This window comes from Candidatus Spyradosoma sp. SGI.093 (assembly GCF_050314555.1).
GTDB lineage: Bacteria > Verrucomicrobiota > Verrucomicrobiia > Opitutales > UBA953 > Spyradosoma.
Map to the genome: position 1 here is coordinate 57,672 of NZ_JBNPNH010000008.1, position 44,074 is coordinate 101,745.

Annotated in this window: 27 protein-coding genes (1 of these 27 running past the window's edge); 8 read left to right on the forward strand and 19 right to left on the reverse strand. The window is 62.6% G+C overall.

The genetic code is table 11. The annotated features are described in order from the left end of the window. The 11 genes from der to ACQREB_RS07785 all read right to left on the reverse strand — a co-directional run. On the reverse strand, window positions 1-762 hold the 5' portion of the coding sequence (gene der, locus ACQREB_RS07735; protein ID WP_427767329.1) for a ribosome biogenesis GTPase Der. It extends 693 nt beyond the left edge of the window; the window shows 762 of its 1,455 coding nt (coding positions 1-762); the start codon lies at window positions 760-762; its stop codon lies off the left edge, out of view. 61 nt (window positions 763-823) lie between these two features. After that, window positions 824-1,567, reverse strand: coding sequence for an esterase family protein (locus tag ACQREB_RS07740; RefSeq protein WP_427767332.1), 744 nt, complete (start codon window positions 1,565-1,567; stop codon window positions 824-826). Window positions 1,568-1,691: 124 nt separating this feature from the next. Further along, the gene (locus ACQREB_RS07745; protein ID WP_427767335.1) at window positions 1,692-2,885 is read right to left on the reverse strand and encodes an ATP-grasp domain-containing protein; all 1,194 of its coding nucleotides are present in this window, start codon (window positions 2,883-2,885) and stop codon (window positions 1,692-1,694) included. Between the two features lie 1,641 nt (window positions 2,886-4,526). Beyond that, window positions 4,527-7,436 carry a beta strand repeat-containing protein gene (locus ACQREB_RS07750; protein WP_427767338.1) on the reverse strand — a complete coding sequence of 970 codons (2,910 nt, stop codon included), beginning with the start codon at window positions 7,434-7,436 and terminating at the stop codon, window positions 4,527-4,529. Window positions 7,437-7,938: 502 nt separating this feature from the next. After that, on the reverse strand, window positions 7,939-8,661 hold the full coding sequence (locus tag ACQREB_RS07755; protein WP_427767341.1) for an IspD/TarI family cytidylyltransferase: 723 nt from the start codon (window positions 8,659-8,661) through the stop codon (window positions 7,939-7,941). 149 nt (window positions 8,662-8,810) lie between these two features. Continuing rightward, on the reverse strand, window positions 8,811-10,793 hold the full coding sequence (locus tag ACQREB_RS07760; RefSeq protein WP_427767343.1) for a M60 family metallopeptidase: 1,983 nt from the start codon (window positions 10,791-10,793) through the stop codon (window positions 8,811-8,813). A 271-nt stretch (window positions 10,794-11,064) separates the two neighbouring features. Next, window positions 11,065-12,006 (reverse strand): AEC family transporter, encoded by a 942-nt coding sequence (locus tag ACQREB_RS07765; protein WP_427767346.1) that lies wholly within the window; start codon window positions 12,004-12,006, stop codon window positions 11,065-11,067. 104 nt (window positions 12,007-12,110) lie between these two features. Then, the gene (locus ACQREB_RS07770) at window positions 12,111-12,410 is read right to left on the reverse strand and encodes a HigA family addiction module antitoxin (protein ID WP_427767348.1); all 300 of its coding nucleotides are present in this window, start codon (window positions 12,408-12,410) and stop codon (window positions 12,111-12,113) included. A gap of 22 nt (window positions 12,411-12,432) precedes the next feature. Further along, window positions 12,433-12,714 (reverse strand): type II toxin-antitoxin system RelE/ParE family toxin, encoded by a 282-nt coding sequence (locus ACQREB_RS07775; protein ID WP_427767351.1) that lies wholly within the window; start codon window positions 12,712-12,714, stop codon window positions 12,433-12,435. A gap of 68 nt (window positions 12,715-12,782) precedes the next feature. Beyond that, window positions 12,783-14,600, reverse strand: coding sequence for an ABC transporter ATP-binding protein (locus ACQREB_RS07780; RefSeq protein ID WP_427767353.1), 1,818 nt, complete (start codon window positions 14,598-14,600; stop codon window positions 12,783-12,785). 79 nt (window positions 14,601-14,679) lie between these two features. After that, window positions 14,680-17,757: a glycoside hydrolase family 2 TIM barrel-domain containing protein gene (locus ACQREB_RS07785; RefSeq protein ID WP_427767356.1), complete on the reverse strand. Its 3,078-nt coding sequence runs from the start codon at window positions 17,755-17,757 to the stop codon at window positions 14,680-14,682. A gap of 396 nt (window positions 17,758-18,153) precedes the next feature. Here ACQREB_RS07785 and ACQREB_RS07790 point away from each other — a divergent pair, with 396 nt between their 5' ends. The 5 genes from ACQREB_RS07790 to ACQREB_RS07810 all read left to right on the forward strand — a co-directional run bounded on the left by ACQREB_RS07790 (window position 18,154) and on the right by ACQREB_RS07810 (window position 25,672). Further along, window positions 18,154-18,867: a PEP-CTERM sorting domain-containing protein gene (locus ACQREB_RS07790; RefSeq protein ID WP_427767358.1), complete on the forward strand. Its 714-nt coding sequence runs from the start codon at window positions 18,154-18,156 to the stop codon at window positions 18,865-18,867. Between the two features lie 196 nt (window positions 18,868-19,063). After that, entirely contained in the window at window positions 19,064-20,230 is a 1,167-nt protein-coding gene (locus tag ACQREB_RS07795; protein WP_427767361.1) for an AI-2E family transporter, read from the forward strand. After that, window positions 20,223-21,677 (forward strand): RNA polymerase factor sigma-54, encoded by a 1,455-nt coding sequence (rpoN, locus tag ACQREB_RS07800; RefSeq protein ID WP_427767363.1) that lies wholly within the window; start codon window positions 20,223-20,225, stop codon window positions 21,675-21,677. Before ACQREB_RS07795 ends, rpoN begins: the two co-directional genes overlap by 8 nt. Before the next feature lie 68 nt (window positions 21,678-21,745). After that, the gene (locus ACQREB_RS07805) at window positions 21,746-23,878 is read left to right on the forward strand and encodes a RecQ family ATP-dependent DNA helicase (protein ID WP_427767365.1); all 2,133 of its coding nucleotides are present in this window, start codon (window positions 21,746-21,748) and stop codon (window positions 23,876-23,878) included. Between the two features lie 99 nt (window positions 23,879-23,977). Next, complete coding sequence (locus tag ACQREB_RS07810) at window positions 23,978-25,672, forward strand: ATP-binding cassette domain-containing protein (protein WP_427767368.1); 1,695 nt, start codon at window positions 23,978-23,980, stop codon at window positions 25,670-25,672. Window positions 25,673-25,741: 69 nt separating this feature from the next. On the opposite strand, the gene rbr is transcribed toward ACQREB_RS07810, so the two are convergent. Continuing rightward, a complete protein-coding gene (gene rbr / locus ACQREB_RS07815) occupies window positions 25,742-26,317 on the reverse strand; it encodes a rubrerythrin (protein ID WP_427767370.1) in 576 nt (191 codons plus the stop codon). 239 nt (window positions 26,318-26,556) lie between these two features. After that, window positions 26,557-26,838 (reverse strand): hypothetical protein, encoded by a 282-nt coding sequence (locus ACQREB_RS07820; protein WP_427767393.1) that lies wholly within the window; start codon window positions 26,836-26,838, stop codon window positions 26,557-26,559. On the opposite strand from ACQREB_RS07820, the gene ACQREB_RS07825 reads away from it, so the two are divergent. The 3 genes from ACQREB_RS07825 to ACQREB_RS07835 all read left to right on the forward strand — a co-directional run bounded on the left by ACQREB_RS07825 (window position 26,837) and on the right by ACQREB_RS07835 (window position 31,030). Continuing rightward, complete coding sequence (locus ACQREB_RS07825) at window positions 26,837-28,402, forward strand: ShlB/FhaC/HecB family hemolysin secretion/activation protein (RefSeq protein WP_427767391.1); 1,566 nt, start codon at window positions 26,837-26,839, stop codon at window positions 28,400-28,402. The two genes, ACQREB_RS07820 and ACQREB_RS07825, sit on opposite strands and share 2 nt — an antisense overlap. A 16-nt stretch (window positions 28,403-28,418) precedes the next feature. Beyond that, entirely contained in the window at window positions 28,419-29,321 is a 903-nt protein-coding gene (locus ACQREB_RS07830) for a filamentous hemagglutinin N-terminal domain-containing protein (RefSeq protein ID WP_427767372.1), read from the forward strand. Window positions 29,322-29,443: 122 nt separating this feature from the next. Continuing rightward, window positions 29,444-31,030: a hypothetical protein gene (locus ACQREB_RS07835; protein ID WP_427767375.1), complete on the forward strand. Its 1,587-nt coding sequence runs from the start codon at window positions 29,444-29,446 to the stop codon at window positions 31,028-31,030. Window positions 31,031-31,118: 88 nt separating this feature from the next. Here ACQREB_RS07835 and ACQREB_RS07840 read toward each other — a convergent pair whose 3' ends face one another. The 6 genes from ACQREB_RS07840 to ACQREB_RS07865 all read right to left on the reverse strand — a co-directional run bounded on the left by ACQREB_RS07840 (window position 31,119) and on the right by ACQREB_RS07865 (window position 44,037). Continuing rightward, a complete protein-coding gene (locus ACQREB_RS07840) occupies window positions 31,119-32,279 on the reverse strand; it encodes a phosphotransacetylase family protein (RefSeq protein WP_427767378.1) in 1,161 nt (386 codons plus the stop codon). Window positions 32,280-32,323: 44 nt separating this feature from the next. Further along, entirely contained in the window at window positions 32,324-33,373 is a 1,050-nt protein-coding gene (locus ACQREB_RS07845; RefSeq protein ID WP_427767379.1) for a phosphate acyltransferase, read from the reverse strand. A 177-nt stretch (window positions 33,374-33,550) separates the two neighbouring features. After that, entirely contained in the window at window positions 33,551-36,232 is a 2,682-nt protein-coding gene (locus ACQREB_RS07850) for a prolyl oligopeptidase family serine peptidase (RefSeq protein WP_427767382.1), read from the reverse strand. A gap of 263 nt (window positions 36,233-36,495) precedes the next feature. Then, window positions 36,496-37,668, reverse strand: a complete 1,173-nt coding sequence (locus ACQREB_RS07855) for a class II aldolase/adducin family protein (RefSeq protein ID WP_427767385.1) — start codon at window positions 37,666-37,668, stop codon at window positions 36,496-36,498. A 153-nt stretch (window positions 37,669-37,821) separates the two neighbouring features. Next, window positions 37,822-39,120 carry a UDP-glucose dehydrogenase family protein gene (locus ACQREB_RS07860; protein WP_427767386.1) on the reverse strand — a complete coding sequence of 433 codons (1,299 nt, stop codon included), beginning with the start codon at window positions 39,118-39,120 and terminating at the stop codon, window positions 37,822-37,824. Window positions 39,121-39,294: 174 nt separating this feature from the next. Next, on the reverse strand, window positions 39,295-44,037 hold the full coding sequence (locus tag ACQREB_RS07865) for an FkbM family methyltransferase (protein WP_427767388.1): 4,743 nt from the start codon (window positions 44,035-44,037) through the stop codon (window positions 39,295-39,297). Between the last annotated feature and the right edge of the window lie 37 nt (window positions 44,038-44,074).

A 44,074-nucleotide genomic window follows, 5' to 3' on the forward strand; every position in this document is an offset into this window, starting at 1 on the left:
CGCGCGCTTGCCGGCGGTGTCCACGAGCTCGAAATGCGTGACGTTCCCGTCCTTGTCCGTGTAGTCCAGGCGCGCCTTGATCGGGTCGCGCGTCGTTCCCGCGACCTCGCTGACGATGAGGCGCGATTCCTTCAGCAGACAGTTGCCGAGCGAGCTCTTGCCGACGTTCGGTCTGCCGGCGAGGCAGATGCGGATCGGCTCGGGCTCGCGTGCGGCGGACGCGGCGTCCTCCGCGGGAGCGGGCGCGCCGATTTTTTCCAGAATCGCCTGACGCAGGAAATCCAGCCCGCGGTTGTGTTCCGCCGAAATCAGAATCGGCGTGCCGAAGCCGAGACGGAAAAAGTCGCCCTGCCCCATTTTGCGGTCGTCGTTGTCCACTTTGTTGACGACGAGGAGCACCGTCTTCCCGCTGCGGCGCAGGCGCGCGGCGACGTCGAGGTCGAGCGGCGTGCAGCCCTGCGAGACGTCCGTCACGAGCAGCACGAGCTCCGCCGCCTGAATCGCGAAGGCGACCTGCTCCTCCACCGCGTCGGCGATGACCTTGGGCGTCTCCTTTTCCGTGAAGAGCCCGATGCCGCCCGTGTCCATGAGCAGGTAGTCGTCCCCGGGAACGCGCTCGACGATGAGGTCGCGCGTCACGCCGGGCATGTCGTGCACGATGGAGACGCGACGCCCGAGCAGGCGGTTGAACAGCCGGCTCTTGCCGACGTTGGGGCGCCCGACGACGGCGACGCTGCGCGGAATTTCGTTCTGCTTGGCCATATGATTTTCGGCGCAGTCTCGCAGATTTCCTCCGCGGACGCAATGCGGGAACGCGCGCGGCTCAGAGAGCGATTTTTTCGATGAAGTAGCGGATCTGGCGGCGCCACCAGTCCCAGTCGTGATTGACGTCCTTGCCCCAGTAGTCGACCCACGCGGGAACGCCCTTGTCGCGGAGAACGCCTTCGAGGAGCCGCGTGCTCGCGATCAGCTCGTCTTCCCACGCGCCCTGGCCGACGCAGAAAATCATGCGGCTGCGGCGGAAAAGCGCCATGTAGGGATGCGCGGCGGGCATGTTGCGCAGGCTGTCCGCGGGCGAGTTGAGATAGACGAGGTCGTCCATGTAGTCGCCGAAGAAGAAGCCCGCGTGGTAGAGCCCGCTGAGCGAGACGACGACGTCGAAGACCTGCGGCGCGCGGAAGAAGAAGTTCGCCGCGTGAAAGCCGCCCATGCTGCAGCCGGTCGTCATCAGCGTCGCGGGCGCGTTCGGGTCCTGCGCCTTGAGCGCGGGAACGAGTTCGTCGAGCACGTAGCGGAACCACGCCTCGTGCTTCTCGATGCGTTCCCGCGGCGGGAGGTCCTTCGCCGACCAGGTTTCGCCGTCGATGCCGTCCACGCAGACGAGGCGGAGCTTTCCGGCTTCGATTTCGGGCCGGAGCGCCTCGACCATGCCGAAGTTTTCGAAATCGAAATAGCGACCGTTCTGCGGCGGGAACGCGAGGCAGATTTTCCCGGCGTTCCCGAAGATTTTGCATTCCATGTCCCGCCCGAGAGAGCGGCTGTGCTGCTTGAAGAGATTTCCGTTCATGTTGAAAAAAAATTAGTTATGGGTGGACGGTGACAGGTGACAGGAGGATACCGGAAGAAAGTTTTCAAAAAGTTTCGCCTCGGCGAAACCCGCACTGCTCTTGTCACTTGTCACTTGTCACCGGTCACTTCCTTTCCAGGACGAAGTTCCTGAACGCCTCGACTTCCTCGAGCGTGTCGAATTTCGCCGTGTACATCTGATTGCCCATCGTGCGCACCATGAGCTCGGGCATGCGTTCGCACATCACGATCGCGTTCCCGTAGCGCGAGAGAATCTCCTCGTGCGAATGCTCGTAGGGGCGGCGGCTGTCCTTCTGGCTCGCGTAAACGCAGAAATATTCGCGCTCCGCCGCGGGAACGCGCCGCTCGCCGAAGGTCACCATGTCCGCCCAGATCTGATAGACGTCCGTGCTGTGCGCGAAGTTCATCATGTCCGGCGTGTAGCCGCCCGCCGGGCGCATGTTGACTTCGAGCGCGACGAAGTCGCCCGCCGCGCCGAGCCCTTCCTTCGTTTCCCGAAGGCGGAAAAATTCCAGATGCACGAAACGCCGCCGCGCGCCGAACGCCGCGACCGTCCTGCGCCCGAGCGCCTTCAGCGCCGCGGAAACGTCCCGGCTCACGTAATAGGAAAGATCCAGATCGAGGTTCACGATGTCCATGATCGACGGCGGCCAGGCGGTCATCGATTCGAAGAGAATGTTGCAGTTCCCGTCCGTGATCGCGTCGAACGAAAAAATGTCCCCGTGCACGAACTCCTCCATGATGTAGTCCGCGCTCGGCGGATTCGCGAAAAAGCCGCGCAGCTCCGCGTCGTCGTGCAGCGCCCAGGTGTTCGCCGCGCCCACGCCGACGTCCGGCTTCACGACGACGGGAAAGCCGACTTCGGCGACGAAGCGCTCCGCCGCCTCGAGCGTCGTCACGCGGCGGAAACGCGCCGTCGGCACGCCGCCGCGCGCGTAAAACGCCTTCATCGCGGACTTGCTCTTGTAGGCGTTGATTTCGCTGAGCCCGACGCCCGTCGTCACGTTGAAATCCGTGCGCAGCCGCGCGTCCTGTTCGAGCCAGTGCTCGTTGTTCGATTCGATCCAGTCGATTTTCCCGTATTTGAAGGAGAAGAACGCGACGGCGCGGAAGACTTCGTCGTAGTTTCCCATGTCGTTCACGCGATAGTATTCGTTGAGCGCGCCGCGCGTCTCCGGCGGGAGCGCGTCGTAGGGCGTGTCGCCGATGCCGAGCACGTTCACGCCGTTTCTTTTCAGACGGTCGCAGAAATTCCAGTACGTGCGCGGGAACTGAGGAGAAATGAAAATGAAATTCATGGGAGGTTTTCTCAAGGTAGCACTCCGCATTTTCATACTCAACCAAATTAGTGGGGAAACCGCGCGCGCAAACTTCTTTTAACGCAAAGAACGCGAAGAAAACCGCGAAGTCAAAGGAAGTTAAAGAAAAGTTTTAAGGGAGAGGCGGCATTCCTGCCGCTTCCTCGAAATCCGCGAACGCAAACTTCCCTTTAACCTTTAAGCTTTTTTAAACACAGAGGAACAGAAAAACAGAGGAACGGAAAGGAGGGTAAGCGTCTCGCTTGCCCTCCAAATCCGCGGAGACAGAAATGCTCCCGCCAAGACGCCAAGGCGCAAAGAAAAACCGCGAAGTCAAAGGAAGTTAAAAAAAGTTTTAGAGGAGAGGCGACATGGCTCCACGCTTCGCTTACCTGTCGCTTCCTCGAAATCCGCGAACGCAAACTTCCCTTTAAGCTTTACCCCTTAAGCTTTAAGCTTTTTCACAGCCCCGGCGGGGCGAAACAAACGTAACCCCATGCGCGCGGCGAAGCGCGCGCTTGGGGAAAATCCCGCACAGGCGACGCGCCTGAAAGGCGCAACTTCCCGAGGCGTCCGCCGTCTCGCGGCACGACGTTCCCGCGGGGCAGTTGCGCTTTTCAAGCGCGTGTTCTTTTGCGGACGCCGCCCCAAGCGGCGCCGCCGCATGGGGTTATTTTTGTGCCGCATTTCATGCGGGGACATGGGGGCGAAGGCATTCCTGCCTTCGGTCGTAAGGCGGGCGATTTTTCGAGTCCGCGCGTTCCCGCAATCGCGCACTTACAGCGCGCTTTGTTTTTGTCCGGTTCCGTAGGGTTGAAACCCTACGCTGGGCAATTCCGCCCCGACGGGGCGAAACAAACGTAACCCCATGCGCGACGCGAAGCGCGCGCTTGGGGGAACGCTCCACGTATCGAGCGCGCCTGAAAGGCGCAACTCCCCGAAGCGTCCGACCTCTCGCCGCGCTCCGTCCCGCGAGGCAGTTGCGCTTTTCAAGCGCGTGTTCTTTTGCGGACGCTGCCCCAAGCGGCGCCGCCGCATGGGGTTATGTTTGTGCCGCATTTCATGCGGGGACATGGGGGCGAAGGCATTCCTGCCTTCGGTCGTAAGGCGGGCGATTTTTCAAGTCCGCGCGTTCCCGCAATCGCGCACTTACAGCGCGCTTTGTTTTTGTCCGGTTCCGTAGGGTTGAAACCCTACGCTGGGCAATTCCGCCCCGTCGGGGCTTAGGTTTCCCTTTTTCGGCGAGGTCCTTCGCGGGAGCGAATCCAATCCCTTAGAATCCCCGAAATCCCTGTTCGTTTTCGCGTTTCCGTGGCGTGCGCGCCAAGCCCCGAAGGGGCGACAAGTGCTCAGCGTAGGGCAAGCGAGCGCCGCGAGCGCAGCCCTACAAAACCGCAGACAAACCGACGCGCCCTGAAGGGGAGCAACTGCCGGCGCGAATCCTCACGCCTCGCAACGAAGACGTGGACGTCTTCGCCCCCAAGGGGCACAAAAAAAGGAGCGCCCCCGCGGATCTCTCCACGAGGGCGCGAGTTTAACACACTAAGAAAAAGGGATGAAAAAAGTCGAGGAGTCGAAAAGTTTAAAAGCTTGAAAAGTAATTACCTTTTAAACTCCTAAACTCCTCCACTCCTGAACTTTTTACGCTTTTCTCCGGCGGCGACGCGTTCCCGCGAGCGCGAGCGCCCCGAGACCCGCCAACAGACCGAACACCGACGGCTCCGGAATCGTCATCGTCAGCTTCAGCGTGTTGCCCGAATAGCTGAGCGACTGCGTCCACGCGCTGAGCGTTTCGCTCAGATTTTCGAGAACGACGACGCTGCCGAGCAAGCTCGTGCAGTCCAACTCAAACGCGTTTTCACTGTATTTCAGCGCCGTGTTCGAAATAAGCGTCAACACGATTTCTTCCGTTCCGGCCGTCTGTCCCGTCATATCGACGACGAGCTTCGCGCCGCTCTCGAGGTCGATGCCGTTCGTGACCGTCACCGCCTTTCCCGCGACGAGTCCGAGCTCGGCGCCGCTTTTGACCGTCGTCTTGCCCGAACCGAGCGCGGACGAGCTCGCCGCAACAAGGCGCCCCGCCTCAATCGTTGTCGCACAATCGTAATTATTGCGTCCGCTCAACTTCAGCACGCCGTTTCCGGTCTTCTTGAAGCCGTTGTTGCCGTCCGAATGCTTCGTGAGAGCTCCGGAAATTTCCAGCATGTCGCCCAAGTTCGTAACTTCGACCATAAACGCGCTGCGCAACTTGATTTCCGAGGAAATCGTATTATTCGTTCCTGTCGCGGTGACCGTGCCGCCGAAAGTATTGAACGACGCGCCGCCTTCGCTCGAAACCAACGTGTTTCCTTTAAGCGTGATGTTTTTAGACAAGGTCATGCTCGCATAGTTTTCGCCGTTCTTGTCCGCAATAACGAACTTCGCAAGATTCCCCTCGGCGCCCGTCATGACGATTCCGCCGTTCGCGTCGTTATACTTGAACGAATCGTGTCCCGTCACCTTAAGCGTACCGCCCGCGTTGACCTTGAACGTCGCCGTATGATTGGTTTCAGTGCCGGTAAGATTGACCATGCCGCCGTCGTTGATGTTGACCGTGCCGCCGAGCACCGCGGACGACATCATCTTCAGCGTTCCCGCGTTAACGTCGATGACGCCGCCGAAATTCCCGCGAATCTCCACGGTAAGATTGTTTCCGGTTCCCGCCATCGAAAGCTTTCCCGTGTATCCGGAAAGCGTCCCGATGGAATAGGTTATCGGCTCCATCGTCCCGCCGCTGATGCTCAAGTCACCCGTTCCGGAAAGCGTCCCGATGGTAAACTTTGTGCCGGAGTCACGGCTCCATTTAGAGGTGATTGCGCCGGCGCCGTTCATCACGACTTCACGGATAGAAAGAAATTCGGAAGCGTTCTGCGTGTCCTCGATATGGAGCGTGCCGCCTTCGAAAGTCAGTTTTCCCCACGTCAGTGCGGAAGCGGAGAATTTATCCGCGTCCAAACTCAATTGGCCCGCGAGAACGATGTCGTCAAAAAGCAGGTTGACGGTCTTGCTGGTCAACTTCGCGCCGGATTCGATTCTGAGCGTGTTTCCGGAAATGGACGCGGACGCGGACGCGCTATCCTTCGTCGTCTGTTGGAACGTGTACTCCGCGCCCTTGACCGTCATGTCGCCGACCGTCAGCGCGGAACCGTCCGCAAGCTTCACGGTCCTGATTCCCGCCTCCGCGCCGAACGTCACGTTGTCGAGCGTGTAGAAGATGTCCGCTTTGTCCTCAGAGGAAAGATTGGCGTTCGTCCAGTTCTTGTTCGTCGTGCTCGTGTTCCACGTCGAATTTTCGGAAGTGCCGTTCCAGACGAGACTTGCAGGCGTGCCCTCCGTAATCGTCACAGCTCCGGAAGTTCCTACGCTGATTTCCGAACGCCCGGAAAAGAGCGAGCCGTCGGACTGACGGAAATTGTTCACCGTCAGATTGCTCCAACCGCCGACACTCGAAGCCCCGGAAATCAGCGTCCACGTGTTATCGGATTTGTAATTGTCGTTGAGAATGAAAATCACGGAATCGTTCACGGAAACGGAGCCCGAGCCGGAAACCGAGACGGTGTTCGCGAGTGAAACCGTGCCGCCGAGAGAAAGCGCCGCCGTATCCGCAACGGAAACCGTTGAGAAATAGCTCGTTCCCGTGAAGGACTGCGCGCCCGTTCCCGTGAGCGCGAGCGCGACACCGTTCGTCGAAGAACCGACCGTTCCCGAGAAGGTCGTGTTCTGAGCGCCCTTGATGTTCAGGTTGGAACCGCCCGCAACGGAGCCGCTCCCGCTGAGCCCCCCGAACGTCGCCGTGGATGACGACCAGTTCAGCTGGATTCTGTTCGCAAGACTGATCGTTCCCGTGAAATCCTCTGCATTCTCGACGGTGATGACGCGAGTTCCGGTATCGCCTGTCCACTGCGAAGTCGTGATGTTGCCGGAGCCGCTCAGCTTCGTGATGTTGAGGGCGCCGCCCTGAAACGCGATGTTCGTCCCTTCGGAGAGAATGGTCGTCGTTCCCGTGAGATTCGCCATTGCCCCGATGCGAAGCGCGGAGCGCGCTAGATCTCCTTCCGGTGCGATGAACGAAGATGTGCCGAGAAAGACATCGTTTGCTATCGTCTTTTCTGCACTGACCCAAAACTGTCCGCCCTGCAGATATAGATCTCCGGTCGTGCTGATTGTTGCCGATGATTCAAGTTTCCAACTTCCGGATTTGAACCAGACACCGCCGGTGCCGCCCGAAATAGAAGTCAGAGTGAACTCGCCGGTCTTACCACTTCCTCCTTCGTTCGACAGAGAATCAAGCACCAAATCATTGTTTCCGATCGTAAACGTAGTCGTAGAGCCGCTCCCAGGCTTATAGACGGTGTTTTTGGAAATCGTAAGCGCGTCCGACTGGCTCGCTGTTTCCGGAAGAAAATCGGTGATGACGGGCAGACCGTCAGCGCCGGTCGTCCACGCGTAAGCGGGAACGCTCATCGTCGCGGCGGCGAGGAGGGAGGTGAGGAATAATTTTCGAGTATTCATTTTCTTAGTTTTTGGATTTTCGTGTGTTCAAATGGTTTCGGGCACGGACGCGAAAACGCCGCCCGAGCCCGGATTCGGGGCGCAGGCGAGGAGGATTTCACCGCAGTTTCTTGCTGGAATCGGCGTCATTTGTCTTCTTGTGCGTGCGATTTTCCTGTCGGAAAATTTTCTGAAATCATGATCGGTCATGAATACCGGGGGGTAAACGCCGCGCAGCCCTTTATTCATCACGATTTGTCAAACAATCAAATATAAGTTCGATTTTCAACGCAAAGAACGCAAAGACTTTGACTGCAAAGTCAACGGAAGTTAAAGAAAGTTCTTCAACCACGAATTGACACGAATTTTCACGAATTTCGGGTAAACAACATCACGCGGGGCGCGTAGCGGCTCGCTTTCCTGAAAACTCTGTGCTGCTTTGCGTTCTTTGCGTTAAACCTTTGTTGAAATTCCGTGCTTTTCCGTGTTTTCCGTGGTCAAAAATTTGGGCTTGCAGCGGTATTCATGACCGGTGGGGGAGGAGGGCGGCGGCGAGGAGGAGGTCCTGCGGGCAGGTGATTTTCGGGTTCGGGGCGAAGTTTTCGACGAGGGCGACCGGGGCGGCGAACGCCGAGACGTCGTCGGTGACGACGCGGTTTTCGGCGACGGCGCGTTCGTAGGCGTCGAGGATTTTCCCGAGCGGGAACGCCTGGGGCGTCTCGGTCTCCCAGAGACGGGAGCGGTCGAGGTCTTCCTGCGCGCAGGCGACGCCGGGCGGCGTTCCCGCGGGCACGCGCTTCACGGTGTTCACGCAGCGGTGCGCGAGGACGGCGGCGCCTTCGCGGCGGGCGGTTTCGAGGACGGCGCGAAGGGCGTCGGGCGCGACGAGGGGGCGGGCGGCGTCGTGGATCAGCGCGACGGCGTCGTCGGGCGCGCCGTGTTCCCGCGCGGCGCGGAGGCCGTTGAGGACGGAATCGCGGCGTTCGGCGCCTCCGCGGCAAAAGAGGCGCAGCGGGAACGCGTCGGGCGCGAGGTGCGCGGCGAGGGTTTCGCGGACGGCGGCTTCCTGGGCGTCGTCGCGGCAGACGAAGACGGCGGCTCGGGCGACGCCGCTTTCGGCGAAGGCGCGGACGGCGCGCGCGAGGACGGGCACGCCCGCGATCGGCGCGAAGATTTTGTCGGCGACGACGCCGCGCATGCGCGAGCCGGAACCGCCGGCGAGGAAAAGGACGAAGGAGGAAAACATGGGAAAGGTGATGAGGTTATGTGGGAGGTTAAAAGGTTAGGAGGTTAAAAGGTTAGGAAAGGTGATGGGGTTATGGAAGTCGGGAGGCGCAATCTTTAAACTTTAACCCTTAACCTTTAACCTCTTAACCTTTAATTAGCCCCTTCTTCTCAGACCCGGATTTTCTTTTTCGGGGCGGGCGGCGGCGGCGCTTCGTCGTCGGCGGGAACGGGAGCGGGCTCGCCGTCCGTTTCCGCGTCCGCGGCGTCGGCGGCATCGTCGTCTTCCCAGGCGTCGAGGTCGATGAATTCGGGCTCGGTTTCCTCGGGCGGGACGTAGTCGTCGAAGAAGACGTCGATCCCGCCGAGCGGGGCGTCGCCGAGGAAGCAGTCCGCGCTGGGTTTGTCCATCCCGAGGGCGGGCGGGAAGTTTTTCGGGGAAAACCTGCGGAGCTTGCCGAGGCGGTTTTCGAGGCGTTTGGAATACTCGATGCCGAAGTGGGCGAAGTAGGGCCCGAGATTGGTCTTCGCGGCGCGGGACCAGGCGGTGACGAAGGTTTCCGCCTTTTCGAGCTCGGTGTCCGCGGGCGGTTTTTTGGCGTTGTTGTAAACGTCGAGCGCCTTGGCGAGGACGTTCCAGCCGAAGGTTTCGGCGGGCGTGATGAGGCCGCCGATGATTTCGGGCGTTCCCGCCTCGGCGGGGTGCGTGAGGGCGGAGGACTGGAGCGCGGCGACGTCGAAGAACGCGGAGGGCTTTTTGCCGGTCGCGGTCTCCATGCACGCGAGGGCGAGGAGCGCGGCGGGGGCGTCCTTGTTGCCGTTGAGCGTCCAGGCGTCGCGCACGCGGTTGCGCGCGAGGTGGAAGAAGAGCGGCCAGAATCCGTCTTTGCGGATTTTTTCGAGGTCGGCGAAGGCGGGCGCGAGTTCGAGCGGGAGGACGATCACGTCGCCGCCGTGGGCGAAGAATTCGGTGCAGTCCGCGTCGAAGACGACGCGTTCGCGGGATTTGCGGGGCTTCGTTCCCGTGAGCTTGTCGAGGGCCTCGACGGTCTTGTCCCAGAATTCGACGAGGGGTTTCGGGTTTTCGAGACGGCGCGCGACGGCGGACGGGATCGTGGCGATGAAGCGTTTGCCGGCGATTTCCGCCCAGGGCGCGGGCGCGAGGCGGAGGTGCTCCCATTCCTGGGGCTTGGTTTCGCCGAGCTCGTAGAAGGGCATTTCGACGACGCCGACGAACTCGAAGCGCGCGTAGCGGGGCACGCGCGGCTGGTCGCCCGAGGAGATTTTGCTGCGCGTCGGCGGCGCGGGAGCCTCGACATAGATCGGGCCGCCGAAGGGATTGGCGATTTCGACGGTGGAATCGCCGACGTAAAATTCGCGCACGACGGCGGGGAAGCGTTTCCAGGCGTTCTTTTTTCTGCCTTCGAGCAGGTTGTCCGTGTGCGCGCCGACGCGGATGCGGTAGCCGGTGCCGACGCCGGCGCTCGAGACGTGCACGCGGATGATTTCGCCCGGCGGCGCGTAGAGCCCGGCGCCCTGCCATTCGCGGATTTCGTTGTCGGTCTTGAAGGCTTTGTTGACGCGCGGGATTTCCTCGGGAACGGCGCCGGGGAAGACGTCCGCCGCCGGGTGGGCGACGATTTCGCGCGGCGGCAGCCTGAGGAATTCCTTGAGGTCCTTGCCGCGCTGTTCGCGGGCTTTTTCCGCCTCGGATTTTTCCTTGCGGGCGGCGCGGCGCAGGGCGTCCTCGCGCTCGCGTTCGTCGAAGAGCATGCGTTCCCGCGCGTCGCGTTCCGCCTTGCGGCGCAGGGCGGCTTCCTTCTTCGCGGCGAGCATGGCGTCGCGCGCCTCCTTGGCGCGTTTTTTGTCGGCGACGCGCTGTTCGTTTTCGGTGAGGCGCTCGACGATCATCTTGCGCTTCGCGGGGCGCTGGACGGCGATTTCCGCGGGAAAGGGATTTTCGGGCGTGGGGACGATTTCGTTGACGCGCGCGCAGAGCTCGCTTTCGACGTTGTTGACGATGACGCGGCCGGCCTTGGCGCGCCTGGATTCGAAGACGGGCTCGTCGGCGGCTTCGGGCGCGTCGTCGGCGAAGAGCGTTCCCGCAGCGAAGAGCGCGGCGAGGAGGAGGATTTTTTCGGGGAAGGCGGTCATCGAGGCGTAAGATCCGGGAAAAGAAAGGTTATGAGGTTATAAGGTTATGAGGTTATGGAGTTCGGCTGCGCCGAGGAAAATGACGGGAGCAGTGAACAGCGAATAATGAATAATGAATAATGAGTAACGCCTTGCGTTCGGCTTCGCCGAAAGGATTTTCAATACTGTATCCATCACCGCGTTATTCATTATTCACTATTCATTGTTCACTATTCATTATTAATTATCCGTTACTCAATGCTCTTGTCTCCTGTCTCGCGTCACCTGCTCCTCATCTCCCGAGCAGCCAGAAGCCGATCTTGATCCAGAACGGGAGCGTGAGCACGCACGCCGCCGTGGAGATCAGCACGACGCGGAGCGCGAGTTTCGCGTCGCCCTTGTAATACTGCACGACGACGATGGGCAGCATCGCCGAAGGCATTCCCGCCTGGATCACGAGAATGCTGCGCAGATCCGGCGGGAGACCCGGGCACCACAGCGCCGCCGCGACCATCAGCGCGGGAATCGCGCCCAGGCGCACCGCGACCGCGCCGACGGACGCCTTCGCGTCGTCGCGCAGGCGGAAGCCGCTCAGCAGCACCGGGAGCGACATGCCGACGAGCAGCACGCCGCTCGGGATCATGCACGCGCCGAGCATTTTCGCGGAGTTCAGCGCCCACGCGGGAACGTGCCCGTCGAGCCCGCAGAAATTCAGCGCGACGGCGACCGCCATCGTGATGAAGATCGGATTCACGAACGCCTTGGCGACTTTGCCGAGCTCGGGCTCGCCGCTGACGACCGCGAGCCCGACCGTCCAGATGCCGACCTCCACGCCCGTGTTGAAGAGCAGCATCATGCCGACCGTGTCCTCCGAACACAGCGACGCGCAGACCGGCAGCGCCATGTAGCCGTAATTGTAGATGCCCGCGCAGTAGCCGAAGACGCGCCGCCGCGCCGCGTCGCCGATACCGAAAAGCCGCGCCGCGAACACGGCGACGACGATGCCGAGCGCGATCGTGAGGAAGCCCGCAAAGAGCGTCTTGAGCACGACCTCGCAGTCGCGCAGCAGCGGGTTGCCGAGCACGCGGTCCGCAATCAGGCAGGGCGTGAAGACCCAGACGACGAGCCGCATCAGCCCGAACTGCGTCTCCTGATTCACCCAATTTTTGCGGCGGAACAGGTAGCCGAACGCGGCGATGACGACGACCGGCAGCGTCGCCGTGAGAAGTGCCATTCCGGAAACTTCGACCATTTTGAAAAGGGAGGTTGAAAAAGGTTAAGGGTTAAAGGTTAAAAGGTGACGGGCGGGGGAAGAGGTTGAAGCCGTCGAAACGCGACTCACGCCGCGGCGGCGGGAACGAGAGGCACGATGCGCGCCGCCGCCTCCTTCACGGATTCCCGCGCGCGCATCAGATCGAAATGCGTCTGCGCGTTCATCCAAAACTGCGGGGACATTCTCAGCGCGGCCGCGAGCCGGAGCGCGGTTTCCGCCGTGATTCTGCGGTTTCCGGCGATGATCTGCCCGATCGCCGTCGCGGGAATGCCGCTCGCTTTGGCGAGGCGATAATTGGAGACGCCGAGGTCGTCGAGCAGTTCCTTCAGGTGCGCTCCGGGATGAGGAGTCTTCAGTCTGTTCATGCTTTTTCCTTTTCTAAAATTTTCAATGATAGTCGCAAATTCTTACGTCGTATGCGTTCCCGCCGACAAATTTAAAAACGATTCTCCATTGATCGTTGACGCGAATCGACCATTCGCCGAGTTCGGGCGGATGGAGCAACTCGAGTCTGTCGCCCGGGAAAGCTCTCAAATCTTCAATCTGCGCGGCGAAATGAAGGCGGTTCAGCTTCATCAAAGCGCGCTGTTGGATGTTCTGAGGCAATTTCCGAGAACGCGTTTCGTTGAAAATCTTTTCCGCTTCCTTGTCGGCGAAAGTTTTGATCATGCGGACAGTATCGCGCCACGATACTATCGCGTCAAGCAACATTTGAAGGCGTCGTCGGAACGCCGGCGTCATTCCGCGCTCTGTTTGTCGTAGAGCTCGCGGTAGAGCGGGCAGTTCGCGTAGACTTCCGCGTGCGGGCCGTCGGCGACGATGCGCCCCGCGTCGAAGACGAGAATGCGCGTCGCCGTGCGGATCGACGAGAAGCGGTGCGCGATCATGAACGTCGTGCGGCCCTTGACGAGCTCTTCGAGCGCGCTCTGGATTTCCGCCTCGCTTTCGGAGTCGAGCGCAGACGTGGCTTCGTCGAGAATGAGAATCGGCGCGTTCTTCAGGAAGGCGCGCGCGATCGCGATGCGCTGGCGCTGGCCGCCGGAGAGGCGCCCGCCGCGCTCGCCGACGAGCGTGTCCCAGCCGTTTTCGAGCGACATGACGAAATCGTAGGCGGCGGCGCGGCGCAGGGCGTCTTCGATTTCGGCGGGCGTCGCGTCGGGTTTGCCGAGGCGGATGTTCTCGTAGATCGTGTCGGCGAAGAGAATCGGCTCCTGCGAGACGACCGCGATGTTCTGCCGCAGCTCGTGCTGCAGCGCGTCGCGCACGTCCACGCCGTCCAGCTTCACGTTCCCGCGGGCGACGTCGTAGAAGCGCGGGATGAGGTTGGCGACGGTGCTCTTGCCCGCGCCGGAAGGGCCGACGAGCGCGACGGTCTCACCGGGCTTCACGGAGAAGGACACGTTCTTGAGCACGGGCTCCTCGGGATCGTAGGCGAACTCGACGTTCTCGAAATCGACGCTCCCGCGCACGGCGCCGAGCGGTTTCGGCGACGCGGGATCGGCGACTTCGACGGGCGCGTCGATGACTTCCTCCAGACGCGCGAGCGCCGCCGTGCCTTCCTTCACGCGGTTGTTCACCTTGCCGATTTTCTTGATCGGATCGTAGGCGAAATACAGCGCGCCGACGAGCGCGATGACGGTCTCCTGGTCCAGCCCGGCGCAGGCGGCGCGGTACACCGCGAAGGAGACCGTGCACGCGGCGATGATCTCGATGAGCGGCGTGAGGAGCTTGTCGTACTTCACGACCTTGAGCTGCAGGCGCAGATACGAGCGCACGTAGTCGCGGAAGCGGGAACACTCGCGCGCCTGCAGATTGTAGGCGCGGATTTCGCGCGGCGACTGCAGGCTTTCCGTCAGCACGCCGGAGAGCTCGCCCGCCTTGTTCAGCGCGTCGCGGGAACGCCGGCGGATGCGCTTGCCGATGATCTGCACGGGCAGCACCGTCACGGGAACGAGCAACAGGCTGAGCAGGAATTCCATCGTCGCGGCGCTCTGAAACGCCTGCCAGACGACGAAGCCGATCGCGCCCGCGAGCGTGAACGGCTGGATGATGAGGTCGTTCGTCACTTCGACGAGCACGCTCTTCACGAGCATCGTGTCGCCCATCGTGCGGCTCAGCAGGTCGCCCGAATTGTGCTTGCGGAAAAAGTCCAGGTGCAGCCGCTGCAGGTGCTCGAAGAGCCGCATGCGCACGCCCTCGAGCACGCGGATGCCGCACACGTTGAGCAGGTACGTGTTGCCGAACATCGACGCGCCGCGGACGATGAACACCAGCGGCATGAGCAGGATCGCGAACGCGAGCACGTAGTCCGCGGGAACGGCGAGCGTCGGCAGGAAGTCCAGCCCGTAGCGCACCGCCGTCTCCGAGCTCGGGTCGAAGAGCACGAGCGCCTGCGGCGTTCCCGTATCGGAAAAGAGCACGGGCAGCACTTTTTTGAGCATCAGCGGCAGCCCGAAGCCGCTCGCGACGCCGGAAAGCACGCCGAGCAGCAGCGCGGAAAAGAAGGTCCAGCGCACTTCGAACAGCAGCGAATAATACGGGAGGAAACGTTTCATGGGGAAAGTGATGAAGTTATGAAGGTTATGAGGTTAAAAGGTTATGAGGTTGTGGGCGGGAACGGCGCGCCGCCGCGTTTCAGTCGATTCGGATCTTCACGACGCGGACGCCGAGGTCGCCGCCGTCCACGACGAGTTCCGCGACGCCGGAGCCTCCGCGCTTCGAGCGCACGACCGCCTGCGCCAGCCCCGCGAACGCCTTCATCTCGCGGCCTTTCAGCGAGGCGTGGTCGGTCGGGTCGCCGTTGCACACGCCGACGAGCTCCGCGTCCCCGCGCACGGAGAACCTGAAGCGGTCGGTCGCCGTCGGCACGACGCGTCCCTGCGCGTCGCGCACGGAAACGGTCACGTAGGCGAGGTCGCGCCCGTCGCCGCGGATTTCCGCGCGGTCCGCCTCGGCGGCGAAGCCCGCGGGAGCGCCCGTCGTCTCGACCTTGTCGCGCGCCCATTCGACGCCGTTCCTGTAGGCGACGACTTCGAGCGTTCCCGGCTCGTAGCGCACGTCCGTCCACGTGAGGCGGAAGCGTTCCCGCATGTCGCCGTTGAGGTCCTTGCCCGTGAGCGGCGCGCCGGTCTTCTTCGCGCGTCTGCCGAGGGATTTGCCGTTCAGGAAAAGCTCCGCCTCGTCGCCGCTCGTGTACACGAACACGGGCGTGATCTTGCCTTCGCGGGAGCCCTGCCAGTTCCAGTGCGGAAGAATGTGCGCCGCGGGAACGTCCGGAAGCCAGTGCGCCTGGTAAAGCCACGCGCGGTCTTTGCGGAAGCCGCACAGATCGACGATGCCGAAATACGACGAGCGCGACGGCGTGCCCTGTTTGAGAATCGCCGCCATCTCCTTTTCGAGGCGCGCCACTTCCTCGGGCGAGGCGCCGCGGAAATCGTTCGCGGGCTTGCGGCCGAGGTTCCACGGCGTGGGCTCGCCGAGGTAGTCGAAGCCCGTCCACACGTATTCGCCCGCGCAGCGCGGCTCGTCCTCGAGCGCGCCGAACTCCACGTCGGGAGCGTACGCCCAGCCGGGCGCGTAGATGCCGTAGTCTCCGACCTGGCAGACCGCGAGATTGTCGCAGAAATTGCGCCGCCAGAACGGCTCGAAGTCCGCGGGCGAGTCCGCCTTCGCCGGGAACGAGTAGAAGCCGCGCGTGCTCACGCACGACGAAGTTTCGGACGCGACGAAGGGCGTCTGCGGGTTTTTCTTCGCGAAATCCTTGTAGCTGTTCGGCTTGTAGTTGAAGCCGTACACGTCGAACTCCTTGCCGAAGCCGTTCCACGACGCGCTGAGGTCGTTGCAGCCGACGGTGACGGGGCGCGTCGCGTCGTATTTTCTGAAGAGCGCGACGAGCTCCCGCGCGATTTCCTTGCCGTCGCGCGCGCCCTGCTCTTCGATTTCGTTGCCGGCGGACCACGCGATCACGCTCGGGTGATTCCGGTCGCGCGTCACGAAGTTGCGCACGTCGCGTTCCCGCCACTCGTTCCAGTAAAGATTGTAGCCGTTCGCCTTGCCTTCCTTGGTGTATTTCCAGCAGTCGAAAAGCTCGTCGTCCACGAGGACGCCCATGCGGTCGCAGAGGTCGAGCAGCTCGGGCGCGGGCGGATTGTGCGAGGTGCGGATGGAGTTCGTGCCGAAGCTCTTCAAAATCTCGATCTGGCGTTCCATCGCGCGCGTGTGCGCGGCGCCGCCGAGCGGCCCGAGGTCGTGGTGCTGGCACACGCCCTTGATCTGCACGCGGCGTCCGTTCAGGAAAAACCCTTCCGGCTTCCATTCCGCCTTGCGCACGCCGAAGACGGTCTCCTGCCGATCGACGAGTTTTCCGTCCACGAAGACGCTCGTCGCGAGCGTGAGCAGCGCGGGATTTTCGACGTCCCACAGCTCGACGTCCGCGAGCGCGAGTTCCGCGGGAACGCCCGCCGCGCTTTCGGCGGACGCGAGCGTCCTGCCGTCCTTGAGAATTTCGCTGCGCACGCGGATCGCGCTCCCGGAAACGCCTTCGACCGCCGTTTCCGCGACCGCCTTCGCCGTCTTCGCGAAAAATTTTCCGTCGCGCGTCTCGATGCCGTCGATCTCCGGCGTCGTCACCCGCACGCCGTTATAGGCGACGTGCACGGGATTTTTCTCGACGAGCCAGACGTGCCGGTAAATGCCCGCGCCGGGATACCAGCGCGTGGAGTTCGGCAGATTTTCCGCGCGCACGGCGACGACGTTCCTTTCGCCGAACTTCAGGAACGGCGTGACGTCCACGCGGAACGACGAGTAGCCGTACTTCCACTCGCCCGCGAGCTTTCCGTTCACGTAAACCCGCGGCATCATCATCACGCCGTCGAAGTCGAGGAAGAATTTTTTGCCCGCCTTCGCCGCGGGAACGTCGAAGCTCTTGCGGTACCAGCCGACGGCGTCCCACGGGAGCGAGGCGGTCTGGTTCGGCAGCTGCGGCAGGAAGCGGCTCTCCACGCCCCAGTCGTGCGGCAGGTCGAGCGCGCGCCACTTCGCGTCGTCGAACGCGACGTCGGACGGCGGCTCGCCTTCGCGCTTCGATTCCGGAAGAATCGGCGTTCCCGCCGCATCGAAGAAGCGCCATTCGAAAATGCTCGCCCACGCGCCGCCGCTCGGCGCGACCTCGACCTTCGCGAAACGGAATTTTTTGTCGAGGCGGGACGCGTCCTTTTTCGCGGGCGCGGTCTTCGCGGAATTGTCCGCCGCGAGCGTCCAGTTTTTCCCGTCGGCGGAAACGAAGATCTTGTGGCGATAGACGGCGTTCTTTTCCCAGAGAACTTCCGTCGTCGCGGCGGCGATTTCGCGGCCGAAGTCGATTTCGAGCGCGGCGGGACTCGCGTTCGCGGCGCACCAGCGCGTGTTCTCGTTCCCGTCGAAGGCGTTCCCGGCGGGATTGTGCGCTTCCTGCGAAGTCGCCGTTCCGGGGAAAACTTCCCTGCCCGGCTCGTTTTTCGCGAGGCAGTCGTCGTGCCTGCCGAACTTGGCGAATTTCCAGCCGAAGTCGAAGGTCTCGCGGGAGACGCCGGCTTCGGCGCACGCGGTCTTTTCGGGCAGGATGAAATGCTTTTCCGCTGCCGCGTCGGCGGCTTTTTCGGGCGCGCATCCGGCGACGAAGGCGGCGAGCGCGCAGGCGGAAATCAGTTTCGGGCAATGAAGCGCGTTTTTCATGGCGCACGATTCAACACCAAAATCGGCGTTCCCGCGAGAAGGAATTGCGGCGACCGCGTTCCCGCGCCCGAACGGCCACCGATTCGCCCCCGGTTCCGAATACCGAGGCAAGCCCGAAATTTCGACCACGGAAAAACACGGAATTTTTCGGGGCGGGCGTTCGCGGGAACGCAGGGGAGAAGCGGCATGGCTCCACGCTTCGCTTACCTGCCGCTTTTTTGAATTTTCTTGAAGCTGATTTTCGAAGAAGCGACAGGAATGTCGCTTCCCCCCTAAGCGAAAACCGCGCGATTCGCTCGAGGGGAAAATCCCTTTGTTAATGCGGCTTGGACGACGTTTACCCCTCGGTATTCGGAACCGGGGATAATGCGTTTCAAAATTCATCCGTAAACGCTTATGAAAAAATTAATCACCATCACCACGCTCCTCGCCGCGGGCGCCGCGCTCGCGAACGCGGAAACGATTTGGCTTCCGATTACAACGTCAACCGGACTGTCGCAAAGCAGCCTGCAGCCTGATCGGGATAAAACCGAAGCCCAAGCGATTGAGGCTCTTCTCGGCTACAACGCCGGAAGCTACGCCGGCGGAAACAATAATTCCCTCAGCAACTGGGGAACGAACAGTGAAGGCGTCGTAAGCGGCAGCATTGACGCGGGGTACTCCGTGACGCTTCTCGGGCGTTCCGGTGTCGGCGGCGACTGGTTCGGCTCCGTCATCGACGCGTCTTCGCTGAGTCTGCCGAGCGACGAATCGCTTCTTTCTTTCAATCTCTCCTTCACGGGAGCCTCGGGAACGATCAGCCCGAACGTCAAAGCGATTCTGGCGTTGAAGACGGATTCCGGCGTTTATTACGAGACGCTCGCTTCCACCGCCGGCGGCGCGAACGGGAACATTTCTTGGAACGTATCTTCCATTTCCGATATCGATACGGTTTCGAAATTCGCGGTTTATTTCCAAGGCGCTGGCGGCACCGCGACGAGCTCCTACACGATTTCGAACATCAAGGCGTCGCTGACGACGGGTGCCATTCCCGAGCCGTCGGCGTTCGGGCTGTTGGCGGGGCTGGGTGCGCTCGCGCTGGCGGGAACGCGTCGCCGCCGCCGCAAATAGAGTTCAGGAGAGGAGGAGTTCAAGAGTTTAAAAGTAATTACTCCTCGACCTTTTAAACCTTTTCGACTCCTCGACTTTTTCATAGTGTGTGTTGGCGTCCTCGCGGAGCGATCCGCGGGGACGTTTTTGCCGTGGAAGCGCGCGGCGCGAAAAAAAAGTTTTCGGGAGCGCGGATTTCGCTTAGGGTTGCGGCAGGATGTTTTTCTCCCCGTTCCAGCAGAGAGTGATTTCGTGGGCGGCGACCGGCGTCGCCGTCGCGGTGCTCGCCGCGCTCGCCGTCGGCGTGGTCGCGGCGGGCGCGAAATTTCTCGCGGCGTTCGGCACGGTGATCTGGCCGATCGTGATCGCGTCGCTGCTCGCGCTGCTGCTGCGCCCGGTCTGCGATTTTCTGGAAGCGCGTCTGCGCCTGCCGCGCGCGGCGGCGATCGCGGCGCTGTTCGTGCTGCTCTCCGCGGTCGCGGCGGGAGCGCTGCTCTTTCTCGTTCCCGTGATCGCGCGCCAGGCGGCGGAGCTCGTCCACCGCATTCCGGAGCTTTGGGCGCGGCTGCTGGAGCATTTCCCCGCGCTCGCGGACGCGCTCGAAGACTTTCTCGAAGACGGCGGCATCGTCGAACGCGTGAAGGGCGACGCTCAGTTCGGCGAGCATCTGAAGGCGGTCGCGACGGCGGCGTTCCCGAAGCTGCAGGCGGTCTGGATGAAGGCGGAAAGCCTTTTTTCGCAGGTCGTCGCGGCGGCGGTCGTGCCGATCTACTTCTGTTATTTTCTCGGCGGGCGGCACGATCTGATCGGGCGCTTCGAGCGCGAGGCGGCGGCGCTGATCCCGCGCGGGCTCGCCGAGGACGCCGCGTTTCTGATGCGCCAGTTCCGCGACATCGTGGTCGCGTACTTCCGCGGGCAGTTTCTCGTGGTGACGTGCTACGGCGTGATCCTGGCGGCGGGCTTCTTCGTCGCGGGGCTGCCGGGCGCGATTTTTCTCGGGCTCGCGCTGGGCTACCTGAACATGATCCCGTACTTCGGTACGGTCGTCGGGCTGTGCGCGATTCTGCCGCTGGCGTTCTTTTCGGGCGGCATGGGCATGCTCGCCGCCGTGCTCGTCGTCTTCTGCGTCGCGCAGGCGGCGGAGGCCTGGTGGCTCACGCCGAAGATCATGGAACGCCACACCGGGCTGCACCCGATGGTCATCATGATTTCGATCTTCTTCTGGGCGATTGCCCTCGACGGCGTGCTCGGCATGGTGCTCGCGGTGCCGCTGACGGCGTTCTTCGCCGTGTTCTGGCGGCTCGTCAAGGAGCGGCTTTCCAGGCGCCCCGCCGGCGACGTTCCCGCGCCGCCTGAAACTGAAACGCGTTCCCGCCATGGCTGACCTCGGATTTTCGCAGTATCAGAGACTTTCGCAGGAGCAGACGCTTTCGCCGCAGATCATCCGCGCGCTGAATCTGCTCCAGGCGCCGTCGATGGATCTGCAGCGCGAAGTCGCCGAAGAGCTCGCGAAGAATCCGCTCCTCGAAATGGAGGACGGCGGCATGAGCTCGCTCGAGACGCCCCTGCCCGAAAATCCCGAAATGCCCGGCGCACGCGCCCGCGGGAACGCCGACGCGGGAACGCCCGACGGAGACGCCCCGGACGCCGCGCGCGACGACTGGCGCGAACGCGACGACGCCCCGCTCGGCGAAACCCGCGTCTGGACGCGCGACGACGACGAGCGCCGTTCCCGTCTCTTCAACTCCCTCGTCGAACACGCCTCGCTCCGCGACATGCTCGACGAGCAGATCGCCCTCGCGGACGTTCCCGAGAGCGAGCGCCGCATCCTTTCCGGAATCGCCGACCGCCTCGACGAAAAGGGCTTTCTCGAAGGCGACGCGGACGCGCTCGCGACGGAGCTCGGCGTTCCCGCCGCCGACGCGGAAAAGGCGATCGCGACCTTTCAGACCTTCGACCCGCCCGGCATCGGCGCCCGCGATCTGCGCGAGCTCTTCATGATCCAGCTCCGCCGGAACGGGCGCGAAAAATCGCTCGCCTTCCGCGTCGTGAGCGAAGCCTACGACGCCCTGCTCGCGCGGAAATTCGGCGCGATCGCGGACAAGTTCGGCGTCTCCGATTCCGCGCTGCGCGACGCCGTCGCGGAGATCGCCCGCGTCAACCGCGTTCCCGCCAAGGACTTCGTCGCCGACGAGAACCGCGAAGTCTTCCCCGACCTCACGTTCTACTTCGACGAGAAGACGGGCGAGTGGGCGGCGAAGTCCAATTTCGACTACGTGCCGAAGCTGCGCATCTCGCCCGCCTACAAGGCGCTGCTCGCGCAGGGGAAGCTCTCGCCGAAGGACCGCGCGTATTTTTCCGAAAAGACGCGCGACGCGAAATCGCTCATCAACGCCCTCGACGAACGCCGCCGCACGATCGAAAAAATCGGCGCCGCGCTCGCGAAATTTCTCCGTCCCTTCTTCGAAAAAGGTCCCGCCGCCCTGCCCTCGCTGACGATGGCGGACGTCGCCGCCGAAATCGGCATGCACGAGACGACCGTCTCCCGCGCCGTCGCCAACAAATACGCGGAGACGCCGTGGGGCGTGCGCGAGCTGCGCAAATTCTTCAACGCGTCGCTGCCCACGGATTCCGGAGGCTCGATCTCCAACGCGGGCGTGCGCGAAGTGCTGAAGGAAATCCTCGAAAACGAGCCGTCCGCCTCGCCGCTGAGCGACGAAAAGCTCGCGGAGGAACTGGGCAGGCGCGGCATCCGCGTCGCGCGCCGCACAATCGCGAAATACCGCGGCATGCTCGGCATCCCGCCCGCGCACCTCCGTCGCAAATTCTGACGCGCGCGCCGCCGCTCCGCGCGCGAATCTCGTTGCGGGAACGGCGCGATTTTTTAGGATTGCCGCTCATGGATTCACCGGAAACCGTCCTCATGCGCCACTTCGGATTCGCGAAATTCCGCGAGCCGCAGGACCGCATCGTCACCGCGATTCTGCAGGGGCGGGACACGCTCGTCATCATGCCCACGGGCGGCGGCAAGTCGCTCTGCTATCAGCTTCCCGCGCTGATGCTGCCGCATCTGACGCTCGTCGTCTCGCCGCTCATCGCGCTGATGAAGGACCAGGTGGACGCGCTGCGCGCGCGCGGGATCGCCGCCGCGAGTCTCAACGGCATGCAGACGCTTTCCGAGCAGAACGAAGTCTTCGACGCGATGCGCGCGGGAACGCTCAAGCTCGTGTACGTCGCGCCGGAGCGCTTCCGCGCGGAGCGTTTCCGCCGCATGATTTCGGAAATCGACGTCTCGCTCTTCGCCGTGGACGAGGCGCACTGCCTGTCGCAGTGGGGACACGATTTCCGCCCGGATTATCTGAAGCTCGACGCCGCGCTCGCGCTCTTCCGCCGCCGCCCGACCGTCGCCGCGTTCACGGCGACCGCGACGCCCGACGTGCGCGAGGACATCCGCAAGACGCTGCGCCTGCGCGCCCCGGCGGAATTCGTCGCGGGCTTCGCGCGCCCGAATCTTTCGTTCAACGTCCGCCACGTCGATCCCTCGCTGACGCGCGTCCGCGGGAACGAGGAGCGCTCCTCGCTGCACCTCGCGAAGCTGGCGCGCATTCTCGAAATCGTGAAGGCGCACCGCACGGGCATCGTCTATTGCGCGACGCGCAGAAGCGCCGAGCGCGTCGCCGACGATCTCGCCGCGGCGAAGGTCGGCGTGATTCTCTACCACGGCGGCATGAGCGACGCGGAGCGCAACTTCGCGCAGGACCGCTTCATGTCCGGCGAGGAAAACGTCGCCGTCGCCACCAACGCGTTCGGCATGGGCATCGACCGCGCGGACATCCGCTTCGTCGTCCACTACGAAATGCCCGGCAGCATCGAGGCCTATTACCAGGAGGCCGGCAGAGCGGGACGCGACGGCGCGCCCGGCTTCTGCGAAATGCTCTTCAACTACGCCGACAAGCGCGTCCAGGACTTCTTCATCGAGGGCGCGAATCCGGACCGCCTCACCGTCATGCGCACCTACAAGACGCTGCGCAAGCTCGCCGACGAGGGCAACGAAGTCCGCATCTCGGCGGACGCGCTCTGCGAGGAGCTCATGCGCGAATACGGCGAAAAGGTCAACCCGATGGCGATCTCGACGTCGATCGCGATTCTCGCGCGGCACGACGTCATCGGGCGCTTCGACATTCCCGGCATGCGCATCCGAGGCACGCGCCTGCTCCAGCCCGATCTTCCGGAAAAGGAACTGCGGATCCCATGGGAAAACCTCGACCGCAAACGCCGCAGCGACGAAAAGAAGCTGGAGGCGCTCGTGAATCTCGCCTACGGGAACACGTGCCGCCAGGAGGCGATTCTCGCGTATTTCGGCGACGCGGAAGGCGCCGTGCCCTGCGGACGCTGCGACGTGTGCATCGCGCGCGCGACGGGAACGCGCCGCCGGCCGGACGTCGAGGAGCTCGTTCTCGTCAAAAAAATCCTCAGCGGCGTCGCGCGCCTTTCCCGCAAAATCGGGCAGGACGAATGGAAGCCAATCTTCGGCCGTGGGCGCGTCCTGGACTGCCTGCTCGGCTCGCGCAACGCGGAGCTGCTGCGGCTCGGGCACGACAGGCTCTCGACCTACGGCATCTTGCGCGGCGAAAAGCGCGACTATCTGTCCGCGCTGATGGACGCGCTGACGCGCGAAGGCCTGCTCGCCTCGGAGACGGTCGGCGAATTCCCGCTGTGCAGGCTGACGCCGCTCGGCTCGCGCGTGATGCGCGGCGCGGAAAGCTTCGAGATGGAATGGCCCGTTCCCGCGAAATCCGAGACAAAGGCGGCGGGGACCGACGGCGGGAAGCGTTCCCGCGGCGGCGCGTTCGCGGGCGTTTCCGTGCCGCGCGATCCGGACGCGGCGCGCGCGCGGCTCTCGCGCGAGGAGCGCGATTTTCTCGAAAGCATCGGCGCGCCGCACGAGAAAAAGAAGAAGCGCCCGCTCCCGCCCTGGCTGAAGCGGAAGCTCTTCGGAAAATCCGGCGGCGGCAAAGCGTCCCCGAAATGACGCAGGAACGCGCGCGGCCGCGGAAACGGCGCAGTTTTGCTTTGCCGAGAAAAGGCGATTCGGTAAAAATTAGAGAAAAGAAAACCTCTCAAAACGACCATGCTGCAGTGCAAAAATCTCACCGTCGAAACGGCGGACGGCAAAAAAATTCTCGACGACGCCGAGGCGCGCTTCGCCTCCGGGCGCATGCACGCCGTGATCGGGCCTTCCGGCTGCGGCAAGACCACGCTGATGAAGGCGATGCTCGGCATGATCGGGCGCACGGGAACGGCGGAGTTCGACGGCGCGCCGATCGACTCCTCGAACGATCTGGCGGGCAGAATCGGCTTCGTGCCGCAGTTCACGCTCGCGCAGCCCAATCTCACCGTCGAAGAGACTTTCCGCTACGCGCTCGCGATGAATCTGCGCGACCCCGAGGAGCGGGAACGCCGCCTGAAGGCGGTGCTCGAGACGACCAAGCTCGCGCCGCACGCGGACAAGCGCGTCGGCTCGCTCTCCGGCGGGCAGACGCGCCGCGTCGGGCTCGGGCTCGAACTCACGCTCAGCCCGAGCTGCCTGATCTGCGACGAAGTGACGAGCGGGCTCGACCCCAATTCCGAAGACGAGATGCTCGACCTGCTGCGCGGGCTCACGGAGCGCGACGGCAAGTCCATCGTCTGCATCATCCACAATCTCGCGAAGCTTTCGCGCTTCGATTCGGTAACCGTCATGCTGCAGGGACGCGTCGTCTTTCAGGGCGCGCTCCCGGAACTGCTGAGCTATTTCGGAATCGGCGGCGCGCTCGAACTCTACGGCGTGCTCGAGACGCGGTCGCCCGATTTCTGGAAGGACAAATGGCGCGTGCACCGCAAATACGAGCTCGAAGTCGTGGACGACGACGAGGCGCCCGAAGCCGCCGCCGCGGGAACGCCCGCCGGCGGGAACGCGCCCGTCGCGCGCGCGGGCTTCTTCGCGCAGCTCGCGACGCTGCTCGCGCGACGCTTCCGCCTCTTCGTGCGCGACAGCGGCTATTTCGCGCTCACGCTCGCGATCACGTTCGGCTTCCCGTGCATCGTCGTCATCTTCGCGCTCGACGGTCTGCCGCAGGTGCCGCGCATGCCCGTCGAACAGGCGATCATGACGTCGCGCCAGGCGCTCGAGGCGCGCGACATTCAGATCGAGCAGATGCGCATCGCGACGCTCGCGACCGGACTCGTGCTGTTTCAGGTCATGCTGCTCGCGCTCATGGGCGCGAACAACGGCGGACGCGAAATCGCCGCCGAGCGCAATCTTTACGAAAAGGAACGCATGAACGGTCTGCGCCCGGACGCCTACGCGCTTTCGAAAATTCTCTTCACGGCGGCGATCGCCGTCTTTCAGGGGCTTTGGATGTGCTCGTTCGTGAAGGTAATCTGCGATTTCCCGGGCGCCTGGGGACCGCAGCTGCTGACGATGGCGGGCGTCTGCGTCGCGATGACGCTCATCTGCCTCGGCTTCTCCTCGCTCATGCAGTCGGCGGAAAAGGCGTCGCTGCTCTCGATTTATCTGGTCGGCTTCCAGCTGCCGCTTTCGGGAATCGTGCTTGAGCTGCCGGACGCGCTCGTGTGGCTCTTCCGCCCGTTCATCAACATTTTCTGGGGCTGGTCCGGATTCTTTTCCGCGATGCAGAACAGCCCCGTCTACGACGCCTACACGCTGATGAACGCGCGCGCGGCGATCTACGAATTCCCCGTCGCGGGAACAGTGCTGCTGCTCCACGCCGCGGTCGGCGCGGCGATGGTCTTCTGGGGCTGCCGCGTCCGCCGTCCGCTCTGAGCCGGGCGCAAAAAAAAGCGGCGGCGTCTTTTCGACGTCGCCGCGTTTCGCGGAATCGCGTTCCCGCGCTCACCAGTTTTCGGCGAGCACTTCGAAGTGCGCCTGCGGGTGGTCGCAGGCCGGGCACTTGATCGGCGCTTCCGAGGCTTCGCAGATGAAGCCGCAGTTGCGGCAGCGCCACCAGGTCTTGCCGTCCTTCTTGAAGACTTCGCCCTTGCGGATGTTCTCGCAGAGCGCGCGGTAGCGCTTTTCGTGCTGCTTTTCCGCGACGGCGACGTTGCGGAAGACGGCGGCGATAATCGGGAAGCCTTCCTTCTCGGCGACGGCGGCGAATTCTGGATACATTTCCGACCATTCTTCGTTTTCCCCGCAGGCGGCGGCTTCCAGATTTTCTTCCGTCGTGCCGATCACGCCCGCCGGGAACGTCGCCGTGATTTCAAGATTTCCCCCTTCGAGGAATTTGAAGAAACGCTTGGCGTGTTCCTTTTCCTGATTCGCAGTCTCTTCGAAGACGTCGGCAATCTGAACGAATCCGTCCTTCTTCGCCTTGCTCGCGAAATACGTGTAGCGCATGCGCGCCTGCGATTCGCCCGCAAAGGCCTTGAGCAGATTCTTTTCGGTTTCAGTTCCTTTTATCGATTTCATAATTGTATTGATTTTACAGTTGAAAAAGTAATCGCATTTTAGCGCGGGAACGCTCCCGCGTCAAGGAGTTCGCGCAAAAACCGCGGCGCGAAGGACGCCAGAAACGGTTTGCAACGCCCGAAGAAGAAGCTCATTCTGCGGGGAGCTCAGTTGATGGCGGAGAAAGCGCGGCATCGGACCCGCTTGTTCTCCGTCGCCGGCGAGGCGAATGAAGGGGTGAGCGGAGCGACAGAAAGTTCTTACGCAATGATGAACAAAGTGATGATGGTCGGGGCGTGCGCCCTGTGTTTGAGCACTACGGGGCTTGCCGAGACGTTGACGGCCGTGGGGAGCGACGCCCTGCATCGCGCGCAGGCCGCGGGATCGGTTGACCCGCTGGAGAGCCGCGCGGTCGAGCCGAAGCCGCCGGCGGCGGCTCCGGACGAAGGGGAGCCGCCCGCGGAGGCCGACGGAGAGCTGTTGAAGATCCGCTCGGTGGAGGTCAGCCGCGGCAAGGGCGTGAGCCGGGCGCTGGCGGACATGGTGCGCGAGAACGTGGAGGCCGCGCTCTCGCCCGAGGGAGAGATCAGCAGCTCGGCGCTGGAGCGGCGCCTGCTGGTCGTCCGTCAGGGACTAATCAACCAGGGCTACTACTTCTCGCGCATCGTGCGCGTGGGCGAGCACGGCGGCGTTTCTCCGGACGGGGTTCTGCGGCTGCACCTGCAGGCGGGGTACGTGCGGGACATCGAGGTGGTCTTCAAGGGCAGGCAGCCGGGCGAGGACGGCACTTACTTTTCCAACGAGCAGGTGCTCAAGCGTTTTGACCGCGTGAAACAGGGCGACGCCTTCAATTACGGCGAGCTCTATTTGGCGCTCTACGGGCTGAACAACCATCCGGACCTGACGGCCGACGTGAATGTGGGCGCCTCGCTCGGCACCGAGGCCGACGGCGACTCGTCGGTCTCGTACCGACTGGACGTGGAGGAGCAGTTGCCCCTGCACGCCTCGCTGGAGATCAACAACTACGCCATCGACGCCGTGGACAATTGGCAGGCCGTGGGAACGGCGCAGTACCTCAACCTCACCAGAGCCGACGACGTCCTCACCGTCTCGCCGGCGACGGCGTTGAGCGGCGACCAGTGGTCGATCGCCGCCAACTACACCCGACCTTTCGCGCTGTTCAACGGCGGATCGCTGAGCCTCTACGGCGGCTACTCCGACTCCGACATCGACGACGTCGACGACGCCGTGATCAGCGACCTCAACTACCAGGGCTACGGCTGGTTCACCGGCGCGCGCGTCAGCTTCAACCTCATCGACACGCCCGCCCAGAACCTCTCGCTCTTCTTCGACCTGATGTTCCGCTCCGTCGAGCAGCGCCTCTTTCTGGACGACTTGGCCCTGCAGCGCTACCGGGTCGGCGTCCTGCCTCTCACCGTCGGGCTCAGCTGGACCAATCGCCGCCTCGACGCCCTCAGCGGCCGCAACTTCGCCTCCGTCTCCTGGACCTACAATCTCACCGACACCGGCGACCGCGTCCGCGACGTGTGGCAGGACGCCGAGACGCACTATTCCATCCTCCGCGCCCAGTTCGCGCGCATTCAGCCGCTTTTCGGCGAGGCTACCCTCGCGCAGGGCTTCGACGCGCAGTGGTGCGCCTTTCTGCGCCTGGAAGGCCAATGGGTCGGCAGGAACCTGATGCCCTACGAGCAGCTCTCCCTCGGCGGTCACGACAACCTCCGCGGCTACCGCAACAACGGCCACTACGGCGACAACGGCTTCTACGGCACCCTCGAGCTGCGCACGCCGGTCTGGCGCGACCTGCTCTCCGGCACGGTGCGCGCCCCGAGCGAGGACCCCGAGCAGTGGATCGATTCCCTGCAGCTGCTCGCTTTCTGCGACTATGGTCGGATCGAGCGCGAGTCCACCCGCTACTGCCGGAGTGACCGCGACTTCCTGTGGTCGCTCGGCTTCGGCGCCCGCATGGCGCTCACCAGGCACACCGCGCTCACGTGCGACGTCGCGTTCCCGATGCGCGACCTGAACGAAAACCGCAAGGACGACGAGGACGTCGAAGTCTACGTCGGCGTCCGCGCCCAATTCTGATCAGGAGGAGTTTGCAATGAAAAAGACGAAATCCCTTGCCGAGACATTCAAGAAGCTTGCGCCCGGGCGGCGGCCGCTCGCCGTGGCCGTCATGACCCTCCTCGCGGCTTCCTCAGCCTCCGCCCTCGACTGGTCCAACGCCCAGATTCAGAGCGGCACCCTCATCGGCGGCACCGAGACCACGGCCGACGGCGGCAAGGTCACCACCACCTTTCAATCTTCCGGCAAGGGCATCATCGACTGGGCCGGAGCCGGCAACGCCGCCGACGCCGGCTTCAACCTGGCCGCCAACGAAGCGCTCAACCTCTTCAACGGCACTTCCGGCACCACGCTGATGCGCGACGTCACCGGGCAGGCGTCGAAGATCCTCGGCGCCGTCAACGCCACCGGCTCGATCTGGGTAGTCAACAAGGCCGGCGTCTTCATCGGATCCTCCGCCGCCGTCGACGTGGGCAAGCAGTTCCTCGCCGCCGCCGGCGACATCTCCGACACCGACTTCCTCAACGGCACCTTCAACTTCACCGACGTCTCCGGCGAGGTCTGGAACGTCGGCACGATCAAGGCCGGCGACGACGTCATCCTCGTCGGCGCCAAGGTCGTCAATCAGGGCCGCATTCAGGCGGCCGACCAGCTGGCCGTCGGCGGCTTCAAAATCGGCGACGCCGGCACACTGGAGATGAACGTCGGCGGCGGCAAGATCACCTTCACCGTCACCGGCGATGCCACCGCCGGCGCCGTCGTCAACGAGGGCGTTCTCGAGAACGCCGCCTATGCCGCGCAGGACATGACACCGACGGCCGACATCACCGGCCTCACCGGAAAGTTCAACGCCACCACCGACCTCACCGACGGCACCTACACCACCGCTGAGCTGACGGCAAGGTCCACTACACTCAAGGCAGCGAAACCAAGACGCTGACCCCCGCCGCCCTCGGCACCGCCGACGCGTCCCTCGGCACCTACACCGCCGTCCGCATTCAGGCGCAGGAGACGATTACGTCGCTGAAGGACAAGGGGCAGGTCAACGCCGCCATCCTCGCGATGGAGGCCGCCGCCGTCAAACAAAGCGACACGGCCGAAACGGCCCCCGTTGCCGGCCTCGGCACCGGCACCGCCGGCGACGGCACACTGACCGCCGCCAAGGATGCCGCGCTCAAGGCCACCGGCGGCGAGCTCGCCATCGGCGACCTCTCCGCCGGGCAGGACATCGCCGTCACCGCGGTCAACGGCATCACGGCCGGAGACCTGACCGCCACGAACGGCGGCATCACTCTCGAAAACACCTCCTCCGGCGAAATCCGGACTCAGGCGCTCACCGCCCGAAACGGCACGCTGACCGTCAAGAACGGCGACAAGGTCGTCGTCCGGGACGCCATGGACGTCAAGGCGCTCGGCGCCGACACCACCTTCACCGAGCTGCAGGCCAAGAGCGCCGTCAAAGTCGCCGACGGCATCAATTTCGGCATCTTAGGGGCGGACTACGACTTCCAGGGCACCGTCACCACCGGAGCGGGCAAGAGCGTGGCCTTCGTCAACGCCAATGACATCAAGGTCTCCGACATCACCGCCGGCACGGAAGGCAATCGCGGCGACGTCATCCTCCACTCCAGCTCCGGCGACATCAAAGCCTCCGGCACGCTGACGGGCGAGAACGTCGCCGTCACCGTCTCCGGCGCCGGAGCCGGCGTCACGGTGAACAAAATCTCCGCCGCCGCCGGCGAAGTCGGCATCACTGCCGCGGGGTCGGTGACGCTCGAAGGCACGGTCAAGGCCCGACAGGTCGAGGTGACCGCGCTCGGCGGCGACATCCTCGCCGGTTCCGCCGCGGGAACAGTTCTTCTCGAAGCCTCACAGGCGACACTGACCGCCGCCGGCAAGATCGGCACGGAGGCGAACCCGATTCTCACCAAAGTCGGCGAGCTCTCCGCCGCCGCCGGATACGACGCGTCCGCGTCCGCGCCCATCCCGACGGCGCAGAGCGGCATCTGCCTCGTCCAGACCGAAGGCGATTGGATCATCACCGACCTGCGCGACTTCGGCACCGGCGACGTCACGCTTGTCGCTGCGGGCGACGCCACGCTCGGCCACGTCGTCTCCGCGACCGGAACCGTCTCCGTGCGCGCCGGGGGCGAGATTCTCGACGGCAACGGCGCGGGAGCCGACATCACCGCCCGAAAGGCGATCCTCGCCGCCGGCCGCGGCGCCGGCATTTCCGACGCGCTGGAAATCTCACTCTCCGGCACAGAAGGCGTCCTCCTTTGGGGCGCCGGCGTGGACGGCGGCTCGGGCGGCTGCGTGCTGATGAACGTCTCCACCGTGGGCGGCAATCCGAACCCCGCGGCCGGAGCCGCGCCGGGCAGCAACGTCATTTGGATGGTCAACGGCCGCTACGCCGGCGGCGACACTCGCCTTATCGCCTCCGCTCAGACCGCCGACGGCGCGGTCTTCGAAGACCTCCCGCTGACCATCCGAACCAATGAGGTCTTCGCGCCCTTCCTCTTCCTCTCGCTCGATCTCGGCGTCCTGCCGCCCGCGGGTCAGGGATTCATCGACTATCCCCGCCCCGTCCGGCGCCTGACCGAGCCTGAGAAGCCCGCCGACGACCGCGGCGCCCGGAGCGGGCAATGATCCGACGCGACGCCGCATAAAAAAGCGCTCCCTGCTTTCCCGGGAGCGCTTTTTTTATCGAGGCGCCGCGAACCGATTTTTCAGCGCCTCACAGCGCTTCGAGGAGGCGCGGCAGGTCGACGTTGTCGCGGATGAGGCCTTCGATGGTCGAGACCTTGTCGTGGTCGCCCGGCTGCGTCTTCACGATCATGGAGTTGATTTTCGCCGTGGTCACGAAGCATTCGCGCGCGGTCGCGACGACGGGCACCTGCAGCTGCGCGAGCATGTTGACGATGCGCGCGCCCGGCCGCAGCCCGTTCGTCAGCACGACGCCGGCGACGTGCGGCAGCGCGCCCGTTCCCGCCGCCGCGATCAGCGAGAAAAGCAGGTCTTCGCGGTCGCCCGGCGTGATGATCAGCGTTCCCGCCTCGATGTAGTCGAGCAGGCTCTGCGCGGACATCGCGCCGATGATGATCTTGTTCACGCGCGAGCTGCGCCCCGCCGCCGCGGGAACGAGCCATTCGGCGCCGATGACTTCGGCGATCTGCGAAAAGTTCGGCCGCGCGAGCGATTTTTCCAGCGGGAGCGTGCCCAACAGCGGAATGCCGAGCGCCTCGAGCGCCTTGCCGACGTAGTGCGAAATCTCGTCCTTCTTCTCCGGAATGACCTTGTTGAGGATCGCGCCGACGCACTGCACGCCCTTGCGGTCGAAGAGCGCCTTGTTGAGCGCGATTTCGTCCACCGGCTTGCCGATGCCGCCGGAGGCGACGATGATCGCCTTCGCGCCGAGCATCGCCGCGTTGTCCGCGTTCGAAGTCTCGAAGACGGAGCCGACGCCCGCGTGCCCCGAGCCCTCGATGATGACGACGTCCTTCCCGTAGGCGACGCGGTCGAACGCGCGGCAGATCGCGTTCAGAATCTTCGGGTGCATCTCCGCGGCGCGGTTCAGATAGCTGCGCGTGAACGCGGAATCGACGGCGACGGGCGACATCGCCGAGAGCGGAATCTTGACGTCGTACACGCTGTTGAGCAGGAACGTGTCCTCGTCCACCTCCACCTCGTCGGCGGTCTTGACGATGCGCTGCGCGACGGGCTTGATGTAGCTCACGTCCTTGCCGAGCGCCTTGAGGGCGCCGAAGAGACCGAGCGAGGTCGTCGTCTTGCCGTCGTTCTGTCGCGTCGCGGCGACGAAGACGCGCTTCACGGAAGTGTTCATGGGCCGCGAAAGCAGCCCGGGAACGTCGTCGGCGAATGCCGTTTTGTTGATCATCGGAATCGGATCGGAAATTCAGAAAAAAAAAGAGCGGCGGAAGCTCAGTCTTCCGCCGTCTCTCCCTTCGGATAAAGGTACTGGCGGTCCACCGCCTGCGCCGCGACGACGATCGCCGAGCCGAGAATGTCGCGCGCGGACGCGCCGCGGGAAATCTCGGCGACGGGCTTCGTCAGCCCTGTCAGAATCTGCCCGTAGCACGGAATGTCGGCGACGATCTGCGTCATCTTGGACGCGATGTTGCCGCTGTTCAGATCCGGGAAGACGAGCACGTTCGCCGCGCCCGCGACGGAGCCGCCGATTTCCTTGGTGCGCGCGGTGAAGGGGTCGAGCGCGGCGTCCACCTGCAGCTCGCCGTCGATTTCGGCGGGAATGCCGAACTCGCGCAGCTTCGCCGCCGCGAGCGTCGTCGCCGCCTTGACCTTTTCGACGGACTCGGTGCGCTTGCTCACGCTCTTGGAGGTGTAGGAAAGCATCGCCACGCGCGGCGGCACGTTGGTGAGGTGCCAGCACAGGCCGGCGGTCGTCGCCGCGATGTCGGCGAGCTGCTCGGCGGTCGGTTCGGGCACGACGGCGCAGTCCGCGAGGAACAGCGTGCCGTCCACGCCGAGCCGCGATTCCTCCATGTCCATGATCTGCATGGACGAAATCGTCTCGACGCCCTCCTGGCGCGGGAACATCTGGAAGACGACTCGCAGCGCGTTGGTCGGCACGGTCGTCGCGCCGCAGACCATCGCGTCCGCGCCGCCGGTGAGCACCATCATCGCCGCGAAGTAATTGGGCGAGAGCATGTATTCGCCCGCGTCCGTCTCGTTCATTTCCGAAAAGCGCTGCATGCCGCGGAAACGCTTCACGAAGTCCGGGAGCTCCGCCGCGCGCGCGGGCTCGATCACGCGGATGCCGTCGAGCTTGACGCCGAGATTCGCGGCGTTGATCTTGATGCGGGAACGGTCGCCGACGAGAATCGGCACGCCCAAGCGCCGCGTCGCGAACTGGCGCGCGGCCTGAATGACGCGCGCGTCCGCGCCTTCCGGGAAGACGACGCGCTTCGGGTGGTTCTGAAGACGGACGGAAAGTTTGTTGATGAGAGGCATGGTTCTGACGGTTCTTTCTTGTTGTCGGATTGAAGGTTAAGAAAACTTGAACGCCGAACGGCGAGACGTCTTCGACCGCTTTTCGCGCCGCGTGTCTTTCGTTGTTCGCCGTTCATGGACATCTGAAGCGTCCGCCGGGCGCCCGTTTGTCTCCGGGCGCCGCGCGGCGGGAACGCCTCACCAGTTCTTCTGCGTGTCCGGATAGAGCGCGTTCCACCAGTCCGAATCGTCCTTCAGCCAGCGGTCGAACCACGCGAGATGCGACTTCATCCACTGCGTGCGGCGACCGTAGCCGGAAAGAATGTGGTCTTCGGCCTTGAAGGTCACGAGCTCGACGGGCTTGCCGAGAATCTTCAGCGCGGCGAACATCTGAATCGACTCGCCCACGGGAACGTTCGTGTCCGCCTGTCCGTGGCAGAGCAGAATCGGCGTCTTGATCTTGTCCGCGGAGAAGAGCGGGCTCTGCTCCACGAAGATTTCGCGGTTCTTCCACGGGAACGAGCCCGCGGCGGCGACGGCGTTATAGACCGCGCCCCAGTAGCCTTCGCCCCAGTAGCTCGTGATGTCGCTGATGCCGGCGTGCGCGACCGCGGCGGCGAAGATGTCCGTGCGCGTCTGCAGGTACATCGTCATGAATCCGCCGTAGGAGGCGCCGATGCAGCCGATCTTCTTTTCGTTCACGAACGGGTGTTCGGCGCAGAATTTCTTCACGCCCTCGATGATGTCGTCCGAAGTGCGTCGGCCCCACGCGTTCACGTGCCCGGCGGAAAATTCCTGCCCGAAGCCCGTCGTTCCCGTCGGCTGGAGCACATAGACGACGTAGCCGTTCGCCGCCCAGAGCGGGTAGGAATAATGCGAGCCGAAGCCGCGCGTCGTCGGCGAGGTGCCGCCGTAGTAGTACACGATCATCGGGTACTTCTTGTTCGGGTCAAAGTCCGTCGGCAGGAAATACTGTCCCGTGATCTCGACGCCCGCGGAGGAGACGAAGTTCCACGGACGCTCCGTCGGCATCGCCGCTTCCGAGACGACGTCGTCGAGCGACGAAAGGTATTCGCGCGCGGCGTTCTTCTTCAGATCCACGACGTACGCCTTCGGCGGGACGAGAGAGCCCTGCCCCAGCGCGGTCGCCACGGGAACGAATTCCTTCGGATTCGTCGAGACCGAAAACCCGTAAACCGCCTCGGCGGGAACGGCGATCTTCGTGAACTTGCGGCTCGCGGGATTGTAGGCGTAAACGCTCTTGCGGTCCTTGTCCTCGACGGTCAGATAAATCCTGCCGTCGCCCGCCCAGCGCGCGGCGGCGACGCTGGGATCGAAGTCGCGCGTGATCGGATCGACCTCCTTCGTCGCCAGATCGAGAATGAACGCCTGCTTGTCGTAGGAATTGGCGGTCATGCCTTCGGGAACGTTTCTGCCGACGCCGCCGAGCGCGTTCGGGCTGCCGACCAGCAGCGCCTTCTTCCCGTCGGGAGAGAACTGCGCGAAGCTGTCGTACGAATCGTCCACGACGAGCGCGTCGAGCTTCATCGTGTCCAAATCGAGCTTGTAAAGGCTGTTGCGCGAGTATTCGGGGCGGGAATAATCCACGTCGTTCGTCGAAAAGAGAATGCTCTTCCCGTCGGGCGAGACGGAATTGAGCGAAGTCGATTTCGTTCCCGCCGTGAGCGGACGCATCACGCCGTCGGCGAATTTGTAAAGGTAAAGATACGTGCGGTTGCGGAACGCGCCGGAACGGTCGGCGATGTTGAGCACGCGCGTGAAATTGTCCGTCGGCGCGACCCATTTTTCCGTCTTCGAGACGATGAAGCCGCTTTCGTCAGGGAGCCAGGTGTAGCCGTGATTGTCGTGCGGCAGATCTTCCGCGAGCGTCGTCTCGACGCCCGTCGCGACGTCGATCGCGACGTAGGACGCCCTGCCGAGCGCGACCTTGCGGCGGTAAATCCGCGCGCCCTGAGGCATCCACGCGTAGTCGGCGCCGTCGGCGCGGAAGACGACCTTGCCGCTCGCGAGCGCGCGCACTTCGATGCGCCAGCGCACGCTCTCGTCCGCCTTCAGCTCGGAAAACGTGTTCATCACGTATTTGCCGTTCGGAGAAATCGCGCCGCCCACGACGCGCTCGCCCTCGTTCACGTCCGCGATCGTCAGCGGACGCTTGTCGGAAGCCTTCGGGAACGCGATCGCGACCTTGTCCGGCGCCTTGCTCGTCACGATCTCCGCCGAAAGCGCCGGCGTCGCCTTGTCGCCCGCGGCGACGAGCGTCTTGACGAGGATTTCGCAGCGCGCGACCTCGAGAGAAAGTTCCGCCTCCGCCGTTTCCGCCTTCTCGGCGGATTCCTGCGCGCTCAGCTTGTCGGCGACCTTCGCGCCGTTCACGTAAACCTCGCAGCGCTGCGGCGTCTTCACCTTGAGCTTCGCCTTGACGTACGCGCTCGGCGTCACGAAAAAGCGATAGACGCGCAGCGTCGCGGGCTCGCCCTCGGCGGGCGCGGCGGCGTCCTGCGGCGCGAAGAAACCGTCCTGCACGATCGCGGGAACGAACGCCAGCTTGTCCGCGTCCGGGATCGGCAGCCGCAGCGCCGCCTCGGCGTCGAAGACTTTGCCGTCCAGATTCTTCACGTCGGCGAAGGCGGGCGCGGGAACGGCGAGCGCCGCGGAAACGTCGCACGCGGGAACGGCGAGCACGGTGTCCTTGGGCTGCGCCGGCTTTTCCGCCTCCGCGCACGCGGCGCAGTCGGGAGCGCACGCGGCGGGCTGTTCGGGCGCGTCCGCCGGAGCGGTTTCCGCGCAGATCCACGCCGGGCAGAGCAACGCCGCCGCGGCGAAAAGCGTTTTCACGTCGAAAAGAGTCTCGTATTTCATAAGCACTGCCGAAATTCTGCTCCCCTTCGCGCGTTTTCGCGACAAAAAAACGCCCCCTTCCGGCAAGGAGACGGGCGAGCGAAACGTGAAGCCGCGCCGCCTGAAAAACTTTTTTAACTTCCTTTGACTTAGCGGTTTTTAGAAAAGCTTAAGGGTTAAAGCTTAAAGGAAAGTTTCCGCGGAAGGATTTCGATGAAGCGCTCCCGAAAGAAGCCGCAAAAAAGGCGGCGTTTCCGCCGCCTTTCGTCCGGGAGCACCCCGCCTCACTTCGTCTGCTTCATGATCTCGTCGGTGATTTCCTTGACGAGCGCCTCGACGTCCGCCGGAGCGTCCGCCTTCGCCTTGCATTCGCAGGGCTTCGCGGGCGTGCTCAGCTTGCACGTGGCGTTGCCGGCGAGGATTTCCCACGGATCCGCGTCGCAGAGATTCGCGACCTTCAGCCCGAAACGGTCGTCCGGCAGATTCATCTGTTTCTTCAGATCGAGAATTTCCGCCATGCCTTCGTTCGAAATCGCGGGACCGCGCTTCGGCAGCTGGTTCGCGAGCAGGATCGTGCGGCAGAGCGCGTCGGCGATCTCCATCTTGTAATACGCGTCCTCGACGCCCGTGCCCCAGGTGATGACGCCGTGAGACGCCATCATGATCGCCTGGTGCGTCGGCGCGAGCTCCGCGCAGAACTTCGCCACGTCCGGGCTGCCCGGCGTCGCGTATTTCGCGATCGGAATGCGGCCGAGAAAGATTTCGGATTCGGTGAGCAGGCAGGTCGGCGGCTCCACGCCCGCGACCGCGAACGCCGTCGCGTGCACCGGGTGCGCGTGAATGACGGACATCGCCGTCGGGCACACCTTCATGATCGCGATGTGCGTGTTCACCTCGCTCGTGCGCTTCCACGTGCCCGCGAGCTGCTTGCCCTTCGCGTCCACCATGCCGAGCATGTCGGGCGTGAGGAAGCCCTTGCTGACGCCCGTCGGCGTGCACAGGTAGCGGTCGCCGTCCACGCGGACGGAAATGTTGCCGCCGTTGCCGTCCACGAACTCGCGCAGCCAGATGCGGCGTCCCATGTCGCACATCTGGTACTTGAGCGCCTCGCACTCGGGAGAATTGAAGTAATCGACGTCCTCCTTCTTGTAGCCGGACTGGTCGGCGGGCGTCGGGCAGAAATTGCGCGTCGAGGGACCGCTCGCCGTGAGGCGCGCGAGCGCGGGATCGCCGACGAAATTCGCCGAGGCCGGCGCGCCCGCCTTCGGCGCCGCGGGAACGGCATTCGTCGCGGCGGGAGCCGTGCCCGCCATCGCGGGATCGAAGACGAGGCGGACGCCCGCTTCCGTGAGCACGTCGCGCGCGATCGGCGTCACGCGCATTTCCGGTCCGTGGCGGAACACCTTGGCGCCTGTCTTCACGAAGGCTTCCGCTTCTGCTTGGTTAAAAAGTTTCATGGGAAAATATGATGAAATTTCGGGGTTGATTGTTCCGACAGTCTGAACGTTTCCCGCGCCCCGCGCAAGAATTTATCTCCGCGCCGCCGCGCGCTCGCCGCCGACTATCCGTTATCAGTTATCCATTATCAGTTATCCATTATCCGCCATCCGTCAGCCTTGCGCGCCTCTTCCGATGGAGAGATATTCCACGCCGGCGGCGCGCATCGTCGCGGGAGCGAAGCAGTTGCGCCCGTCCAGCACGAGCGGACGCTTCATCAGCCTTACGAACGTTTCCGGCGCGAGCGCCTTCACCGCCGGCCATTCCGTGAAGATGAAGCACACGTCCGCGCCCGCGAGCGCGTCTTCCGGGCTCCCGCAGTATTCCAGCTCGTAGGGATAGAGCCGCCGGAAATTGTTCGCCGCCACCGGATCCCACGCCGCCACGCGCGCGCCGTCGTCCAGCAGCAGCGGCACGTTCGCCAGCGCGGGACCGTCGCGCAGATCGTCCGTTCCCGGCTTGAACGCCAGCCCGAGCACCGCCGCGCGCAGCCCGTCGAACGATTCGTGGAACCTGCGCGCCTTTTTCAGCAGCTTCAGCTTCTGGTTGTCGTTCACCTCGATCGCCGCCTTCACCGTCTTGAGCTCGCAGTCGTGAAAATTCGCCAGCCAGTGCAGCGCCTTCGTGTCCTTCGGGAAGCACGAGCCGCCGTAGCCGATGCCCGCCCGCAGAAACTTGTCCCCGATGCGCGCGTCGAAGCTCATGCCCGCCGTCACCGAATCGATGTCCGCGCCCACGATCTCGCACACGTTCGCGATCTCGTTGATGTAGGAGATCTTCAGCGCCAGAAAATCGTTCGACGCGTACTTCACCATTTCCGCGCTCCGGCGGTTCATCACGAGCACCGGCGCCTCGAAGCCCGCGTACATCGCGCGGATCTTCTCCGCCGCGGCCGCCGATTCCGCCCCGATCACGATGCGGCTCGGGCGCATCGTGTCGCGCACCGCCGTGCCCTGCGCCAGAAATTCCGGATTGGAGACGACGTCGATCTTCACCCGCCCCGCGACGCGTTCCCGCAGCCGCGCCTCCACGCGGTCGTTCGTGCCGATGGGAACCGTCGACTTGACGATCACCACGCAGTCCCGCCCCGCGCGCGCCGCGATCTCGTCCACGACCGCGAACAGGTAAGACAGATTCGCCGAGCCGTCCTTCTTCTCCGGAGTGCCCACGCCGATGATGATGACTTCCGCGTCGCGGTACGCCGCCGCCGAGTCCGTCGTGAACGTCAGCCGCCCGCGGTTCTCGCGCAGCAGCGCGTCGAGCCCGTCTTCGTAAATGGGCGACGTTCCCGCGTTGAGCAGCGCGATCTTCTCTTCGACGACGTCCGTGCACGTGACGTCGTGCCCGTGCGCCGCAAGGCACACGCCCGTGACCAGACCGACGTAGCCGGTTCCTGCAACTGTGATTTTCATGAGGTTATGGAGGTTATGAAGGTTATGAGGTTAAGGTTTCCCGGGAGCGCCTTCCGGAAAGGCGGCGCGCCCGCCGCGTCTCGAAATCCTTCCCGCGCAAATTCCGAGTGAAAGACGGCGTTCCAGTCTTCGCCCCCAAGGAGCTTGTTCGCATAAATTTCGCCCTTCCCGTTTTCAGTCCCTTAGGGGCTGCTCGCAGATGAGCACCGTTTCGCCGGAAACGCTCTCGATCGTCGGCTTAAACACTTTGAATTTGTAACCCAAATCCCACCTCTCGATCATCGGCTTGATGTCCAGAAAATCGCTGATGTTGTGATAAATCGAAATCAGCAGAACAGGCTTCTGTTCGCAAATCGTCTTCTTCGCTCCGCGCAGAAACGCCTGTTCCGCGCCTTCGATGTCGACTTTAATCAGCCCCACTCGAATCCTATGCTCCGCGACAAAATCGTCCATCGCGACAACCGGACATTTTTCAACGTATTTCGGATTTTTTACCATCCCCGGATTCTGCGAACTGCCGGACCCCATGATGCGCAGCTCTATCTCGCCTTTCTCGGCTCCTACCGCCGTGTGCACGGGAACGACGTTGGTCAGCCCGTTCAGCTCAATGGTCTTAAGCAGGTGCTTATAATTTTCGGAAGAGGCCTCGAAGCTATAGACTTTCCCTTCCGTCAGCCCGTGCAGCATAAGCGCGGAATCGCCGATGAACCCGCCGACGTCCAAAATGTCTTTCCCTCGAATCTGCTCTGCAGAATCAAGCTGAGAAATGCCGTGATTGTAGAGAAACACGCTCGCCTCGAAATGCTTTATCGGCAGGAAATAATTTTTCCACACGAAAAGGCTGTCCGATATCGTCAATATCGTTTTTTCAAAATTCCGAACCAGGCGTAATCGTTTCTTTTCTTCCGGAGTCCAAAGATCCAATTTCGTCTTTGCTCCTTTAATCATCTGCAATCTGCGGATGATGACGCCGACGGTCTCAACGCTTTCTTCCGGCAAGCCCGCGATGAGTTTTCGAAAACGCGCCTCAAAATCAGGCGCAGAAACTATATCGCAAAGACCTCGCTCCTCTCTCGTCCGAATTTCATACGGACAATCGTAGAGAACGTCCGTTCCTTCGAGGACCGCAAGCACGCGTTTCTCGCTTTCGGGCACGCTTTTCGCGAGCGCCGCAAGTGCAAGGTTCGTCTGCGTGGCGGATTTCTCCTGTTCCCGCGTCAGCGCTTCTCCCGTTTGGACGAAAGCATCTCGGAGATGTTTTTCAGCCGAGGCCGCAGACGCACGAAGCTCGTTTTTCACCGAGGTCGCTTCCCGGGCAAGCGCTTCTTCGAACGCACGGGAAAGCGCATCCGCGCGGGCATTCACGCTGCGAACGGTTTCTGCCGCCGTCTGCGCCGATTCGCTGCGCACCGTGCTCAAGGCTTCGCGCACGTCCTCAAGCCGCGCCTCCAGATTCTCTTCGGAGGAGAGCAGCTCGTTTTTCACCGAGGTCGCTTCCCGGGCAAGCGCTTCTTCGAACGCACGGGAAAGCGCGTCCGCGCGGGCATTCACGCTGCGAACGGTTTCTGCCGCCGTCTGCGCCGATTCGCTGCGCACCGTGCTCAAGGCTTCGCGCACGTCCTCAAGCCGCGCCTCCAGATTCTCTTCCGCGCTGAGCGTCGCATGTTTCACCGCGAGCGTCTTCAAGATCAGCATTTCGCGCGTTTCGGAAATCGCCGCACGCAACACGCGTTCCGTCGCAAGCGTCTGGTTCTTCAGCTCCGTCTTGCTCGACGCGAGTTCGCGCGAAAGCGCCTCGGCGCGTTCCCGAACTGTCTTGAGATCCGCCCGAACAGCGTTGAGAGCACGGCGGTTTTCGTCGAACGCGCGACGGTTCGCGTCGCTCATCCGCCGCAGCTCGTCGAGCAGGATGCGCGTCTGCTCTTCCGCCGCGCGGCGCAGATGCCGCTCCGCGTGCGCGATCTTTCCGCGCGTCGCGGGAATGAGCGCGTCGAAAATCCGCCACAGAACGCTGCGGGAACGCTTCGCCTCGCGCAGACGCGCCAGCTCCTGCGACGAAAGCGCGCGCACGTCCACGCCGTCCCGCGGCGTCAGATTCAGATGCCGCGCGCGGAACGCCTTGCGCTTTTTCTTCGAAAAAATGAACAGCGAAGCCGCCCGCACCGCGAAACGCTTCAGCGCCGAATCCCGACGCAGCTCCGGACGCACGTTCACGTCGATCCCGTCCTTCGGCGTCAGATCCATGTGCCGCGCCCGCCAACGCTTCCGCGCCGCCTTGTTCAGAATGAACAGCGCCCCCAAACGCACCACGAACCGCGGCAAAACCATGGGAGAGGCGACGTTCCCGGCGCGTCTCCCGGATGGTTTGACCGCAGATTCCCGCGTATCAACGCAAATTTCCTTCTTCTCCGCATCGATTTTCGCAACGCGTTCCCGCACGCCGTCGAGCCACGCGGAATCTTTCAGTTCGCCCGACAAAAGCTCGCGGGAACGCGCGCGGTCTTCCATGGAAATCTCGCGATAAAAACGCACAAGTGTTTCAGAAGTTCCCCGTGCATAGCCGCGCAAAACTTCAACGATTGCGGCTCCGAGGAATTTCTCCTTCAATTTTTCCAGCTCGAAAACGACGGTCGCATAGCTTTTGAAATTCCGGAAGGAGATTTTCTTATTCGTCATCGTGCTTCCCGCGCGGACTCGCCGACGAAAAAGCGCGTCGGAGATGCTTTTAGCCCGCTTTGCAGCGAGAATCATTTTCCAGAAAAATACGTTGTCTTCGTAGAGAATACCTTCCGGAAACCGAATTGAATTTTCATTCAAAAATCTTCTGGTAGAACAATAACAACATGCACTTGGAGAAAACCCGCAGCCCGCGTTCTTGAACGCGAGAACGAGCGACTGCCCGCTCTGCGCCTCGAACGGTCTGCGCTTGTAAAGCGTTTTATACACGGGGTGAGCTTTCTCAAGATCCTCGCTCTCGAAAAAGCTTTCCGCACCGAAAAGCAGAACATCGAGCGAGTTTTTCTCCATTTCCGCGAACATTTTCCCGAGCGCGTCCTGCGGAGAAACGTCGTCCGAATCCATGAAGTAGATATATTTTCCTCGGGCGACGGAAAGCCCCGCATTACGCGCTGCGGAAAGACCGCGGTTTTCCTGCGAAATGATACGCATGCGCGAATCTTTCGACGCGTATTCTTCGAGGATCGCGGGCGAGCCGTCCGTCGAGCCGTCGTTCACGCAGATAATTTCGATGTTTTTCAGCGTCTGCCCGCAAATTGAATCCAAGCATTCCCGCAGATATTTTTCGACGTTATACACGGGAACGACGACGGAAACGAGCGGGTAATCGACCTCCACAAGCAGTTCGTAAAGCGGGATTTCATTCAGGAAGTTTTTATAAAGCTTTTCTTTCTCGTTCACCTTTGCCGCCAAAGCGTGGATTCGAGCGAGAAATTCCGGTTTGTAGTTGGAAAGTTCCGGATTCTCGTTAATCTGGGGGAGCACGACTTTGAGCATCTGGACGAATCTTCCGTGAATCCAAGAATAATACCCGACATCATAAATTCCTCGTGCGTTCAGCAAATCTATTCCACGTCCTACATAATTCAAATTGTCGTCAAAGTAGGCCTTGGAAAAGATATGCGTTACGGAGGATTCGTTTTTCACATAGTAGTAAAATACATCCGGGACAAGAACGACGGACTCTTCTTTCTGACAGACTTTCAACAAGAAAAGTACATCTTCTCCCACAAGAAATTTCTCGTCTGCAAAACAAATCTTGTTTTTCTTGAGGAGATCAGAATCGTAAATCGCACTCGTAAATTGGTAGTGAAACCTAGCGAACAGCGGAAGCTCGCCTTGTTTTTTCTCGATAAAAGAATTAGCGGACCAAGTCGTCTCCTCCACAACTCCGTTCAGAACTCTTTTCAGGTCAGCTTTGGCAATCGCCAAGCCATTTTTCACTGCGGCACCGAAAAGTTTTTCATAGAAATCTGAATCAATGTAGTCGTCCGCATCCACGAAGCCGATGTATTTTCCCCTCGAAAATTGAATTCCCGCATCACGCGCTTTCGCCGCGCCGGCGTTTACTTGTTCAATCACTTTGATTCTCGAATCTTTCGCGGCGTATTCTTCAAGAATCCGCGAGGAAGAGTCGGTGGAACCGTCGTCCACGCAGATGATTTCGATTTCCTTGAGCGTCTGATTGACGACGGAATCGAGGCACTGCCGCAGGTATTTTTCGACGTTGTAAACGGGAATGACGACGGAAACGAAGGGAGCGACCTTCAGCCTTCCTTGTATTAAGGCTTCTTTCTTGATTTCAAGAAACTCATCTTTGCAAGCCATCCATTCACAAGCAAACGGAATTTCATTGTTTTCCCAAGGCTTTTGCGTCCCTGCAAAATGAACGATTCTTACATCATCGTTTAAGATTTCTTGTATGGAATGAATCTTTGTTCCGCATATCTCATGGAATCGCTCAAAGAACTCGACGGATCCAATCTTTCTCGAATTCTGATAATACCAAACCGGCAAGAAATTATCTCGAAAGTCAAGAAAGCAGACGTTTCCTGCGAAGCACATGTTGAATATCGTCTGATCCATCAAGGAGAAATCCGTACTCTTCCGCTTTTCCTCGAGGAGCGTCTCCGACATCCTGCGGGATCTTAAAAGAGCAAGATTGAGAAGCATCATCCCCGAGTTAAATAGCCACTTCTTGAATTTTTGAACCTTAGGAACTTTGCTCGTCAAGACCCATGCATCCGTAACGACTGCAGCATAGCAGTGTCCTAAAAATTTACAAAAAAGCTCACCCAAATCTCTGCGGACAAGCACATCGCCGTCGAGATAAAGAACGCGATTCAGATTCGGAAGCAGCTCCGGCAAAGAAAATTTCAAAAGCGCCGCGGGCGTCGCCATGCAATGACCTCGCTCCTTCGCTTTATGAAGCGTCGCG

Excerpts from the sequence above, each read along its gene's own strand:
- ACQREB_RS07740 (WP_427767332.1), bottom strand. The coding sequence starts at position 1,567 with ATGAACGGAAATCTCTTCAAGCAGCACAGCCGCTCTCTCGGGCGGGAC.
- ACQREB_RS07745 (WP_427767335.1), bottom strand. The coding sequence starts at position 2,885 with ATGAATTTCATTTTCATTTCTCCTCAGTTCCCGCGCACGTACTGGAAT.
- ACQREB_RS07750 (WP_427767338.1), bottom strand. The coding sequence starts at position 7,436 with ATGAATACTCGAAAATTATTCCTCACCTCCCTCCTCGCCGCCGCGACG.
- ACQREB_RS07755 (WP_427767341.1), bottom strand. The coding sequence starts at position 8,661 with ATGTTTTCCTCCTTCGTCCTTTTCCTCGCCGGCGGTTCCGGCTCGCGC.
- ACQREB_RS07760 (WP_427767343.1), bottom strand. The coding sequence starts at position 10,793 with ATGACCGCCTTCCCCGAAAAAATCCTCCTCCTCGCCGCGCTCTTCGCT.
- ACQREB_RS07765 (WP_427767346.1), bottom strand. The coding sequence starts at position 12,006 with ATGGCACTTCTCACGGCGACGCTGCCGGTCGTCGTCATCGCCGCGTTC.
- ACQREB_RS07770 (WP_427767348.1), bottom strand. The coding sequence starts at position 12,410 with ATGAACAGACTGAAGACTCCTCATCCCGGAGCGCACCTGAAGGAACTG.
- ACQREB_RS07775 (WP_427767351.1), bottom strand. The coding sequence starts at position 12,714 with ATGATCAAAACTTTCGCCGACAAGGAAGCGGAAAAGATTTTCAACGAA.
- ACQREB_RS07780 (WP_427767353.1), bottom strand. The coding sequence starts at position 14,600 with ATGAAACGTTTCCTCCCGTATTATTCGCTGCTGTTCGAAGTGCGCTGG.
- ACQREB_RS07785 (WP_427767356.1), bottom strand. The coding sequence starts at position 17,757 with ATGAAAAACGCGCTTCATTGCCCGAAACTGATTTCCGCCTGCGCGCTC.
- ACQREB_RS07790 (WP_427767358.1), top strand. The coding sequence starts at position 18,154 with ATGAAAAAATTAATCACCATCACCACGCTCCTCGCCGCGGGCGCCGCG.
- ACQREB_RS07795 (WP_427767361.1), top strand. The coding sequence starts at position 19,064 with ATGTTTTTCTCCCCGTTCCAGCAGAGAGTGATTTCGTGGGCGGCGACC.
- rpoN (WP_427767363.1), top strand. The coding sequence starts at position 20,223 with ATGGCTGACCTCGGATTTTCGCAGTATCAGAGACTTTCGCAGGAGCAG.
- ACQREB_RS07805 (WP_427767365.1), top strand. The coding sequence starts at position 21,746 with ATGGATTCACCGGAAACCGTCCTCATGCGCCACTTCGGATTCGCGAAA.
- ACQREB_RS07810 (WP_427767368.1), top strand. The coding sequence starts at position 23,978 with ATGCTGCAGTGCAAAAATCTCACCGTCGAAACGGCGGACGGCAAAAAA.
- rbr (WP_427767370.1), bottom strand. The coding sequence starts at position 26,317 with ATGAAATCGATAAAAGGAACTGAAACCGAAAAGAATCTGCTCAAGGCC.
- ACQREB_RS07825 (WP_427767391.1), top strand. The coding sequence starts at position 26,837 with ATGGTGCGCGAGAACGTGGAGGCCGCGCTCTCGCCCGAGGGAGAGATC.
- ACQREB_RS07820 (WP_427767393.1), bottom strand. The coding sequence starts at position 26,838 with ATGTCCGCCAGCGCCCGGCTCACGCCCTTGCCGCGGCTGACCTCCACC.
- ACQREB_RS07830 (WP_427767372.1), top strand. The coding sequence starts at position 28,419 with ATGAAAAAGACGAAATCCCTTGCCGAGACATTCAAGAAGCTTGCGCCC.
- ACQREB_RS07835 (WP_427767375.1), top strand. The coding sequence starts at position 29,444 with ATGGAGGCCGCCGCCGTCAAACAAAGCGACACGGCCGAAACGGCCCCC.
- ACQREB_RS07840 (WP_427767378.1), bottom strand. The coding sequence starts at position 32,279 with ATGATCAACAAAACGGCATTCGCCGACGACGTTCCCGGGCTGCTTTCG.
- ACQREB_RS07845 (WP_427767379.1), bottom strand. The coding sequence starts at position 33,373 with ATGCCTCTCATCAACAAACTTTCCGTCCGTCTTCAGAACCACCCGAAG.
- ACQREB_RS07850 (WP_427767382.1), bottom strand. The coding sequence starts at position 36,232 with ATGAAATACGAGACTCTTTTCGACGTGAAAACGCTTTTCGCCGCGGCG.
- ACQREB_RS07855 (WP_427767385.1), bottom strand. The coding sequence starts at position 37,668 with ATGAAACTTTTTAACCAAGCAGAAGCGGAAGCCTTCGTGAAGACAGGC.
- ACQREB_RS07860 (WP_427767386.1), bottom strand. The coding sequence starts at position 39,120 with ATGAAAATCACAGTTGCAGGAACCGGCTACGTCGGTCTGGTCACGGGC.
- ACQREB_RS07865 (WP_427767388.1), bottom strand. The coding sequence starts at position 44,037 with ATGGCGACGCCCGCGGCGCTTTTGAAATTTTCTTTGCCGGAGCTGCTT.